Origin of the sequence: Vibrio sp. 1-2 (7-a) (assembly GCF_013048515.1) — a bacterium.
GTDB lineage: Bacteria > Pseudomonadota > Gammaproteobacteria > Enterobacterales > Vibrionaceae > Vibrio > Vibrio diabolicus.
In genome coordinates this window covers 1,384,115-1,441,785 of sequence record NZ_VHSQ01000001.1, presented here as the reverse complement: position 1 = coordinate 1,441,785, position 57,671 = coordinate 1,384,115, and the positions used below count along the sequence as shown (strand labels likewise).

The following is a 57,671-nucleotide window of genomic DNA, read 5'->3' as shown; positions in this document are numbered from 1 at the left end:
GACCAAGTCTCAATCCAAGTCTCTAGTTCCGGCAGAGACACAAGCGGCAGCAGTGCCACGTTAGGGCTACGACCTTGGATAGAGTCTAGGAGCGTTTGGTACTTCAAGTTAGAGATGAAGATGTGCTTCTCGTGATCTGGCAGTTTGTTGTAATCGATACGGTCGCTAGATACGTCTACTTCTTCTGGACGCCAGAAGAAAGAAAGTTGTTTCTCGATAAGTTTTTCGAAAATCTCAAACTTTTGTTGGTCGTAGCGTGCAACGTTTACTGATTGACCTAGGAACATTGGTTCCTTCAATTGGTCATTCTTTTTTTGGTTAAAAGTACTGTAAGCCATAATGCCTCAATTCCTTTTAAACCTCCCCATAAGGGGAGGTTATCGATAGTCTGTCTTTACGGAGTGTTGGGTGCGGGTAGATTAAATCTTACAACCGCCGCCAGCACAATCGTCATCTTGTGGTTGAACAGCGTCTTTCTGTTCATCTTTTGCGCCATCACGAGTGTTATGGTAGTAAAGCGTTTTCACACCAAACTTGTACGCTGTTAGCAGGTCTTGAAGTAGTTTCTTCATTGGTACCTTGCCAGTCTCGTAACGTGACGGGTCGTAGTTAGTATTAGCAGAGATAGCTTGGTCAACAAACTTCTGCATAATACCCACAAGATGTAGGTAACCGTCGTTCGAACCGATGTTCCAAAGCAGTTCATAGTTGTCTTTAAGTTCAGTGAACTCAGGTACAACTTGCTTCAGAATACCGTCTTTCGAAGCTTTTACTGAAACATAACCACGTGGTGGCTCAATACCGTTAGTTGCGTTTGAAATCTGAGAAGAGGTCTCAGAAGGCATTAGCGCAGTCAGTGTTGAGTTACGTAGGCCGTGCTCCATAATTTCTTTACGTAGGCTGTCCCAGTCGTAGTGCAGCGCTTCGTCACAAATTAGGTCGATATCTTTCTTGTACGTATCAATCGGCAGTAAGCCTTTCGCGTAGTTCGTTTCGTCGAATGAAGGGCACTTGCCTTGCTCTTTCGCCAGTTCTACCGATGCTTTTAGTAGGTAGTACTGCATTGCTTCGAACGTACGGTGAGTCAGGCCATTTGCGCTACCGTCAGAGTATTTCACGCCATGTTTCGCTAAGTAATAAGCGAAGTTGATCACACCAACACCTAGCGTACGACGGTTCATCGTCGATTTGTATGCCGCTGGTAGAGGGTAATCTTGATAATCAAGCAGTGCATCTAGCGCACGAACAACAAGATCAGATAGCTCTTCGAAATCATCTAGAGACTTGATAGCACCAAGGTTGAAGGCAGAAAGCGTACATAGTGCGATCTCGCCCGAGTCATCTTCAACGTTAGTTAATGGCTTCGTTGGCAGTGCGATTTCTAGACATAGGTTCGATTGACGAACTGGCGCTACTTCAGAATCAAATGGGCTGTGAGTATTACAGTGGTCCACGTTCTGAATGTAGATACGACCTGTTGATGCACGCTCTTGCATTAGCAGAGTGAACATTTCAATCGCTTTAACCGTTTCTTTCTTGATTGAAGGATCGTTCTCGTACTTCACGTATAGACGCTCAAACTCTTCTTGGTTTTCGAAGAATGCGTCGTATAGACCCGGTACGTCTGAAGGTGAGAATAGTGTGATGTTGCCACCCTCAACTAAACGTTGGTACATCAGTTTGTTTAACTGAACACCGTAGTCCATGTGACGAACACGGTTCTCTTCAACACCACGGTTGTTTTTAAGCACCATTAGAGAGCGAGCTTCGCCGTGCCACATTGGGTAGAATACAGTCGCTGCGCCACCACGAACACCACCTTGCGAACAACATTTTACTGCGGTTTGGAAGTATTTGTAGAACGGGATACAGCCAGTGTGGAATGCTTCACCACCGCGAATCTCTGAACCTAATGCACGGATACGACCAGCGTTGATACCAATACCAGCGCGCTGAGATACGTAACGAACAATCGAGCTTGCTGTTGCGTTGATAGAATCAAGACTGTCGCCACACTCGATCAGAACACATGAGCTGAACTGGCGAGTAGGGGTGCGCACGCCAGACATAATTGGCGTAGGTAGAGAAATCTTAAATGTCGATGTCGCATCGTAGAAACGTTTGATGTAATCAAGACGCGTCGCTTTTGGATATTTCGCAAATAAGCACGCTGCTACAAGGATGTATAAGAACTGAGCACTTTCGTAAATTTGGCCCGTAACACGGTTCTGTACGAAGTACTTACCCTCTAGCTGCTTAACTGCCGCGTATGAGAAGTTTAGGTCGCGTTTATGGTCGAGGTACGCATCAAGTTCGTCGAGTTCTGCTTTTGTGTAGTCTTCTAGAATATGTTGATCGTACTTACCCATATCGACGAGGCGAGACACGTGATCATAAAGCGTTGGTGGCTCGTATTGGCCATACGCTTTTTTACGCAGATGGAATACCGCTAGGCGAGCAGCTAGGTATTGGTAATCCGGAGTCTCTTCAGAGATCAGGTCTGCCGCAGACTTGATGATTGTCTCGTGAATATCTGTCGTTGTGATGCCGTCGTAAAACTGGATGTGAGCGCGAAGTTCTACTTGAGAAACCGAAACATTATCTAGACCTTCTGCAGCCCAAGTGATAACGCGGTGGATTTTATCCAGATCGATACTTTCTTTACGGCCATCACGCTTGGTGACGGTAAGTTGTTGGTTCATTCTGCTTTATTTCCCTAAGAAAACTGATAAAAGCCGTATTTTTGTTTGTTTATGTGCAATATGAGTAAAGCTTGCGGCGGCTTTGTGATCAAAGTCTATCTATATATTGTCGCTTAAACACAACATATAGGGGTTCATTTGTTTGCGGGTTACAAGATAGTGCTATTACACTGATTTATCAAGGTACAGATCGGGGATGACTTGTGGATAACTGACAAAATGAAAAAAATCAGTAAGTGAACACTAACCGATGAGAAAAGGGCAGACTTGAATGGTTAAAAGTACGGTTTCGAGATCGGTTTAGAAATAACCGCATGCAAAAATATTTTCCTTGATCTTTGGCCGTTTTTATCTACGAAAAATGGCTTGGTCAAAATGGAATCTAGAGCACGAATTTTAGACATAAAAAGACAAAAAAAGCGGCAACTTTGTGCTACCGCTTCCGATTCATTTTCTTTAAAAAATGTCAATCACAAAACACATTTTTTAACGCAACAGCGTTCAGTATTTTTTGGTATGAACGATGTAGTTTACATCTACATTACGACCGAGTTTGTAGCTGTCATTTAGAGGGTTGTAATGAAGCCCAGTAATGCCCATTTCCGTCAGGTCAGTTTGGTCTATCATCTTCATCATTTCGGCTGGCTTGATAAACTTATCGTGCTCATGAGTGCCTTCAGGAACAATCTTAAGAAGCTTCTCAGCACCGACAATAGCAAATAAGTACGACTTAATGTTTCGGTTCAAAGTTGAGAAAAACACGTGACCACCGGGTTTGACTAGCGCAGCACAAGAGCGGATAACGGAGAGAGGATCTGGAACGTGTTCAAGCATCTCCATACAAGTCACGACATCGTAAGTTCCTGCGTTTTCTATAGCGTGGTCTTCTATTGTGCTCTGAATGTAGGTCAGTTGAGTGCCTGTTTCTAATGCATGTAGTCGCGCGACTTCTAATGGTTCTTTACCCATATCAAGCCCCGTCACAATAGCGCCTTCTTTTGCCATGCTTTCAGCAAGAATGCCACCACCACAGCCGACATCAAGTGCTCGCTTGCCAAACAAGCCATTTGCTTTTTCAAGTACATAGTTCAAACGAAGTGGGTTAATTTGATGAAGCGGCTTAAACTCGCCTTCTAAATCCCACCATCGAGAAGCCATGTCCTCGAATTTCTTAATTTCACTTGGGTCGACGTTTTGTGCTTTAGTCATAATTGGTTTTATTGCATTCAATCTGAGTCCTTTAGAGGGCGCCAGTATACTCCAACGTTTTACACCCAAACAACCTCGATGTGCTTAGTTAAGGGACAATGACAGAGTTCACTGGCGCGGCAATCGAGACAGGTGCCTGTAATTTGTAAAGCGCTCGCTATTGTTTTTGGTTCATCCTTGAACTGGTGCCAGTGACAATAACTCTAAAACCTGCATTTTCGCGTTGTGTAGTTAAAGGAATTTACCTCGCTTTTCCGCGTAAAGAGTCCGATTTTGCTCAATATTGACCGAAATATAACCACTAATCAGAAAGATATGGGATTAGTGTGCAAATTCTCGACATTTGATTCATAACCAAGCTCACAACCTGATAAAAGGAGAGGGAAAGTGATGCCGAAGTGATGAATTGTGTGTTATATTTTTGCACCTTACACGTATCGTAATTACGATCAGATAATAGAGGGATAATGGCTCTATGAGCGATTTAGCTAAAGAGATCACGCCCGTAAACATTGAAGATGAGCTTAGAGGTTCATACCTAGACTACGCGATGTCAGTCATCGTGGGTCGTGCTCTTCCAGATGTGCGTGATGGCCTAAAACCAGTACACCGCCGCGTTTTATTCGCGATGAACGTACTAGGCAACGATTGGAACAAACCATATAAAAAATCAGCCCGTGTTGTCGGCGACGTAATCGGTAAATATCACCCACATGGTGATAGTGCTGTGTACGACACAATCGTACGTATGGCTCAGCCGTTCTCGCTTCGTTACATGCTGGTCGATGGTCAAGGTAACTTTGGCTCGATCGATGGCGACTCTGCTGCGGCAATGCGTTACACCGAAGTTCGAATGGCAAAAATTGCCCATGAACTATTGGCTGACCTAGACAAAGAAACCGTAGACTACGTACCAAACTACGACGGTACTGAGCAGATCCCAGCGGTTCTTCCAACTAAAATTCCAAACCTATTGGTTAACGGTGCTTCTGGTATCGCAGTAGGTATGGCAACCAACATCCCGCCTCATAACCTTGGCGAAGTGATCGATGGCTGTCTTGCATACATCAATAATGAAGAAATCACTATTGATGAACTAATGGATTACATTCCTGGTCCTGATTTCCCAACGGCGGCGCTGATCAGCGGTCGTAAAGGCATTGTAGACGCGTACAAAACAGGTCGCGGTAAAATCTACATGCGTTCGAAAGCGGACATCGAAGTGGAGAAGAATGGTAAAGAAACCATCATCGTCACTGAGATCCCATACCAGGTAAACAAAGCTCGCTTGATCGAAAAGATCGCTGAGCTAGTTAAAGATAAGAAAGTTGAAGGCATCAGTGCACTACGCGACGAGTCAGATAAAGACGGTATGCGTATTGTTATTGAATGTAAGCGCGACGCAGTGGGCGAAGTGGTTCTAAACAACCTATACGCTCAGACTCAGTTGCAAACCACTTTCGGTATCAACATGGTGGCCCTAAACAATGGCCAGCCACAGCTATTCAACCTAAAAGATATGTTGAAGTGCTTTGTTGATCACCGTCGTGAAGTTGTGACACGTCGTACTATCTTCGAACTGCGTAAAGCGCGTGAACGTGCTCATATCCTTGAAGGTTTAGCTCTAGCGCTTGCTAACATTGATGAAATTATTGAGCTTATCCGTAAGGCACCTACACCGGCTGAAGCAAAAGCGGGTCTTATCGCTCGTGGTTGGGATTTAGGCAACGTTTCAGCAATGCTAGAGCGTGCTGGTACAGATGCTGCGCGCCCTGAATGGCTAGAGCCTGAATACGGTATTCGTGATGGTCAGTACTTCCTGACTGAGCAACAAGCACAAGCTATCCTAGATCTACGTTTACATAAACTAACAGGCCTAGAACACGAGAAGATTCTTGGCGAATACAAAACACTTCTAGAAGAAATCGCTGAACTCATGCATATCCTTGCGAGCACTGAGCGTTTGATGGAAGTTATCCGTGAAGAACTTGAAGCGGTTCGTGACGGCTTTGGTGACGCTCGTCGTACAGAAATCACAGCTGCGAGCCATGATATTGACATGGAAGAGCTGATCGCACGTGAAGACGTTGTAGTTACTCTATCTCACGGTGGTTACGTTAAGTACCAAGTACTGAGCGACTACGAGTCACAGCGCCGTGGTGGTAAAGGTAAGAGTGCGACTAAGATGAAAGATGAAGACCATATCGAGCGTCTTCTAGTGGCGAATACCCACGATAACATCTTGTGTTTCTCTACTCGTGGTAAGACATACCGCCTGAAAGTTTACCAATTGCCTCTAGCGAGCCGTACTGCGCGTGGTAAGCCAATTGTGAACATCCTTCCGCTCGAAGAAGGTGAGCGCATTACCGCGATTCTACGTGTAGATGAATTCTCTGAAGACAAATTCATCTTCATGGCAACAGGTGACGGTACGGTTAAGAAAACGCCGTTGAACCAATTTGCAAATGTTCGTTCAAACGGCCTAATCGCTGTGAACCTACGTGAAGACGATTCGTTAATCGGTGTGGATATCACTAACGGCGAAAACGAAATCATGCTGTTCTCTAAAGCGGGTAAAGTGGTTCGCTTTAAAGAAGCAGAAGAGATTCCAGTACTTGATGAAAATGGTAAACCAGTTCTTGATGAGAACGGTCAGCCAGAGATTAAGTTTAAAGGTGTTCGTCCTATGGGTCGTACCGCCTCTGGTGTTCGTGGTATGAAACTGGCTGAAAATGACCAAGTTGTATCACTTATTGTTCCTTCGCACGAAGGCGACATCCTAACGGTTACAGAAAACGGTTATGGTAAACGTACAGCACTTAGCGAGTACCCGACAAAAGGTCGTGGCACTCAAGGTGTAGTTTCTATCAAAGTTTCTGAGCGAAATGGCCCGGTAGTTGGTGCTATCCAGGTTGTTGAAGGTGATGAAATGATGATGATCACCGATGCTGGCACGTTAGTACGTACTCGTGTGGGTGAAGTTAGCCAGGTTGGTCGTAACACACAAGGTGTAACGCTTATCCGTACTGCGGAAGATGAATCAGTTGTTGGTTTGCAACGTATTGAAGAAGTTGATGATGAAGAGCTGCCTGCTGATGAAGATGCAGAAGCGTTAGAGTCAACAGGCGAAAATACGCAGCAAGACGCTTCAGAAGCTCCAGCTGCTGATGATGCAGAGGAAGGTAACGAAGAGTAATCTTACATCGTTATCCTGATATGAAAAGCCGAGCCCTTAGTTGCTCGGCTTTTTTGTATCTGTATCAACGCATTTAAAGTAAGAAATGCGTACACTGACGTTATCTTTGTTTACAGGACGTGTTATGTCTGTTTGGTTTTTCGCTGCCATCACTCTGATGGGGTTGTTTATCGTACTCTTATCACTGAGTGCATCAAAAGCTAAACCTGCTCAATGGTTTGGCTTTTGCCTGTTAGTACTTGTCGTGACGAGTGCCAGTTTCTTATTGCTTCATCAAACACCGCCTAAACCAATACACGCGGAAATGTCACGAATGATGACTGCTCGTGACATCATGAAAGAGATTCAAGACCAGTTGCGTGAAGATCCGAACAACGCTGAATTGTGGTTCCAACTCGGGCAGGGCTACCTGCTAGAGGGTGAATTTGACGGTGCGTTGATTTGTTTTGATTACGCGATCCAACTGACTGAGCCAGTCAGTGCCACGCAACTTGCTGCAAAGGCGACTACCTTGTACTACATTCACCAGCAATCAATGACGCAAGAAGTTAGCTTGCTTTTGGAGCAAGCTTTGCAGATAGAACCGCACAATGAAGCCGCTTTGTCTTTGATCGCAAATGATCATTTTCTGTCATTCCGATTTCAGGAAGCGATTGATGCCTGGGTAATATTATTAGATTCTAATGATCCAAATTTAGATAGGGTGCAAATCATTAACTCTATTAACAAAGCAAAAGAGCTATTGTAAGCGTACAATTTAACAAGCAATAGAGGGAAAGGTGGGCAACGAATGAAAAATAAAGCACTAAGCATATTGGTTTTGCTGTGCGGCTCTGTGCTGGCGGGTTGTAGCTCTTCCGATCATTCTGGCTCTTCCTCTACGGTTTATTATTCATCGGGTTACTACGACCCGTGGTGGTACGATCATGACGACTACTGGATTTATTACTATCCGGGCTGTTGCGATAACGACGATGAATACAAAGAGAAACTGGAAGAGTGGTGGAATGGTTTAGATGAAGACCAACAGCAATCCATCAAAGACAAAGTCGAAGATTGGAAAGACGACGATATGTCCGCCAATATCGATAACATGAAACGCCAACTTGACGATCATTGGCAATCACTGCCTGACGAGCAAAAGCAAGAGATTCGAACCCAATGGGAGAATCGTCCGGAGCATATTGAACCAGCGACTTTACAAGGCAAGGCGGTGAAAGAAAAGGTTCAACAAAGAAAAGCATTACCGGAAACGAAGATCCAGCGTCCAGTTGCTCGTCCAAATGTGCAGATACCTAAAGCACGTCCAAATATTCAACCTAGACCTAGGCTTCCTCGTCGCTAGTACATTCGATTTTTGTCTCTCGATAGAATCAGGATGAAGAGATAAAGATAATAAAGAAAGAAAAGGGGCGTTCAGTACGCCCCTTGTTGTATCTATAAGTTAACCGTTGCCAGTTAGACTAATACGTGGCTTCGCGTTCAGCTGCTGCTTTATCCCACTCTGGCGCTACTGTTTCTAGGAAGTGTTTCTTGTCTGCGTTCATCTTATCCATATCCATGCCTAGTGCTTGTTGTGCTTTCGCTTTGGTCGAGATATCTGGAATTTGAACAGGGTCAGTAATGCCTTTGGTTGCCAGTAAACGAACCAATTTGGTACGGGCGTCAGCAGCGCGGTCAACTGCAGTACCTAGTACTTCAAGTGCTACCTCAGGAGCATGCATGTGAACACCGTGAGAAGCAATCGCGTAGTCCCAACGCCATTGTGCATGGCGAATATCTTGTAGGATAGGTTCCATCTCTGCTTCTGTTGCACCTGCTTTCCACGCTGCGCCTGCTTCAAAGTGTGCCGCTACGATTTGCTTCTCGGCGGTTAGCTTCATGTTCAGTACTTGCGCTTTGCGAGTCGAGACGATGCCTTGTAGCTGCTCTTTAGTTTGGGTATGGCATTGCGCACAGGTGTCTTCAAAACGATCAAATGGGTTACCCACTTTGTGGTCTGTGTACACCGTACCGTCTTCTTTGGTCACTTTAGGCATGTGGCAGTCCACACACACCACTTTGTTTTTACCATGAATACCCGCTCTCCAAGTTTCGAAACCTGGATGTTGCGCTTTTAGCATCGGCGCTTTAGATACGGCATGCGTCCAATCTTTGAAATTCAACGCGTCGTAGTATTTCTCCATGTCATTAACGGTGGTGCCCATATCCCATGGGAATTTAACCGCTTTAGTTGGGCCGGTGAAGTAGTATTCAACGTGACATTGAGCGCAGACCGATGCTTGCTTATCTAGGCGAGACTGTTCATCAAAGTTTTTACCAATAGTATCAAAAGCACGCTCGACGTATGGGCGAGTCAGTGCTAGCGCAGGTTCGCCTTTCTTGAAGGCTTCAGAGCCTGTGTTGTGGCAATCGGAACAACCGATAGGGTTGACGATTTCTGAGCCTAAGCGTGCCCATTTACCTTCGAAATAACCGTCTTCACCACGTTCATCAATCACGCGAGCAACGTCTGGGCTTTTACAGCTCCAGCACGCCATCGGCATAGGCCCGGACTTCTCGTCGGTTGGTGCGCCGGTACGTAAGGTTTGGCGAACATCATCAAGTGCGTAAAAGTGACCGCGCGCTTTGTTGTAGTCTTTCGCGAAGCCATAACCTGCCCACAGGATAACCATGTTTGGGTCTTCACTTAGAGCATCTTCAATGTGCTCACTTTCGGATGTTGCTTTCCAAGAATGGTATTGATCAGGGTGGTTCTGTTCAAAGACATCGTTACGAGGATCGATAAAATCCTTCTCTTCTGCCGCTAACGGAGCGTCAACCAAAAATAATTGGCTGGCGAATAAGGTCGCAACCGCAATAGGTGCGCTCATCCAGTGTTTTATGCTCACAGTGTTATCTCCATATTCGTTTTTATTAGCAGCGTTGTGATGAGCTATTCCAAATAAGAACTGGAGATCTACGATTAATAATATTGCTTAATTGGATAGATGAAATAGTGAGTGAATCTTGTCTTGTTTTAGATCAATTTACACCAGTGATCTCAGTCATGTTTGAATCTATATACCTCTAAAGTGGTAGTTGTTAAGTCATTGTTCTGCAATGCTTTGGGTTTTTAACCTTTTTAAAAATAGGGTGATTTAGTTCGCTTTTTGAGCAGGCGTTTCTACCCCTTATGAATAATAGAGGTATTATAAATATAGGTTTAGCGTTGTGGCTTTCCGAAATAAGAATTGATGTCATTTGAAGGTGTAAAAATATCTTCAGAGGAAATTAATTGTTGCTCAAATAATAGTTGATAACAGTTATCAATTATTATCGAGCTAAGGAAAGAAAAATATGGGCAATATAAAATTGACCATAGAGACAATGCTGAAATTTCTCTTCATCTTTGCCATCTATGGTTTTTTCACCGCCGCCCATGCGACTTCTTCAGAGCCAGTTGAAGGTGCTCAAGCTGAGCGTCATCAAGTCGAGTTGATCCGTGACCGAGACTATAAATGTCTTCAATGTCATAAGGATGCTAAAGATACTCTGAATCTATCGCATGATTCGCAAGCGTTATTGAGTCAAGGTAAGCAGCTCAATTGCACTAACTGTCACAGCAACATCGGCCCTGATCACCGTGAAGGCGCACCCGATGTGATTAAGTTTTCTGCTGCGCAATCGAAAGCGGTGCACGACAAAGTGTCCCTTGATCCGAGCATGATTCTTAAAGCCAACAGCCAGTGTGTGGATTGCCATGCACCGACACAGCTAAGAGAAAACCACTGGACGCACGATGTGCACGCCAAAAACCTCACCTGTTCAAATTGCCACGATGTACACGCAGCGAAAACCAAAGCGTTGTCGTACGATAGAAAACAACTGATCAAGCAGTGTGTGGATTGTCACTCTGAATTTGCCGTCGAACCTGAACTTGCCAAAGAAGAGGAGAGATAGCATGAAATGTTCGAGAAGAAACTTTTTAGCTAGCAGCGGCGCGTTGATTTTAACTACAGGCGTTGCGGGCACTTCCGTTGTTAGCTCCTCTCTTTATGCCAGCAACAGTGAACAAGCGAAGCGCATGGGTATGGTTCATGATGAAAATGCCTGCATTGGCTGTACCGTTTGTACCGATGCTTGTCGCGAAGTAAATAAAGTCCCTGAAGGCGTAACACGTCTTAAAATTCATCGCAGTGAACCGATTGGCGAATTCCCAGATGTGGAATACCAGTTTACTCGCGAATCCTGTCAGCATTGCGATAACCCACCATGTGTGTACGTATGCCCAACAGGCGCAGCATACAAAGATGAAACGACGGGCATTGTGGATGTACACAAAGAGAAATGTGTCGGATGTGGTTATTGCTTAGCGGCTTGCCCTTACCAAGTGCGTTTCTTTAATCCAGTCGATCACTCTGCGGATAAATGTAACTTCTGCCGTGATACCAACCTAGCGCAAGGTAAGCAGCCAGCTTGTGTGGAATCTTGCCCAACAAAAGCTCTCATTTTTGGTGATTTGAATGACCCAACTAGTGAGGTGAGCAAAGCCATTGAAAGCCATGTTGTCTATCGCGATAAATCGCATTTAGGTACGCAGCCTAAACTGTACAAAATTCCGCATAGCAAAGGGGAGGTGTCATCATGAACGGCTTCGAAAGTGCATTCCACTTTGACTCGTTAGTCTGGGATTGGATTATTGCGATTTACTTATTCCTCGCTGGGATGTCAGCAGGTGCGGTGATGATTTCTATCTATTTAAAACGCAAAGTGATTGAAGGTGATCCCGCAAACAATGGCATTATAAAAGCAATGGCTTGGCTAGCGCCATTTGGCATTATTTCTGGCTTAGTGATTTTGATTTTCCACTTAACTAAACCGCTTGAGTTTTGGAAGATCATGATTTACTACAACCCGACTTCCGTGATGTCGATGGGCGTGATCTTGTTCCAAGTGTACATGCTAGTGCTATTTGTTTGGATCGGCGTTATCTTCCGCCATCAAATCATCAGCTTCTGTGAAGGGAAGTTACCAAGCAAACTGCTGGATTTTGCTGATGGCATTTTGATTAAGGCGGGGAAAGCCAACAACGCAATTGAATTATTCTTGGGCTTCTTAGCCATCGTGCTTGCGGCATACACCGGCTTTTTATTGTCTGCATTGAAGACTTACCCAATGCTAAACAATCCAGTACTGCCAATCTTATTCCTGTTCTCTAGTTTGTCATCTGGCGCAGCAGCATGTTTGATGTTCGGCATCTTGGTGTTTAAAGAGTCGACCAGCAGCCCTAGTGTGTCTTGGGTGCACGGATTTGAACGCCCAGTGGTATTGTTTGAGCTGTTTGTCTTAGTAACATTATTTACTGGGCTTATCTTTAGTGGCGGGCAAAATGAAGCCGCGGCTTGGAATGCCATTTCGAGTGGATTCTGGGCTCAGTGGTTCTGGGTTGGGGTGGTGCTCATCGGCATGATAACGCCTTTGACTCTTAATTGGTTGACGCCTTCTGAAGTTCGTCATAGGGGAAGTTACGTTTTTGCGGTCACAACGTTGAGTTTGGTTGGCGTACTCATGCTGCGTACTTTCATTCTCTATGCTGGTCAAATGACCATCGTGTAAGGAGGCAAAATGGAGGCTGAGCTCGGTTTCTTTTTGTTGATATTGGTGGCTGTCGCATCGACATGTGCGACGCTGCTGCATTGGGTTTGCTTTACGCTGAGTAAGAAGGGAGTGTTGCCACACCAAACCGCAACGTCTCATATTATCAGCTTAGCCTCCTTAGTTTGTTTGGCGCTTTTGATAGTCTGTTTTATTCAGGATAATTTTGCGCTTGAGTATGTGGTTACACACTCGAACAGTCAGTTACCTATCGCGTTTAAGATTGCAGCTGCTTGGGGCGGCCATCAAGGGTCTATGTTGTTTTGGGTGGTTACGTTGAGCTTATGGGCCTCTTTTATTGCTATCAAGTCGCCAGTTTGCACTCAATATACAGGCGATTGCTTGGGTATCATGAACTTACTTATTGCTATGTTCGCTTGGTTTACCCTCACCACGTCCAATCCTTTTGAGTATGCTCAGACGCTAGCGTTGGAGGGACGAGATCTCAATCCGATGTTGCAAGATATCGGGCTTATTATTCATCCACCGCTGTTGTATTTGGGTTACGTTGGTTATGCCGCGATACTGGCGTTCGCTTTAGCTGCGTTATTAGCGAAGCGACCTATAAATGAATGGTATGGTGTTGCCCGTAGTGCCGCTTTCTTTGCTTGGGGTACGCTAACAATTGGAATTTTGATCGGTTCTTGGTGGGCATACAATGAATTAGGTTGGGGCGGGTGGTGGTTTTGGGACCCGGTAGAAAACGCGTCTTTGCTGCCTTGGTTAGTGGGTACCGCACTACTGCATAGCGGTGTGTTGTCGAAGCGTAATAAAGGAGCAATTTGGAGCACCTACGCATTGGCTTTTGCGACATTCAGTTTAAGTATTCTCGGCACATTTGTGGTGAGATCGGGTGTATTAACCTCAGTACACGCGTTTGCGGTTGATCCAACCAAAGGTGTAGTACTTCTTGCTGTTCTCAGCGTTTTGGTGGTTGTCACTTTTGGTGTGCTCATTGTGCGAGGGCTACATATTCCTCGTTTTACGCTCGATTCGTTAATAAGTCGTGCCTACATGGTATACATCGCTATTGGACTTCTCGTTGTTTGTATGGCGATTGTTTTCCTCGGTACCTTTTACCCAATGCTCTATCAACTGCTTGGCTTGGGTAATATATCCGTTGGGGCACCTTACTTTAACAGCCTCGTTTTTCCCCTTACATTACTTGCTCTGACCTTTCTCGCCTTTATGCCCGTGTTGAAGTGGACGAAAGGAGCCAGTCCTCATGCCGTTAAAACCATTGGGTTTGTCGGTATTCATGTTATTGCGGTTAGTACTATTTTCGTTTTTACTACAAAAGAGCTTCATATAACGACTTTGATTACTCTGGTATTAGCGACGTGGGTAGTGGTTTCTCATTTGCTTTTGCTGTTTTATGCAGAAAACAAGAGCAAATTAATGCCTATGCTTCTTGCTCATATTGGCTTTGCGTTGGCTGCAAGCGGAGCAGTATTTAATAGTGACTATTCGTATGAATACAACTTACGGGCAGAGCCTGGTAGCTCGTATCAAAAAGCGGGTATCACCGTTGATTATCATGGAATTGAATGGTTAGTTGGGCCGAACTACACCGCAGAACAGGGAAGTGTTGATCTTTATTTGGAGAGCGGTAAGGCGTTGAACTTTCAACCCGAGAAACGGCATTACCCTGTACGCGTGATGAATATGACCGAGCCCGCTATTCGATCACTATGGCATGGAGACTACTACATCACTTTGGGTGACAAGCTCGACAACAGCGCCTACGCAATTAAAGTGCAATATCGCGCGGGCATATGGTGGATATGGTTTGGTGGCGCTTTAATCGTAATAAGTTCTTTGGGGAGTATGATGAATCTAAGGGGAAAAGGTAATGAGATCGAAAAATACGCTTAAACTGATCGTTCTCATATTGCTAGTTGCGATTTTTTTTGTCACCGCGACATTGGCATTATCCGATAGACCAAACGTAGAAATACAACAAAATCGTGTGTTATCTATCCCGGATTTTACCGCTTACTCACTCATTTCAGGCAATCGAATCACCGATGCAGTACTAGAAAATCAAGGTTATGTGCTATTGAATGTTTGGGCGTCTTGGTGTGGGGTTTGTAAACAAGAACATGATGATTTGCTCAACTTAGCTCGACAAGGTGTGCCCATCGTTGGTCTTAACTATCGAGATAAAGAGAGCGCGGCTAAACGCTATTTGAGCTCTTCACACAATCCATATACCGAAGTTATATCCGATCCTAATGGGCAACTGGCGCTTGAACTTGGTGTAATAGGAACACCTGAAACTTACTTAATTGATCAAAATGGCAATGTTTTGATCAAATATAGAGGTAAGTTAACAATAGACAAATGGAACTCGTTATTTTCGGGGTATTTTAATGTCTCACTTTAAATATGCTTACTTCATTATTGTTTTGTTTTCTTTGTGTTCTTCTTGGGTCAAAGCAGAGCAAATTACGCAGCATGTTGATCTGTTTGAATTTCATTCCGTTGAACTGCAACAAAGAGCAAATGCATTAGCCAAGGCTTTGCGATGCCCACAATGTCAAAACCAAAACCTTGTTGAATCTAATGCACAAGCCGCTAAAGATTTAAGATTGAAAGTGTACTCGATGGTAAACGAAGGAAGTACGGATCAAGAGGTAAAAGATTATTTGGTTCAGAGATATGGGAATATCGTTTTGTATCAGCCACCATTTAATTATTCGACAGCAGCGTTGTGGATCTTTCCTCTATTACTTTTGATCTTTTTTATCCTATTTTCGATCAAAATGATAAAGCGTCAATAATGTGACCACTATTCCACTATGGGAAATAAATCGTGCAGATAACAAACAGAATGTTATCATTTTTCCGAATTTATGAAGATTCCAGTATAAAGAAAATCAACGATTTGAGCTGGAGAAGTAATAAAAGAACTAAGTAGGTGCACGCAGTGGATTCAGTTATATTACAGTTAAAAAAAGACTTTTATTCGCAGATTCGTGCATTGCAAACCTCGAAACTGCCTCAAGTTACATCGTCTCTTGCCGTATTAACCGAAGAAGAAATTCAAGAACTCGAAGCGGTATGGATAGAGCTTACTGTTTGGAAACGTAGCCAAACACATTAAATCATCACCCCTACATGCAACTCATTATCAACCCCAGACAAAATTTGTCTGGGGTTTTTTATTGTAGTTTTTCAAAATTGTTATACTATAACAATTCGTCAGCGCGGGGAGTTGTTCTCTTTGGCTGTCTTTAGGGGATAACTGCTCTCAATTGTGATCTCTATATTGAAAAATGCGGTATCAATCCCCATAGTTGAAGAGCAATGAGTGAATCCCATGAATGCAATAACGAAAACGCATCAAGCGCATCAAGCAATAAATCGAGTGAGTATAGATATGGCGGAAGTACGTGCCAGAGTAGATTTTAAAGTCGGGGCTAAAAGTAATATCGATGCTGAAATCCTGTCTTTTCGTGGCCTGAAGACAGATAAAGAGCATGTGGCAGTTATCTTTAGGCAAGCGGATCAAACGCAAGAAACGCCTTTGGTGCGTATGCATTCAGAATGTCTTACTGGTGATGTTTTTCACTCATCCCGCTGTGATTGCGGCGAGCAATTAGAAGAAACCATTCAACGCATGGGCGAATCTGGCGGTATTATTTTATACCTACGTCAGGAAGGTCGTGGTATTGGTCTATACAATAAGATTGATGCGTACCGTTTGCAAAGCCAAGGTATGAACACCTATGAAGCAAACAACCATTTGGGTTTTGACGATGACCTTCGTGATTTCACTGAAGCAGCGCAAATGCTCGAAGCATTAGGTGTGAGTAAAATTCGCCTTGTGACCAACAACCCTAAGAAAATCCGTGAATTAGCAGAATACGGCATCGAGATTGTTGAGGTTGTCAATACCTCTGCACATATTAAAGATGGTAATGAAAGCTACCTAAAAGCAAAAGTTTCTCATGGTAAGCACAATCTAAAATTCTGATTTTATTTATTAAATTATCAGTTTTGCATGTTAAAAGCCTCACAATGATGAGGCTTTTTTTGTATCTAGAGTTGAAAATAAATTGTAAATTTGTATTATCTCGTGACTAATAGTGCAAATAAGAATAATTAGCACTACGAATAAAACAAATAAATTGCTCAACAAGGATGCTTCAGATGAATGCAAAAACAGTTTTAGTCCAATCTATTGCTGCATCACTCCTCATTGCCAGTGGTTCTACCGTTGCTGCCCAAGTAACGAAACAACAAGTCGTTGAACATTATGCAGACGTTGCACATGCAGTCTTTGCTGACTCAGTGACAACGGCGAAAACGCTCGACGTAAAAATCGACGAATTTCTAAAATCGCCATCAGCGGATAAGCTTGAAGAAGTAAAACAAGCGTGGCTAGACTCTCGCGTTCCGTACCAACAATCTGAAGTATTCCGTTTTGGTAACGCGATTGTTGATGACTGGGAAGGGCAGTTAAATGCCTGGCCACTTGATGAAGGCCTAATTGACTACGTGGCGACAGATTACCAATATGAACTCGGTAACGAAGGCGCAGCTGCAAACATCATCGCAAACACCAGTTTACAGATTGGTGCTTCTAAACTAGACGTTGCAAAAATTACTCCAGAATTGCTAGCGGATCTCAACGAAGTAGGTGGTTCTGAGGCAAACGTTGCGTCAGGTTACCACGCGATTGAATTCTTACTTTGGGGTCAAGACCTAAACGGCACAAACGCAGGCGCAGGTCAGCGCGCTTACACAGACTTCGTTGTCGGTCCTGAGTGTACGAATGGTCACTGTGACCGTCGTGGTGAGTACCTAAAAGCGGCAGCCGATCTACTGGTTCAAGATCTTGAGTGGATGGAAAAACAGTGGTCTGCGGAAGTGAAAGGCAACTACCGTGAAACGCTTCTTAATGATTCTGCGGATAATGGCCTACGTAAAATGTTGTTCGGTATGGGGTCATTGTCTTTAGGTGAGCTTGCTGGTGAGCGCATGAAGGTGGCGTTGGAAGCAAACTCGACAGAAGATGAGCACGATTGTTTCTCAGACAATACGCACAACTCTCATTACTACAACGAGCAGGGCATCTATAACGTTTACACAGGTCTTTACAAGCGTGAAGACGGCACATTGCTTTCTGGTCCGAGTATTGCTGACCTAGTGGCTCAAAAAGACAAACAAGCAGCTAAAGAGATCCAGAAGCAGTTTGATGTTACGCGTAATCAAGTTGGTAAATTGGTTACGTCTGCGGAGAAGAATAACCAACACTTCGACCAGTTAATTGCAGCGGGTAATGCACAAGGCAACACGTTAGTGAATGACACCATCATGTCATTGGTTGCTCAAACCGGTTCAATTGAACGTGCTGCGGGTATCATTGGCATTGATAGCCTAAGCCCTGATACTGCAGACCACGAGTTTTAATCAAAGTACAAAAAATAATTGAAAGGGCTCGTTTGAGCCCTTTACCGTTTTAACTCGCTGTTATCCCACCCCTCTTGTTGTGTTTTAGAGCAATGATATGAAGCCTTACTTAATTTCGGCCTTGGCCGTGATCTTTTCTTCTACTGCTATCGCGTATGATGTGAAATCTGGTGGACAAACGAGCGTCAAAAAAGAAGGCGCCAACGCGTATTCTCTTCCTGCCGCGAACCTTCCTATGAGTAAACGTCTTGATTTTAGCGTAGGCAATAGTTTTTTCCGCAACCCTTGGGTACAAGCGCCAGCGTCTACCGATGCCAGAGATGGTTTGGGACCTCTTTTCAATACAAATGGTTGTCAAAACTGCCACATCAAAGATGGTCGTGGTCATCCTCCAGAGCAAAATGATTTGCATGCGGTGTCCATGTTAGTGCGTTTGAGCATCCCTGCGATGACGTCAGAACAAAAAACAGCGTACATCAGAGACGGCGTTATACCTGAGCCGACTTATGGCGGCCAGCTCCAAGACTTTGCCCTGCAAGATCAAATGCCAGAAGGAAAAATCGAAATCACGTACACCGATGTGCCAGTGAAGTTTAAAGACGGCACGACGGTGACACTAAGAAAACCTCATTTGAATATTACCGATCTAGGTTACGGCGATATGCACCCTGATACGGAATTTTCAGCGCGTGTTGCACCGCCAATGATCGGCCTTGGTTTGTTAGAGAGTATTCCTGACGAAACGCTACTTGCATGGGCTGATGCACAAGATGCCAACAAAGATGGCATCTCAGGTAAAGTAAACAAGGTTTGGGATATTGAGAAGGACGACTTCTCAATTGGTCGTTTTGGCTGGAAAGCCGGACAACCGACGTTAATGCAGCAAAATGCAGCAGCATTCAATGGTGATGTGGGTCTGACGAGCCATTTATTCCCCAATGAAAACTGTACCTCGAAACAAAGTATTTGTGACGACATGCCAAATGGCGGTAAACCAGAAGTGAGTGAAAATATTCTCGACTTCGTTGAGTTTTACAGCCAGCACTTAGCCGTACCTATTCGCCGAAATATGAACAATCCTAGCGTGAAACTCGGTCAGAAAATCTTTGCGGCTTCTGGCTGTGAAAGCTGCCATAAGACCAGTGTCAAAACGGCGAAGCGACCAGAGTTACCAGCGCTTTCTGAGCAGCTTATCCATCCATATACAGACATGCTTCTGCATGACATGGGTGAAGGTTTAGCCGATAACCGTCCTGAGTACTTAGCAAACGGCCGTGAATGGCGAACGGCACCCCTATGGGGCATTGGTTATACCGAAGAAGTAAACGGGCATAGTTACTTCTTACATGATGGCCGCGCCCGTAATCTGATGGAAGCGGTATTGTGGCACGGCGGTGAAGCGGAAACGGCCAAACAAAACGTGCTAGCACTGAACAAAAAAGAACGTGATGCATTGATTGCGTTTCTGAATTCTCTATAAGGAAGCAACCATGAAAAAAACACTGTTAGTGAGTGTGATTACCGCAACGTTAAGTTTGGTTGGTTGCCAATCGACCATCGGTTCGAGCTCTGCCAAGCCTGAGAGTACAAGCCATATTTCTCAAAGCGTGTACGAGGTCGAGTTTCAATCAGCTCAGACGTTCTTAGCGCAAACCACAGAGCTTGAACAACGCTTCGCAGATTACTGCGCTTCAGAGTTGAAAGATGATGCACAAGTAAAACAGCAATGGCATCAAACTATGCTTGCGTGGATGGCATTACAAGGTCAAGAACGTGGCCCTGCTACGGCGTTGGAGCAAAGTTGGAATATCCAGTTTTGGCCAGATAAAAAGAACACCACTGGCCGAAAAATGTCTGTGCTGACGAAATCTGACCAAGTTTGGAGTGCGGAAAAGATCTCCACGCAAAGTGTCACTGTGCAAGGTTTAGGTGCGCTCGAATGGCTGCTTTACGATAAAGCGTCGACCTTATTTAGCAACAGCAATACCTGTACGACAGGTGTTGCAATTGCTGAAAACCTAGAAAACAAAGCGCAGATCATCGCAGACTCTTGGGCACAAAATCCTTGGAAGTCGTTAGAGATGACGGAATGGAAATCTGAGTACATTTCGCTGCTCTCTAATCAGCTTGACTACAGCATGAAGAAGTTGAGTCGTCCATTAGCGAAGATTGGTAAGCCTCGCCCGTATTTTTCAGAATCGTGGCGTTCAGAGACCTCACTTTCAAACTTAAAAGCCAACCTTCAAGGGATGGAAGCGTTGTACTTTGCTAACGGAAATGGCCTAGATGCGCTACTAAGAGAGCAAGGCCATGCAGATCTCGCTGACCGTGTTGTTCACCAGTTTGAAATGGCGTTGGAAACATGGCCTGAAGATAAGAGTTTGTTCACGGCTTTACAAAGTAAAGAAGGCTACCGCATGGTACTCGCTCAATACAACAAGCTAGAGCAATTGAAGTACTTGATTCACGAAGAAGTGGCGATTGAGCTTGGCGTGGTTATAGGATTTAATGCAACCGATGGTGACTGATCAAACCCGCCGAACCTTACTGAAAGCCGCTCTCTTTGGTGCGGCCGTACCTATGATGCCATTTGGTTGTACTTCAACACGTTCACGTCAACCAGCGTTGATTGGCTGCTCAATCATCGGCCGAGATAAATACACAGCGGTAGTGGCCGATGAGCATGGTATGCCGCTATCTTCGTTGCCGATTCCTGAGCGTGGTCATGGTGTGGCGACCAACCCACAAGGTCACGCTGTGGTCTTTGGTCGTCGACCGGGTACTTTCTTCATGGTGTTTGATTATCGCTCTGAGCAGATGATCAAGCTGCAGCTAGCAGAACCGGATCGCCATTTCTATGGTCATGGTGTTTACTCCCATGACGGTATGTTGCTATTTGCTACAGAAGGGGAAAGGGGCACAAGCCGTGGGATCATCGGTGTTTATGATGTGCAAAAGCAATATCAAAAGATCGATGAGTTAACAGGTTTTGGCCTCGGCCCTCATGAAGTGATCATGATGCCTGATGGCGCATTAGCGATTGGCGTCGGTGGCGTACACACCAACGGCCGTGAACCGCTCAATCTAGATAGCATGAGACCAAGCCTGAGTTACCTTTCACAAGAAGGTGAGCTGTTGGATCAAGTCTCTTTACCAGATCATAAGTTGAGCATCCGTCATTTAGCGCATGATGGTGCAGAGACGGTACTGTGTGGTCAGCAATATCGTGGAGAGCCGGATGAATACCCAGCTTTACTTGCGATGCACACTCGTGGAGGCGTGATGCAATCTTTGCATGCGGAACCCGAAGAGTGGGCGAGATTTAATCACTATGTCGCGAGTATCGCGGCGACGGATGAATGGATCCTTGCGACTTCTCCTCCGGGCAGTTGTTATGGGATATGGTCCAAAGCTACAGGTAAGTTGGTTGAGTTAAGTGCTTTGCCAGATGCATCGGGAGTAGTGACGTATGGAAAGGAATTCAGGGTCAGCTCTGGTGCTGGCAAAGTGGTTGAGCAAAGGCCAACAACACATAAAAGCGCTTCTTTTAGTGGTGTTCAATGGGATAACCATTGGTCAAAGATTGTTTGAACCCAAATAGATAAAGAAACTTGATGTTAATTTCGACATCAGATTCTTAATTTTAAACCTGCAAGCTGTGAGATATTTGCCATACTTTTCATTATGGCAAGTAGCGCAAGGATCGTTTCAGTGTTTGCTAGGGTTTTAATCATGACGGCACTTATGGTGCCGTTTTTCAGCTTTTCTACCGTCGTTTCTCTCGAAGCTTCTGCACAAACAGAGCAAGAGGGAGCGGTACAAAAGCTGTCTGTCGAAAAAATGATCCATTATCCAGAGGTGATTGACCAGCTTTATCAAAGTACCAATTACCGTTTGAACTGGGAAAATGAAAGCGATATTGAGCAGTTTCTTTTTCAAGTAAACTTGGTTGCTCTTGCTGGCGTCACGGACGAATTCGAGAATCAACTCCATCGTATAAACCAAGTTCGATGGCAGGGAGATAACCTCGACTTTGATTTGGTGATGACAGATTCACTGTTGATGTATCTCAGCTATCTCGAGCAGCTCCCTGAAGAAGGTATCAATTGGTTATTTGCTAACAAAGCCCACGTGATTTTACCTGCTCCTAGCATCGATACTTTGTCCGTACTGAGTAACGAAATTACGGTTGGCAAACTTGGTCAATTCTTAGCAAGTCTTCGTTCTCCTTTACAAACGGACGAAGCTTTTTATTCCGCTTACTCCTCTTTATCCGAGCATGCTCAGTATCAATACCCACTCTATGAACAAACGGGCCTCGCCCGTGTTGGTGACCAATTAGAAAATAAACCGCTTCTGATTGAGCGTATGGAAGTGGTTGGTGTGGATGTATCGTATTTAGATATCACGACCCAACAGTATGATGAAGAATTAGAGTTAGCGGTGAAAGAGTTTCAGCGTATTCATGGCTTGAAAGAGGACGGGGTGATTGGCCCGAATACCATTCGATGGATCAACTTTTCTCCTCAAGAACGATTGCATCTATTGGCGCTGAACTCAGAACGTTCAAGGATTTGGTCCAAAGACAGAGATAATGTTGTCTTTGTAAATGTACCTGGATACGAAGTAACGTATTGGCACGATGGTCAACCGTTGTTCGAGTCTAAAGTTGTGGTTGGCAGAGCCTCAAGAAAAACACCAATCATGTCGGGGACTCTTGACTCCGTCATTCTCAACCCCACATGGAATGTGCCATGGACCATAATGGTGAAAGACATCATTCCTAAAGTGAAACGTAATCCGATGTATTTGATTAACCACAACATTCAAATCATCCGGTCTTGGACTTCAAACGAAATTATTGACCCTACAACCATCAATTGGGCGACGGTGAATCCGAGAACATTTCCTTATCGTATGCGACAGGCATCGGGATTACACAATGCATTGGGATTGTATAAGTTTAATATGCCAAACCCCCAAGCTATCTATTTGCATGATACGCCAAGTAAAAACTTGTTCGAACGAGATAGACGCGCATTCAGTTCCGGGTGTGTCCGCGTTGAACATGCCGACCAACTGGCGGAGCTCTTATTCAAAACTCAGGGACTAGAAGAGCGCTTAGCGAAAAAACGGGAAAGTACGCGTCGCTCTAACACGTCGGTTCCTTTAGGAGAACGCATCCAAGTGCACATTATTTATCAAACCGCATGGCTAGAAGAGGGAACACTTTACTACCGAGATGATATCTATAAATACGATCACCGTAGTTGAAATCTTTAAATAAAATTTACAAAACTAAGAATCTTCTGTTTGTTCAATAATTAAGCGTTAATCGCCACATCTTAAAATTAGGGTGGAGCGATTTATGCATTTGACGTGACAAATGTGTTTGGGTAATGTCCGCGACTTGTTTAGTTGTTGAGCATTGTTTTTTGAAATGGTAAGTCGTAATTTTTCCCGCCGAGATTTCCTTAAAATGACCGCTGGTGGCGTAGTATTGGCATCTGCCTTGCCATCGATTTCATGGGCTTCATTCCCCGACGAGCCACGTGAGTTGGCGATGAACAACCTTAATACTGGAGAGCTCCTCGAAACATGCTATTTCGATGGTAGACGCTATCTTGATGATGAACTAAAAAAGCTGAATGAGTTTTGTCGTGATCACCGTCGAAACGAAGTTCATCCGATGGATCGACGCTTGTTCGATCAAATCAGTCAGATTCAAAAGCTGATCGGTACAGATGCAGAAGTCATTGTAATTTCTGGGTACCGTTCGCCTTTGACCAATGCGTCTCTGCGCAAAGGGGCTAGCGGAGTGGCGAAGAAAAGTCTTCACATGGAAGGTAAGGCAATAGACTTCCGTCTTGATGGAGTGAAATTGTCTACTGTACGCGATGCAGCAATTAGCTTGAAAGCTGGTGGTGTTGGGTATTATCCAAGTAGCAACTTTGTCCATATCGATACAGGTGCTGTGCGCTCTTGGTAAGTCAATAGCAAGCCTCAGCAGGTCTTGAAGTCGCATGGGGTTAGTGTCATAGTTGCGCCAGTTTTAACGCAAATTTGTTTGGTAATAGGTTTTCTATGGCTCTGAAATACCAAGTTGTCCCAGTGACATCTTTTTCTCAAAACTGTTCTATCGTGTGGTGTGATGAAACGATGAAAGGCATCGTTATTGACCCAGGCGGTGACGAAAAGCAACTTGCTATGCTCATTAAAGAGCTTGGCATCGAGATCGTCAACTTGGTGCTAACCCATGGTCACCTAGATCATGTTGGCGGAACAGAGCCGCTGGCTGCAATGCTTGGTGGTACTGAGATCATTGGTCCTCATAAAGCGGATAATTTTTGGCTACAAGGTCTAGAAGGGCAAAGCCAAATGTTTGGTTTCCCATTGACTGAAGCTTTTGAACCGCATCAATGGCTAAATGAGGGTGACACTGTCACATTTGGTAATCAAGTATTAAAGGTATTCCACACACCAGGTCATACCCCTGGTCACGTTGTTCTTTATAGTGAAGAAGCGCGATTGGCGTTTGTGGGCGACGTATTGTTTAACGGTAGCATTGGCCGAACTGACTTCCCACAAGGTGATTTCAATACCTTGATTAGCTCTATCAAAGAGAAACTGTGGCCTTTAGGCAATGATGTCACGTTTGTCCCTGGTCACGGCCCTCAATCGACTTTCGGTCACGAACGTAAAACTAACCCGTTCGTTGCTGACGAGATGCCGCTTTACTAAAAGCGCGTGTAGTAAGCATTATTCTGGCTCGGCGGCAGCTAAGTATCGCCGAGTCAGTCCCACAAAATCCTCTGCTTCACGATCTAGGTCACTGGCTGATATAAACAGATCGTAGCCGTAAAATCCTCTTTGATATTTCATACGGTTGGCGAGCATCGCCAGCAAGCCTTTATACTCAACCCCGTTGCTGTTTATGTATGGCTTAGGATCAAGCACCATATCTTCAAACTTTTCTTCACACTGATTCTGCTTCGCACCTAAATAAAGTAGTGCGCGTTGGCTAAGGAGAATTTCTGTCGCTATACGAGGGCAGATCGAATCCAAATAAGGTGAGTAGTGTTTTAGACGAATACCAATCCAAGGTAGCGGCTGATGCCACCCTTCCTGCTGGTAGCTACAAATCCCTATTGACTCAATATTTCGCCATCGGACGACCCATCCGCCTTTAAAAAGATGTTGTTGGAAGTGAGAAGCTGTCAGCGTAAAAGTGACTTGGCTTTTTTTGATCATCAAGATGGCGAAACCAACAATTGCAGACATCAAAATGACCGACAACATGGCTTGCTTCCATCCCGGAGAAATGACAACCAAAAACAGGGTTATCAGTGCAACGAGCAACAAAAGTATTCTGTTGATAGGGGAGTCGGGTTTGAAATGTGAATTTGTTAGGTGCAGCGTTTCCATGCTTATAACCTCATCGAATACTTGATCAAAAATGCGTGGATGACTAAATGTGCATTGACTTGCATTTGAAATAAAAGAAACCTCTGTTTTTATACCCAGTATTCAATAAATCCGTTCATAAAATATCTGATTAAATAGTAGACGTTCTATGCTTTGAGCGCATTTTTCATCGCGTTTCGCCGCTAAAACCTACAAATTGCTTGTGAATTTTGGTATAAAACGCGCTTCAAATTTTCATCCCTGCTGAGATGCAGTGAACTGGAGAAATATTCAATGAGACTTGCTCATAAGCGTAAAGTGCAGATGAAACTGCAAAAACGCATTAAAGCGACAGTAGCAAACTTAGCTGCAGCACCTAAAGCAGTGAAGCCTGTTGCCGAAAAAGCAGTAGCACCTTCTGTTGCTGAAAAAGCTGTTGCGGAGAAAGTAGTAGCTGAGAAAAAAGTAGCTGCAGTGAAAACAGTTGATGTTGCCCTTACTCCTAAGCAACAACAAGTATTAGACATCGTTGTAGCAAATGCTGAAGGTATCAACCCTAAAGGCATTGGTCTAGCTGCAGGTCAAGAAGATACTAAAGCGGCATCATGGGCTACTGGCGCACTGAAGAAGCTTCTTGAAGAAAACCTAGTTCAAAAAGAGCAGTTAGCAGGTAACAAAGTTATCTATAAAGCAGTTTAATTACCGCTACCGTTCTAGCTTGAATACCTCGGCCAATGCCGGGGTATTTTTTTATCTTCGTATTGAAAATAATCCATTAGGAATTAATTTTAACGCTGCCAATAAGTGCTTTGTCACATTTTCTTAAATACTATGTAAATTTTTTGGCAGAGAAGTACGTACGTATCATTTTCTTTTTACATCGTTAAGGGAAAAGTAACTCATTAATTTTATGATGGTTAAACTTGTTGCATAACGGCTGTCCTACGTAGTTATACGTAATACCTAAGGCTAATGTCTTATTGATGAATTACTCGCTTCCGTGTTCATGCCCATTTCGCATTCGACAACATTGTTACATCTTTTATACCGAATACAGCCAATCCTAATGAAATGGATGACAACAATAACCTTGGTGATAAAGGACGTGAACGATGAGTCTAATCCAAAAATCTTTAAAACGAGTACTCAAAACAACCGCTGTCGTTGCCGCGATGACATTCGTTGTGACTTCTGCAAATGCTGCTGAAAAAGTCTATCGTTTAAAGCTTGCTGAAACTTGGGGACCTAACTTCCCGATTTTTGGTGATGCGACAAAAAACATGGCAAAAATGGCAGAGGAGATGTCCAACGGGCGTCTACAAATCCGTATTGATTCCGCAAACAAGCACAAAGCGCCTTTTGGGGTGTTTGATATGGTTAAGTCTGGCCAATACGACATGGGCCACTCGGCGTCTTACTACTGGAAGGGCAAGGTTCCAAACACACTTTACTTCACTTCTATGCCTTTCGGTATGCTACCAACTGAGCAGTATGCGTGGTTTTACTACGGCGGTGGTATGGATCTGATGGAGAAGGTGTACTCTCCACATAATTTGATGTCTTTCCCTGGCGGTAATACCGATACTCAGATGGGCGGGTGGTTCCAGAAAGAGATCAAGTCCGTCGAGGATTTGCAGGGTTTGAAAATGCGTATCCCAGGTTTTGCTGGTGAGATTTTGGCAGAGTTAGGTGCAAAACCAACGAATATCGCCCCTGGTGAGCTATATACCTCTCTAGAGCGTCGCACAATTGATGCCTTGGAGTGGGTTGGTCCATCATTGGACTTGCGCATGGGCTTCCACAAAATCGCGCCATACTACTACACAGGTTGGCATGAGCCAGCAACTGAGCTTCAGTTCCTTGTTAATAAGCGTACTTGGAACCGTCTACCTGATGATCTAAAAGCGATTTTGCAAGTAGCAATGAAAACCGCCGCTTACGATATGTACACGCAATCGAAACACGAAAGTGGCAAAAACTGGGCATCTATCAAATCTGAATACCCAAATGTTGAAGTCAAAGACTTCCCGCCTGAAGTAGTGACTGCATTACGAGAAGCAAACGACCGTTTGTTGAAAGAGCACGCAGAAAAAGATGCTTTGGCGAAAGAAATTCAAGAGTCGCAAGCGAACTACATGAATCAAGTTCGACCTTGGTCAGACATTTCACACCGAGCTTACTTAAACAGTCAAGCTCAACAATAACGTTATGATGCAGGCGACGCCGAGAGGTTTAGCCTGCGAACGAAGCCCAAGAAAACTTCATAATGAATGCTCCGCACCATAGCGGAGCGTATCCAAACGTTCCACGGAGTTCGGAATGAGAAGTCTTATTTATATTGAGCGATTATTTAACCGCTTTAGCGATTGCCTCGGATGGTTGTCCAGCATCCTGTTTATTTTATTGTTGGTGAATGTGGTTTACGACGTTGTGATGCGATATGTATTCAACGATGTGTCCATTGCATTCCAAGAAATGGAATGGCATCTATTCTCCGCCGTATTTCTGCTTGGTGTGCCATACGCGATTAAGTCTGGTGGCCACGTTCGCGTCGACATTTTTTATGAACGCTTATCTTACAAAGCACAATCCATCATCGACATCATAGGCACGCTATTTTTCTTATTCCCTTTTTGCCTACTGGTGGCTTGGTTTGGTGTCGATTTCGCCAAAGAAAGTTACGCGCTAGGCGAGACGTCTGGTGACCCAGGCGGATTGCCATATCGTTGGATCATCAAGGCGATGATTCCGCTGTCATTTTTCTTTATGGCAGTCAGTGGCATTGGACTGCTGCTGCATTCGATCAACAAGATTGTTAACCCTCATCTTATCTATGCCGGTAATAACGGTAAGTCGTAAAAGGAAGTCATTATGATCGGTATAGTGATGTTTTTTGTCGCGCTCTTTGCGCTTTTATTAGGATTCCCCGTTGCCTTTACTTTTGGCGGTATTGCACTGATTTTTGGTGTTTGGGCTGAAGGCATCGAGATGTTTGCTTTCATGCCATATCGTATTCAATCCATTATGGAAAATACGGTGCTAATGGCCGTACCATTGTTTGTCTTCATGGGACTAGTACTTCAGAAGACGAAGCTTGCAGAGCAACTGCTTGAGTCAATGGGACGTCTGTTCGGCGGCGTCCGTGGTGGTATTGCCATTTCGACAGTATTAGTTGGCGCATTACTTGCCGCGTCAACGGGCGTAGTCGGCGCATCGGTTGTTGCGATGGGGTTGATCTCACTCCCTGTGATGCTTAAATACAATTACGACAAAGGCTTGGCGTGCGGGACTATTTGTGCGTCTGGTACCTTGGGACAAATTATCCCGCCTTCTATCGTGTTGATCTTGTTAGGGGATGTACTCGGCGTTCCGGTCGGGGACTTATTCCAAGCTGCAATCTGGCCCGGTATCACGCTCGTCGGCGCCTATGTTATCTACATTCTTATTTACGCGAAGTTGAATCCTCAAGCAGCGCAGTCGATAGAGCGCGATGAGTCGATCAGTCGAAAGCAAGAAGTGTTCACCGCGCTGAAAGCCGTTTTACCGCCACTAGCACTGATCATTGTGGTATTGGGCTCCATCTTTGCAGGGATTGCAACGCCAACAGAGTCAGCGGCTCTGGGTGGTGCTGGTGCGATAGTTCTGTCGTTACTGTATAAGCAGTTTAGTTGGTCGATGATTTATGATGCATCGAAAGAAACCGTTAAAGTAACCGCAATGGTCTTTGCTATTTTGCTAGGTGCAACCGCCTTCTCAATGGCATTTACCTACACTGGCGGTGATTATCTAGTCGAAGAGTGGATGTTAGAATTGCCTGGAGAAAAGTGGGGCTTCCTCATCATTACCATGGTGGTGATTCTGATTTTAGGCTTCTTTATCGACTTCGTTGAAATCTGCTTTATCATCGTGCCAATTATTGCGCCGGTCGCTGAGTTGATGGGTATCAACATGACGTGGTTTGCGATTCTTATCGCAATGAACTTACAGACGTCATTTCTAACACCGCCATTTGGTTTTAGTTTGTTCTATCTAAAAGGCGTCGCACCAGCAGGTGTCACTACGCGAGATATTTACAAAGGTGTGATGCCGTTTATCGCGATTCAAATTGTCGTGTTGGCTTCTTTGCTGTTCTTCCCTGGCTTTTATGGCATGAGTTGATCACTCGATAATAAAAGAGATTTTGTGAACTGAGAGTTTTTACCTTTTGAGACAAGTTGTTAAGCTGCTATTTATGTCTAGGCGGACGAAGTCGAGTTATTTGTGCTGCTAAGATAGTGAGCTGTAAAGCAGCGTTTCATGGAGGAAAGGGATGCCTCTCAAAGCAAAGTTAATTCTGCTGACATTGATACCCGTGGTATTGGTGTCAGCGAGTATCAGTTGGATTTCTATCTATCAAACCAAGACTCTTGGCAAAAGGGAGGTAGAGATCTTTCATCAAAACCTGATCCAATCAAAAGAGGCGGCGTTGAAAGACACGGTCGACGTCGCCTTTGACTCCATTTCTTATATCTACAATGATCCAACCTTAGAAGAGAGCGTTGCTAAAACACGCGTGAAAGCGATTTTAAACCGTTTAAGCTACGGAGCAGACGGCTACTTTTTTGCTTACGATAAATATGGCACCAACCTTGTACATCCTGTTCTTCCAGAGCTAGTCGGGGAGAACTTACTCTATCTTGAAGACGAGAATGGCGATCGTCTAATCGAAGCTTTGTTGTATCAAGCTCAATCAGGTGGTGGATTTCATCAGTACCTGTGGCAAAAGCCATCTACGGGTGAAGTCGTCCCAAAGCTTAGCTACGCCGCATGGCTCGATAAGTGGGAATGGATGATAGGGACAGGGCTCTATATTGAGGACGTCAGTCAAGAAGTCGCCAATATGCGTGCTGCGGTGAACAAAAATATCGAAACGACTTTTTTCTCGGTCGTCGTGATCTTAGCGGTGACAGTTGCTGTAATTATCGTTCTCACTTTGGCGATCAATCTGCATGAACACCGTCTTGCCGATAAAAACCTTAAAGAGCTGGCACATAAAACCGTCATGTTTCAAGAGGATGAGAAAAAACATCTAGCGAGAGAGTTGCATGATGGAATCAACCAGTTGTTAGTTTCTAGTAAATGTCATTTGGATTTAATGAGTCATAGACTGGAAGACGAAAAACTCAAATCCCATTTAGATAAATCGCAACGCTCATTGGTCACCGCGATAAATGAAGTAAGGCATATTTCTCATCAACTTCGCCCTAGCGCCCTTGATGATATCGGCTTAGAGGCGGCACTGACCACTTTACTGCAAGACTTTCACTCTCACTCTGGGATTGATATCGAGAGTAATTTTGATACTCAGCAGTACAAACTGACGTCGGAAGTCGCGACGACCTTGTATCGTGTTGCTCAAGAGTCTTTGAACAATATCGAAAAACACGCAAGAGCGAAAAAAGTGACGGTTACTTTGCAAAAAATGGGCAATATGCTGCAATTACTCATACGTGACGACGGTGTTGGCTTTGTGGTCAACCAAGCAGTGCACCAACAAGGGATTGGATTAAGGAACATGCAAGAGCGTGTAGAGTTCATTGGTGGTGAGTTTGAACTGATGAGTGAGCTTGGTTTAGGAACAGAGATTACCGTGCTGCTTAATTTGGATGAATTAGTTTATGGATAAACCGATTAGTGTGGTGATTGTTGATGATCATCAAGTGGTCTTAGATGGCTTCATGGCTCGCTTGGAGTTAGAGCCTGACATTGAAGTGGTCGGTACGGCAAGCAATGGGCTGGAAGCGATTGAAGTCGCAAAGCACCTTCAGCCTGATGTCATCTTGATGGACATTAGCATGCCGATAATGAACGGTATTGAAGCGACTGGGGTAATTAAAGAAGAGCGACCAGAGAGCAAAATACTTATGCTGACCATGCACGATAACCGTGAATACATCATGAAGGTCATGCAAGCTGGCGCAGTAGGGTACATGCTCAAGGAAATCTCGGCCGAGAAAATGGTGCAAGCAATAAAAACGGTGAATCAAGGTTCAACGTATTTCTGCGAGTCTGTCACACAAACGCTTTTTACCCAAGAGGTGGTGCCAGCCACTCAAAAAACGAATCCACTTAGCCGCAGGGAAGAAGCGGTGCTTAAATTAGTCGCTCAAGGAAACAGCAGTAAGAAAATCGCCACACTACTTAACATTAGCTACCGAACGGTAGAGACGCATCGCCACAACATTAAGCACAAGTTGGATTTACATTCGACGGCGGAGCTAGCGAAATATGCGTTTGAAACAGGGTTAACGGAGTAGGAGAGTAGTGCCCGCAAAAAGCGAGCACGTGAGAGCGAAATTAATCGACTTTTGTAATGCTGCCAAGCTCTAGCATTGGAGCGACATCGATATCCTCTGCATTCATCATTGTTGAGATGCGTTGAACGGAAGATAGCAGCAGAGACTGCTCCCATTCTTCCAATTTTTGGAATCGATTAATGAAGTGTTCCTGCAATGGCGTTGGTGCTTGCTTTAGGGCTTCTTGGCCTTTGCTCGTAAGTACAGCATGCACTTTACGCTTGTCTTGAACACTGCGTTGACGCTCAACAAACTGGCCTCGTTCTAGTCTATCTAGAATGGTCGTTGCGGTCGCTTGGCTCATGTTAGTGTGGCTAGACAACTGTTTAATCGTTACGTTATCTAACTCATTGATAGCACGCATCAAAATCAACTGTGGAGCGGTCAATCCAGACTCTTTGCTCAGCTTTTTAGAATGTAAATCAATAGCGCGGATGATCTGACGAATCGAGACCAATACTTCTTCGTACTTTTCCAATTTATTCATCCAGTCTGTAGGGAACATTTATCGAGGCGACACTAACTTAAATGCGCCCTTATTTAAAGGGGTGGAATCAAAAATTACCACTACAATTTTAAGTAGTGTCTCCAATTTCATTTTGTCGCGTCGTGTAGACAAAATAAGAAGACTAAAATTATTATAGCAATAAATGTTTGTGGTCTAACTATTGCGGTAGTGGTTTATCCTTTTAAAGGCGGAAATTGCTGAGTGAAAAGTAAGTTATTGGATTTTTTCATAGCAAAAAGATAGACAAAAACGTGTCAAATGATAGGATCTTGCGCCTTCACGGAATGTAAAACGTATCGTGTTCGAAAGATTTTTTTGTTTGGTACGTAAAAACAGTACAAAAATAGAGAGGAACGATGACAAAGGGTATAGATAAGTACAGTATCGATAGTACCGACTATACGGTAGGTCAAGACAACGTTCAAAAATGGGGTTTTGATGTTCATAACCCAGTTTTTGGTATTAGTGCAGGTTTAATTGCGCTGTTTCTTGTCGCTGCATTAGTTCTAGATGCACATACCGCAAAGACGGCACTTGATGGGCTGAAATGGAAGATCATTGGTTCATTCGATTGGTTGTTCATTATTGCAGGTAATATTTTCGTTATTTTCTGTTTGGCACTTATCGTTTCGCCAATGGGTAAAATCCGCCTAGGTGGTAAAGACGCTGTTGCCGATTACTCGTTCATGTCATGGCTTGCAATGCTATTTGCGGCTGGTATGGGTATCGGTTTAATGTTTTGGAGTGTCGCAGAGCCTGTCGCTTACTTCACTGGTTGGTATGAGACGCCACTCGGTGTTGAAGCAAATACACCAGAAGCAGCGAGATTGGCGCTGGGTGCGACGATGTTCCACTGGGGTCTTCACCCATGGGCAATTTACGGTGTTGTAGCACTTTCTTTAGCATTCTTTGCCTACAACAAAGGATTACCGCTGTCTATGCGCTCGATCTTCTATCCGCTTCTGGGTGATCGCGCGTGGGGCTGGGCTGGTCATATCGTGGATATCTTGGCCGTTCTTGCGACCTTGTTTGGTCTTGCAACGTCACTGGGCTTAGGTGCACAACAAGCGGCAAGTGGGATTCATCACGTATTTGGTGTTGAGCCAGGCCTTGGCCTACAAATCGTCGTCATTACCGTTGTAACTTTGCTTGCTGTTGTTTCAGTCGTACGTGGTATTGATGGTGGCGTTAAAGTCATTAGTAACATCAACATGGTTGTGGCGTTCTTGCTACTGATTCTTGTTGGTCTTATCGGTTGGGCGGCGAGTTTAGGCTCGATTCCAACCACACTTATGGCATACGTAGAGAATATTATTCCGCTAAGTAACCCGTTTGGTCGTACAGATGAGGCATGGTTCCAAGGCTGGACAGTATTCTACTGGGCTTGGTGGATTTCATGGTCACCATTCGTAGGTATGTTCATTGCGCGTGTTTCTCGCGGTCGTACCGTTCGCGAATTCATTACAGCCGTTCTATTGGTTCCAACCGCTGTTACTGTTGTTTGGATGTCAGTATTTGGTGGTCTAGCGATCGAGCAAGTTGTTGATAAAGTAGGTGAGTTGGGCACGAATGGTTTGACTGACGTTTCACTTGCTATGTTCCAAATGTTCGATGTTCTTCCATTTGGTAGCATGCTTTCAATCATTGCTGTTGTGTTGGTACTTGTGTTCTTCATCACGTCTTCTGACTCTGGTTCACTTGTTATCGACAGCATCACAGCGGGCGGTAAAGTCGACGCTCCTGTACTTCAACGTGTTTTCTGGGCATTTATGGAAGGTGCAATTGCGGTTGCTCTACTGTGGATTGGTGGCTCAGAAGCAGTTCAAGCGCTTCAGGCAGGTGCAATTTCTACGGCACTACCGTTTACCTTCATTCTGCTTGCAATGTGTGTGAGCTTATTGATGGGTATGAGAACAGAACGTCAATAACTCAGGCATTTTATAAATCTGTCTGAGTAACAAGTAATCAAAAGGCCAGCATTTTTGCTGGCTTTTTTTGTGCGGTTTTTATGACGGTGAGACAAAAAAATGACACATGAAAGTTCATATTTTACAAAGAGTTAATGTGCTATTTTGTTTTTTAAAAATTAGTGAATAGTCGTGAAAAAGTGTGTAATATTCACACACCTTAACTGTTCTCCCAACTCAAAAACTATAAATATGAAATTATCATTAAAACAAAAGCTTATTGGCGCAAGCCTTTCTGCTGTTGTTGTGATGGCAACAGCACTTACTTGGTTGTCGGCTGGTCAATTATTTGATCAGACTCGTTCAGGTGTCTATTCACGTGCGCAAAGTCTAAGTACTACTGCGTCAGAAGGAATTTCTGATTGGGTCAATATCCGTAAAGATATTGCTACCGCATTCAACGACTACTCGACAGAGCAAGACGTTGTCCCTTTCCTACAACAAGCTCGCAAGGCTGGTGGCTTTGATGACATCTTCCTTGGTACACCAAACGGTGATATGTATCGCTCTCACCCTGAGCGTAACCGTGCTGATTACGACCCTCGTACTCGCCCTTGGTACAAAGATGCTAACGCCGCAGGTAAGCAGATCATCACAGCTGCATATCAAGATGCAATCACTAACGCGCTGCTTGTAACCATTGCTGAGCCAGTAATGAAAAATGGTCAGTTTGTTGGTGTTGTTGGTGCAGATGTACTGATCGATCAGCTCATCAGCGACGTGATTAACCTAGATGCAGGTGAAAATGCGCATGCGATGTTAATCGATATGAATGAAGGTACGTTCCTAGCGCATCCAGATAAAAGCTTAACGCTTAAGCCTATCACCAGTGTTCTAAAAGACTTTTCAGAAGAGGCAATCGAGCGCGCTGCAGATGAAGGTCGTATCGAAGATACGGTAATCAAAGGCAAAGAGAAGCTTTACTACTTTAATAAAGTACCTGGCACGCATTGGATGTTCGCGATTGAAATGGATCGCGCAACGGAAGAAGCAGGGCATGCGGTATTGTTACGTGACCTATTGATCACTGCAGTGATGATCACCATTGTGGTTATTCTTGCGGTATCTTGGTTAGTTGGTTTCTTGTTCCGTGACTTGAGCCGTGTATCAAATGCACTTGAGGAAATTGCATCTGGTGAAGGTGACTTAACGCAACGACTAGAACCACGCAGTGATGATGAAGTCGGTAAATTGGCTGAAAACTTCAACCGCTTTGTTGGCAACATGCACACGATGGTGACCAAGCTTAGCCACGTATCATCTGCGCTTTCAGAGCAAGCACGCACGACGGCACAGCAAGCTGAAGAGCGCAGTCAGCGTATCTCTTACCAGCAAGATGAGATCAACATGGTTGCGACGGCTGTGAACGAAATGGCAGCAGCGACACAAGAAATTGCAGGTAATGCAGATAGCACGGCAAGTAACTCAGAGGAAGCGGTTCAAGCTTGTTCACACGGTTCTAGCCAAGTGACTCAGACGCAAGGTTCTATCCAGAACTTGGCGCAAGAAGTTCAAGTCGCCACTGATGTGATTCAAGAGCTAGAAGCACACGGAAATAGCATCAATACGATTCTATCAACGATTCAAGGTATTGCTGAGCAAACTAACCTACTTGCACTTAACGCGGCAATTGAAGCGGCACGTGCAGGTGAACAAGGCCGTGGCTTTGCTGTGGTTGCGGATGAAGTTCGCGTATTGAGCCAACGCACTCATGCTTCAACGCAAGAGATTCAAGAAACTATCGAGATGCTACAGGGCACAACAGCGAAAGCGGTTGGCATCATGGGTGATAGCCGTCGTCTGGCTGACACCAGTGTTGATGATGCAAACGCGGCTGCAGCGAGCTTGACGCAAATCCATACTGCTGTTGAGCGCATCAGTGACATGGCAACGCAGATTGCATCGGCGGCAGAAGAGCAAGCATCGGTAACAACCGAGATCACGCGTAATACTGAAGGCATTCGTGACGTTTCTAACGAGCTGTCGGTAGAAGCTCATCAAGCAGCAGAACAAGCTGCCCACCTATCTGAGCTTTCACACGAATTAGAGCAAGAGATTCAACGCTTTAAGCTGTAATCGGATACCGACCTAAATAAAAAGGAGCCATTTGGCTCCTTTTTTGATCGCTTATTAATCTAGCAAGACGTTATAGCCAGAACTCACTGATCGGTTGCTCTTCGCTATAATGATGGGCGATTTGCGCTTGTAGCAGTTCTGCCGTAGCAATTGCATCGGTTAATGCATGGTGAGGGGTATAGTCTGGCAGACCATAACGGCGTCGAGATTGCGCTAGCCGAACCGATTCTGGCTTTTTCCCTTTTAAACGCTCCCAGAGTGAGCCAGAGCGTTTCTGTTGAATGGTTTCTTCAAGATGCAGCGTATCTATCACTGGAAACTCAATTCCTTCACCTAAACGGCTTTTGAGTGCTTTATCCAGAAATTCTCTCTCGATACGACGATAATGCACAACAATGATTTTTCCGCTTAAGCATGGTAGTAGCTCGCTTAGGATGTCACCCAAGTCAGGTGCATCAATCAATTCACTGTGAGTAATACCATGTATGATTACTGAGTCTTCATCGAGTGCTCGCTGCGGACGAACTTTCCAATGACGCGAATTGCGCAAAAAAATCCGTTTCAAGTTAAACGGCACTAAACCAATGGTAATGATGTCATGTTTTTCGGGGTTCAACCCCGTCGTTTCGAAATCTAGCGCGACGAACTCCACCTCAGACAGGGGGGTCTCTGGTGCCGGTGGTTTATTGCTATAAAACGCAATTAAATTCTCATCTTTAGCCATCTCCAACTTTTGTTCAAATTTCGTTGGCCACTGAATGGTTGGCTTCTGAAAGAGCTTTTTGATCATGTTCAACCTCACTTAAAGCTCTTATTCGCTTGGTAGCGGAACTTAAGGAAGTTCTGACCATTGCTTAGGATTTGGAAAGCATCTTTTAGGTTGCGACGTTCAAATTCAGAGAGATTTTCTGGTTCGATATTGTTATCTGGGTCAATGCCTAATTCCACGTCCGTCGCTTGGTGACGAATACGCACCATGGAAATAAACTCTAGTGCGTCTTTTAAGTCTTGTGCACGACCTTTTGGCAAAATGCCAGCATCAATGATGTCGTCGAGACGCTCAAACGAGTTCTGTGCGCGTGAGCCAACCGCCAGAGAGTGAACGCGAATTAAGTCGACCAGAGGAGCCGTACCACGACGTTTGAGGTTGATGGAGTTGTTGTGTCTGCCATCTTTCTCCATCACAAAGTCTTTAAAGAAGCCAAGTGGCGGCGTTCGGTTAAGTGCGTTGCGAGCCAGACAGGCTAAGAAGCGATTGTTTTTACGCGCACGACGAACAATAAAGCTGGTTAATTGTTCTGCCCATTTTAAGCGACCGTAAACGCCATCCAAATCGAAAAAGATGGACGCGTTGAGTAGCGCTTTCGGGTTCGGGTTATCAATCCAGTCAGCGAAGCACTCTTCCCACTCTGAACGAGTCATGCGCCATAATGGGTTGGTTGCCATAATATCGCCCGTACAATACTTGTAGCCACAGGCATCTAATCCATCACTGACGTATTTCGCTAAAGCTTCGAAGTACTTACCATGTTTCTCTTCTTGGTAGGTCTCATCTAGAATGATGGCGTTATCTTGGTCAGTTACCAACAGTTGCTCATCACGTCCCATTGAGCCAAGTGCAAGGAAACAATAAGGAATTGGTGGTGGGCCAAGCTCTTCTTCAGCCATTTCTAACAGACGCTGTTTGAAGCTTCGACCAATCACGGACATCGCACTGCCCACCATGTGTGAGTTGGCATCTTCGTTGACTAGGCGTACAAAGCTGCTTTTTACTTCTTCAGCAACAACTGCCAAATCTTCGATGGTCTGTTGTTGGAAAATGCTGCTCACCAATAAGAGCGAGTTTTGTGATTCATAACGAACAATGTCGGTTGTTTCGATAATACCAATAGGCAATTGGTTTTTAACCACAGGCAGATGGTGCACGTTGTAACGCAGCATCGTTAACATTGCTTCATAGATGTAGGCATTGTGATCAAGAGACATGACTTCAGTGGTCATCACACTTGATACATCGTCCTGTGGAGACAAGCCTTCGGCCAACACACGGGTACACAAGTCACGGTCAGTAATAATACCAAGTACCGGAGACTGTGGATCATCTTCGTCACGAACGAAATCTGGATCGACGATAAGTAGAGCAGATACGTTGTCATTCGCCATCTGCTGCGCGGCTTGTTGGATTGTCTGTCCTCGATCAATCGTATGAGCATCGCCAGTCAGCAAGGTTTTCACTTTCGATGTCGTCAGGTCATTGGCATCTTTGTTTTCTGAAATGGCTTGGCGTAAACGAGCACTATTTTCCACTTCGACAAAGTCTGCAAAGGAATCAAAGTTGTCGTATATTTCTTGGAAAACGTCACCAGGAATACAGTAGAGCAGAGTATCTTCAATGGCTTTTACCGGAAAGCGTACTTTGTTGTTGGTTAGCATTCCCATCTGGCCAAATAGGTCACCTTCATCAAGACGGTTATAAAGCTCTCCTTTGCGTCGATAAACTTCTACGACCCCGCTTCGCACCACGTAGAGATCTTGGATATAGTCTCCAAAATGGATGATTGGGGTATCTTCTCGGTAGTACGAGATCTCGACGCTCTCTGTCACCTTGTTTAGTGTTTCTTCAGGGAGTTCATTGAACGGGGGGTACTTGGCGAGAAAGTTATAAATCTCGAGAAGTTCTGCATCCATCGAAGGTGCCTTTTAGTTCGCAAATAATAAAGTAATCTTAACTTAGTTTTAAAACAGAGTCTTATCTGAACCGTGATTTTCGTACTCAGTCATAAGATTCTGACATATCGCACGATAAGGAATCGGCATTTCTACTACTATATAGTCACTTAAAAGGTGAGCGGACGTGGTCGACATATTTTGGGCCAATGCTTGATTTAGAGGCATAGCAGATTTCAAATCGTTACCGCGTCTGTAAACTAAGTTATTCTTGTTGAACTAAGCCACTCAAGGTGATTTTGGGGCGGTGTTTAAATAATTCTCATGAAAGGAAGTCGAATGGTGAGAAGTTTATTGCTTGCGTCTTTAGCTGCTTTGCCAGCAGCAACTAGCGCGGCGGTCATGGACCAAGCAGAAAAATTTGGGTATGAACACATTCACCTGGATGTGGGGGCCGGAACCACAAATGAAGAGTGGTTAGATAATTCGAACGCGACCACAATTGGGCTCGGTGGTAATTACTTATTTACTGAGAACTGGTTGTTTAATGTCGATTACTCGGCGCAGTTTTTCCATCCGGACGACTTTACTCTTCGCATTGACCGTTTGTTGTTTGGTGGTGGTTATCGTTATGGGATTACGGATCAATTCGATATCTACGGTAAATATGGAATAGGTGCAATCAAAGCGAAAGCGACGGACGACAAAACGGATAATACGTTATCTTCAGATAGTGAACTGCTTCAAGCCGTCACCATTGGGGTGAATTACTTATTCAGTGAAAAACTTATTGCGACGGCCGAGGTGGAAGTTAACCGCAGTGATATCGTCGATGAGAACAATTTTAAGATAGGTTTTAACTACCAATGGCATGATGTTATTGGTACTGGTCTTTTTTATCAGTTTAGAGATACCGATTACAGCGGTGAGAGCTCTGATTATGTCAATGAAGTGGGGCTGAGTTTGAAGTTTGTCTACTAGCGGACAGGTTCATTTATTGGCAATAAATAAAAAAGGTCAGCTTATGCTGACCTTTCCTTTTAATAAAGTATGCGACTATCGATTATAAAACCGCTGCAATGCCTTTACATAGAGGACCCATATTTGACTTCGTCATACCAGCAACACTGATTCGGCCTGAACCGACGATGTAAATACCGAACTCTTCTTTCAGACGGTTTACTTGCTCTTTAGATAGGCCAGAGAAAGAGAACATACCATTTTGACGTTCGATGAAGCTAAAGTCTGCGTCCACACCTTCTGATTTTAGTGTCGCTACAAATAGTTCACGCATCTCTTGGATACGGTCACGCATTTCTGCTACTTCAGCTTCCCATTCCGCACGCATTTCGGCATTGCCAAGAATGTGAGTCACGACCGCGCTGCCGTGCGCTGGTGGGTTAGAGTAGATAGAGCGAATAATGGCTTTAACTTGCGAGAATGCGGTTGTTGCGACTTCTTCTGATTCCGCTACTAACGTGAAGGCACCAACGCGTTCGTTGTATAGGCCAAAGTTTTTCGAGAAAGAGCTCGCGACTAGGATTTCTTTGTTGTACTTAGCAAAAGTACGAAGACCCGCCGCATCCTCTTCCACACCTTTAGCAAAGCCTTGGTATGCGAAGTCAAATAGAGGAAGCAATTTCTTCTCTGCGACTAGTTTCGCCAATGTTTCCCATTCTTCAGCAGTTGGGTCGATACCTGTAGGGTTGTGGCAGCAGCCGTGTAGAAGCACGATGTCACCTTCAGATGCAGATTGCAGATCGTTTAGCATTGCATCGAAGTCTTTGTCTTTTGTTTCAGCGTTGTAGTAGCTGTATTGTGCCGTTTCGATACCAGCGGCAGTAAATACGCCGTTGTGGTTTGCCCAAGTTGGATTGCTGATCCAGATTTTTACATCGCCAAGTTGGCGTTTAATGAACTCACCAGCAACACGTAATGCACCAGTACCACCTGGAGCTTGAGCTGTTTTAGCGCGTTTTTCGTTTACAATTTCTGCATCAGAGCCGAAAAGCAGTTTTTGTACTGCAATGCCGTACTCAGCTGTGCCTTCGATAGTTAGGTAAGATTTGGTTTTTTCAGTTTCAACAAGTGCTGCTTCAGCTTTCTTTACTGTTGCAAGAACGGGGGTTTCGCCTTGCTCGTTTTTGTAAATACCTACGCCAAGGTTAATTTTGTCTGCGCGAGTATCTTTTTTAAACTCTTCAGTAAGGCCAAGAATAGGGTCAGCCGGAGCGGCAACTACTTTTTCAAACATAATCTTCATCCATGTTAATCGAAGGGGTGTGCTAACATTTATACCTTTCAGCAATATTGGTTACAACCGTTACTGAAAAGAAAACCTAAAAAAGTTGCGATTTGAAACAGAATTCTAACATAACTAAAGTTTTTGCCATGAAAACGTTTGGTAGGTACAGAGTTTGAAGGGGATTTATACCATGGTTGATGAAGTTTTGTTCACGTACCAATCGTTTGACTTGAGTGCTTTGCATTAGTGATTTACGTGGAGTGGCGGTTACTAGTTGAGACAAAAACGCCCCACTAAAGGTGGAGCGTTTGCTTGTAAGAAGTATAGATGTCGGCTGATGTTATTTCTTCAGATCGATTTCAGACTCAACCGCATTGGTTTCGATGTCTGGGTTAGAAGAAAGCTTCTCAGTCGCCCAGTCGTTCATATGCTTTAAGATTGCTTTTAACGCGTGCTTCTCTGTTGGGACTTCCGCTTTTTCGACTTCAAGCTTTTGTTTCGGGTGTGTGCCCGTCGCATCTTCCGCTACGTGTAGCCAATCTGGGTGCCAATAATAAGGTTGGCCGGAAGGTGAACTCCAAGAATGTACGCCGTTGGATTCACCTTTGTATTTAATGTCTTCTTCGTTGTATTTCGCCATTATTGTTTTCTCTCATAATCCATGAGTTGAGGTGTGCATCACCATTACTATCTAAATGTAACAGATGTAATGAAAATTAATGTGATAACTATCGACTTATTTTGTCATTCGATAGCTACAGACGATGCGTACTTCTCATTCAGAAGAATTTACTATTCGGCAGGTTTTGGCTTTATTTGCGTTTAAAGCACACGGCGATGGATTCGCCTGCCTAACGCTATTCTTGAACGGTGATAGAGCCTAAGCTACTCGTCATTCAAGTGTTTGAGAATCGCCGCTTTTGCATGCTCTTCTGTCGCTGCTTCTCCGTCAGGGACTTCAAGATCAGCCTTTTTGTGTTCACCCAAAGCATCTTCAGCGATATGCAACCAATCAGGATGCCAGTAATAAGGGGTTGTGCCGCCAGGATGGTCCCAGCTATGTACACCTTTATGTTTTCCGCGATAAGAGAGATCGTCCATTGTAAATACTTTCATCGCTTCCTCCCGACTTAAAAGATAGATGTCTAAGTGGACTTAACACTCTCAGCTCTGTGGAATGCCTTGCTTTTCGGACAAGGCAAAGATTTAAGACCACTCGGACGTATCAGTAAAAGTATGGAACATAAATTCTCACTTCGTCGTCGAAATTGCTATTAACAAGCTTGATAAATTACGTTGCTAAATTGACTACTGCCATATCAGAATGCTGGCGCGAAGTATGCTATGGTGCAGCTGCAAGTGAAATGAGGGATGCATGAATCGATACCGTCAATTGGCCGAATTGTTTAAGGCACAAATTCAGCAAGATACTTGGAGAGCAGGGGAGAAGCTGCCTTCAATACGCGTCACCAGCCGCAATCATTCCGTAAGTGCAGGTACGGTATTACAAGCCTATCAATTGCTAGAGGCGCAAGGCTGGGTGATAGCAAAGCCTCAATCTGGTTACTATGTGACTGCCGACCTTGAACGTCTCACGAATACGAATGGAATTAAAAGCAACAATACACCATGCACCAAGTTGAATGATGAGTTATATTCGTTTTTGAAGCACCAAGCAACATCGGATGTTGTTCATTTAGGCTCGGCGTTTCCGGATCCGTGTTTGTTTCCTTTAGAGTCGCTTAACCGTAATTTGGCCAGCTCGGGACGAAAAATGGGGCCGGATAAGTTGCTAGACAACCTACCTCCTGGTGCCGAGTCGTTAAGGCGACTCGTCGCTCAGAGGTATATTCATCATGGGATATCACTAACCCATGATGATGTGGTTATTACTTCCGGTGCGCTAGAAGCATTGAACTTGAGTTTGCAAGCGGTCACCCGACCAGGTGATACCGTCGTTGTCGAATCCCCAACGTTTTATGGTGCACTTCAAGCGGTAGAACGATTAGGGCTCAAGGCTATAGAAATTAGTGTCGATGATGAGAGTGGGCATTCGCTTGAACAAATCGAAGCAGCCTTTGCCAATGAAGACGTTCGGGCTTGTTGGTTAATGACGAACTATCATAATCCAACCGGGGCTTCTTTGTCTGATGAACACAAACGATACATTGTTGAGTTAGCCAATCAATATGATGTGTATCTCATCGAAGACGATGTGTACTCTGAGCTGTATTTTTCTGACAAAAGGCCGAACTCATTAAAGAGCTTTGATGAGCAAGAGCGTGTCCTTCATTGTGGTTCTTTTTCTAAGAGTTTATGCCCTGGATACCGCTTGGGTTGGGTGGTGAATAAGCGTTTTAACGAGACTATTCAAAAGCTCCAGTTAATATCGACATTATCTGGGAGTGCCCCTATTCAGCAGGGGGTTGCACATTACTTACAAAACGACAGTTACGACAACCACCTGAGAAAGCTGCGTAAGACACTGCAACAACGTCAAGCTGACTTCGTGGATTTACTTGTAAAGCACCTACCTAAAGAGGTTACCTATCTACGTCCTGATGGTGGTTACTTTCTTTGGCTGAAATTGCCAGATGGAATATCAAGTAAAGCGGTATATCAGGCACTATTGTCTGAGCAGGTTACCGTCGCTTATGGCAAACTCTTTTCGATAAGTGATCAATACGAAAACTATTTAAGACTGAATACATCGCTTCCTTTAGAAACGAGTTTGGAACGTGCTATCAAAAGGTTAGGTGATTTGCTTCGCGAATTACTCAGAATTGAAACTCATTAAACTGCTTAGTGTTTTTTTGCTCCAACTGTATCAGCGCCATTTTTGAAAATTATGCTTCAATCATTATTCAGGTCGACAGACCTTGGACGATTAAGCAGGATTTAAGATGAAAAAGCAGTTGGTTAAACATGAGTTAAGGTTAATCGCCGTTGCTATTTTTAGTGCGTTTTTACTGGTATTTGCGCATCTCATTTTGGCGAAGTCTTTCTCTCATATGGCATGGACAGAGTACACCGCGGCCGTGATCCCTTTCGTAATGTTTGGCTTATGTATTGTGGGCGTAAAGTATGCTGAAAAAGCGGACAGAGATAAGGAAGAAGACTAACTCAAGCTTGAGTTACTTAGCAGATGGTATTGACGGTTGAGCACAAAATAAAAGACCTCCACTAGGGAGGTCTTTTCTAATTCTGTCTCACTAAAAAGTGATTAGAAGTTCGCAGAGCGAGGCGTACGTGGGAATGGAATCACGTCACGAACGTTGCCCATGCCTGTTACGTAAGATACTAGACGCTCAAAGCCTAGACCAAAGCCTGCGTGTGGCACTGTGCCGTAACGACGCAAGTCGCGGTACCAGCTCATGTGCTCAGGGTCGATACCCATTTCGCGCATACGTGCATCCAGTACGTCTAGACGCTCTTCACGCTGAGAACCACCGATGATTTCACCGATGCCAGGTGCTAGAACGTCCATTGCCGCTACCGTCTTACCATCATCGTTCATACGCATGTAGAATGCTTTGATGTCTTTCGGGTAGTTCTTAACGATTACCGGCGCTTTGAAGTGCTCTTCCGCTAGGAAACGCTCGTGCTCAGATGACATATCGATACCCCACTCAACTGGGAATTCGAACTCACGGCCAGAATCCAGCAGGATTTGGATCGCGTCAGTGTAGTCAACTTGTGCGAAGTCAGAAGAAACAAAGTTCTCTAGACGGCTAACGGCTTCTTTGTCGATGCGCTGAGCAAAGAACTCAAGGTCATCGCGACGCTCTTCAAGTACTGCTTTGAATACGTACTTAAGCATGTCTTCAGCCAGTTTCGCAACGTCGTCCAGTTCTGCAAACGCAACTTCAGGCTCAACCATCCAGAACTCTGCTAGGTGGCGGCTTGTGTTTGAGTTTTCAGCACGGAAAGTAGGGCCGAAAGTGTAAACCTTACTTAGTGCACAAGCGTAAGCTTCCGCGTTTAGCTGACCAGATACCGTAAGGAAAGTTTCTTTACCGAAGAAGTCTTCGTTGTAGTCTACTTTGCCAGCGTCTGTACGAGGTAGGTTTTCCATGTCTAGCGTAGAAACGCGGAACATTTCACCAGCGCCTTCAGCATCTGAGGCAGTGATCAACGGCGCAGATACCCAGAAGTAACCTTGCTCGTGGTAGAAGCGGTGGATCGCTTGAGATAGGCAGTTGCGTACACGAGCTACCGCACCGATTACGTTTGTGCGCGGACGTAGGTGCGCAACTTCACGTAGGTACTCGATAGAGTGACGAGTTTTTGCCATCGGGTAAGTTTCAGCGTCTTCAACCCAACCAACCACTTTAACGCCAGTGGCAGCAAGTTCGAAGTCTTGGCCCTTTGCAGGAGATTCAACAATCTTACCAGTTACTTCAACAGAGCAGCCAGTCGTTAGCTTTAGTACTTCGTCTTCGTAATTATTAAGATTATTTGGGACCACGGCCTGAATCGGGTCGAAACAAGAGCCGTCATATATGGCAAGGAAAGAGATTCCAGCTTTGGAATCACGACGTGAACGGATCCAGCCACGAACAGTCACTTCGCTGTCTACTGCTAGCTGACCTTTCAATACGTCTGATACAGGCGCGTAAGTCATGTTTTCAATATTCTCCATTGAGGTAAAAATTCAACCCAACACTTATTAAAGTGCTTGTCTAATAACATTTTTGTTCAAAAAACAAGCTAAGTGCTGAGTTGGGTAGCATTTTACAGATTCAACGAGACATATTACCTGTCAATTCGCTCGCATCAACCTTTATATTCATTTTGATGGGGAGAATCTCTCTATTTATTCACTCTTTGATGCTCTGAAAGTGTGAATTGGTTAAGTAATTGCTCTAAACGTTCGGATAGATGCTCTAAATCAACACTAATATCACGCGTGTGCGATGCTGATTGCGATGTGTCGTCAGCATGCAGTGTGATCACATCAATTTTGGATTGAATACGCTGACTGACGTCGGATGTAGTTTGCGTCTGGCTTTGAATGTTTTCCGCATGTTTCAGAACTTGATGCATTTCATCGACAACGTTATGCATCGTGACTGAAAGTGTCTCGACATCGACTGAACGTTGGTGAGCAAACTGGCAGACAGTATCCACAGAGGCTAAGGACTCTTCACTCCCTTGCTGGAATTGAGAAATGATATGCTCAATGTTGCCCGTGGCTTCGGCGGTCCGAGAAGCTAGGTTACGCACTTCCTCCGCGACGACGGCAAAACCGCGTCCTTGCTCTCCGGCTCGGGCGGCTTCAATTGCAGCATTCAACGCGAGTAGGTTGGTTTGTTCTGCAATGCCTTTAATGACCCCAAGAATGGACGACACTTCTTCGGTTCTTTGGTTTAACGAACTGATTTTCTCCCGCACGCCGTCAATATTGCTCACCAAGTGTTTGATGTCTTCGCTCACGCTGTGTGCTTGGCTTGCGCTGTGAGTGGCAACATCAACGGTATGGTTGACTAGAGCTGTGGCGTTATTGGTCGAGTCTTCAACGGCGGTTTGTTGTTGCAACATGTCGGTGATGTTGCTTTGTACATCACTGGTTTCCAATTGTTGATTATTGGCCGCTTTGTCTGTTGATTGTGCAACATCCGTTAACTGACTGGCTGAATTGGCAAGAGAGTGGGAGGTGTCTTGTACACGCTCTAAACTCTCAGATACCGTGTCCATAAACGAATTAATCGCGGTAGAAAGTTGGCCTACCTCATCTTTTTGGTGATGAACAAGTCGTTGAGATAGATCTTTACTATGGCTCACATTCGCCATGAATTGCGACGTTTTTTGTATTGGGCGAACAATGATCTTGCGAATCAAACTCATCGTTATAATAAAACCAACAAACGCAATAACGGCCATTATTCCCATCGCAAACATTGCCTGTTTATTGATCATTGAATTGACGTGGTTCATGTTGTATTCCAAACGAATCGCGCCCAATACTTCGCCTTCTGGTGCTACATGGCAAGAAACGCAGTTGGTGCCACGATAATTTTCGCTTGATTTCATTGGTAGCGCGACAACCAGTCCGTTCCCCCAATCGGCTGAAATTGGCTCAATGACCAGTTCGCCATTTAAAGCTCGTTGGTCAATATCATCGACCGGTTGTTGGTTTGCTTGTCCTGGTCCGTAAAGCTTGGTTACGGTATCGGCCCGTAACACGCGAACTTCTTCAATCCCTTCTTGAGCGAGTGCTTTTTTTCGCAAAGTTTCTTTTTGCGACATGGTGCCTGTTAGCATCATCATGTTTAGGCTATCGAAGTAATTACTAGCCTTATCATGAAGCTGTTCACTGAGAACATCATTGATTAAGGTTTTTTGTTGATGGTATTGATAAGCCGTAGAGGCAGCCAGAACACAGCTGAAGACGGCAATTAACGCGAGCAAGAGCTTAAAAGTGATAGTTGAGCGCATAAATTTATTAGTGTAATTGGAACGAACTGCACAATCTTAATGTGCACAAATGCACACTGCGATCAACGAAATGAATGATTGTGACCCCACTCATGTTGGGGATATGTAATTGTGATGTGAGTGCTGTGTAATCAAATGTTTGGCGCATGACAGAAATACGACGTTCAGGACAAAGGTTTAATTATTTTCGCTGAGAACAAACGGCGTTTTGCTACGCTTGTATTGAGTAGCACTTGTCTGTTGGCAGTGAATTCCTTAGTATTGCGTGTCTTTTTAAAGCCTGAGAATCAAGATGAAAACAGAATTGTACAAAGGGAATATGTTTTAATTTCAACGGCTTTCTAGTAGCTTCGGAAATCTACATCGTTTATCATGTGAGGCCAATAAATACGGGGCTTGCGAGCTTCATGGCGTTTCTTCATGTAACATGAGGAAAATGCCCGAAGAAACGTAATGTGTGTATATATTGTGTATATGACAAGGTAGATTATGACCATTACCGAACGGGCTTTAAAGTCCAAAAATAACTTCCCAACAGACAAACCACACCAAGATTTAGCCGACGGCGGTGGCCTACTTGCGCGCTTTTATAAGAGCGGAAAAATTAGCTTTTGTTATCGCTTCCGCTGGCAGGGTAAACAAGCAATTTTAACAATCGGCACTTATCCTCAAGTTTCTTTAAAAGAGGCTAGGGATATCCACCGAGAAGCCAAAAAGATGCTTGAGCAAGGTTTAGATCCACGAAACCACAAAGCCAAAAAGAAAATCTCAACTGTTCAAGAGTGTATTGAGTTTTGGATTAAGGAAGAATTGATCCCAAGACGCAAATATCCAAAGCTAATTATCAACGCGCTAAATACACACATAATTAGCAAGATTGGCTCTAATGAATGGGAACAGATGAAAACTGTTGATTGGATCAACGTGATTAAGACCATTGAAGGAAAAACTGTTCCGGTTCGATTGCTGACAGAATTAAAGCAGTGTGCCAAATACCTAATGGCTGTAGACATTATTGACGAGAACAAGCTGATCAATATACAAAGTCGCTTTGTTGGTACACCGTCTAAGCCAAGGGATAGGGTTTTATCATTCAAAGAACTCAAGCAAATTTACGACTATTGCCGTTCTGGTAAATACCCTCCTGAGTTTGCGGCAGCTTGTTTAATTCTCATGTTTACCGGAGCGCGTAGCGGAGAACTGAGAACGGCTAAGAAAGTAAACATCGACCTGAAAGATAGAACTTGGAAAGTGCCACCAGAAAATAGCAAGAACGGGCGTTTAATCGTTCGTCCAATTCCAGATTTCTTGTTTGGTTACTTTGAGTTTTTATACAACCTTCACCCAAACTCCGAGAACTTAATTATCTCGAATCGGGGTAGGGAGTTAGGAGTACAAGGTTTTCAAAGTCGTTTTAGACCGTTACAAGCGGCATTAGCGTTGCCAAGCTGGTCGCCACACGTATTTAGACATACTTTAGCCACACACTTCGGTGATTTGAAAATTGAGCCTTATATCGCTGAGAAGATGCTAGGACATGAAATGGCTGGTGAAATGAAAACCTACAACAAAGGCCAGTATCTAAGTCAACAGCTAGACGCTATGAGAGTCTATCACGACGCTGTAGTTAACTATAAAGAGAGTAATTAATTTAGAACCCTTTTGCGTAAAAATACGGGTGTTAGCACTGAACCTAGAACCCATGAATGTAAGATTGCGAGTGCTAGTTGCATAAAGTGATTGATGCTTAATGGTTTTTTGTTATTTTATGTTTATTTTTTCTCTATATTGAAAAATAAAGCTTTACATTTAATACGGAACTAGTGATACTGAAATTGCTCTGTTGTAGTTCAGAGTTATTAAATGAAAAATAAAGTTTTAAGTTAAGCCCTCAGAATTCCTTCATTGTTATCCTCAGAGTTTCCCTCTCTAGCTTCATTATAAACATTAAATAATTCAAGATTTCAGTGCTTCTCTCGCAAGTTACGCGTAAATTATATTTAAAATAAGGGACAACATATGTCTAATAATAAAACTGGTTCTGTAAAATGGTTTAACGATAGTAAAGGTTTCGGATTTTTGACACCAGATGATGGTAGTGCTGATGTATTCGTTCACTTTAACTCTATTGTTTCAGAAGGCTTTAAAACTCTAGCCGAGGGCCAAAAGGTTAACTTTAAAGTAGAGCAAGGCCAGAAAGGTTTGCAAGCTGCAAATGTAGTTGTTGCATAAAATTATTTGTAGAGGTGTATTCACACCTCTACTACTCTCATCTCCTCTAAACTCATACAATTTATTTATTACTTAAAGAACATAAAATATCTCTATTTAAATTAAAGTATTAAAATAAATTATAACTAAGACTAAGAAAAATATGCCTACATTCAATATAAAATATATAAACGAAAGTAATAGTACTTTACGCATGGAAACTGTTTTTATGCGTGGATTAAAAGGTGCAAAAATATCAGCATCCTCCTGCGCTCCATTTTGTACAAATAGAATTGAGCTTCGAGACCTTATTGGTACATTGTTAGCCCACAAAGAGGGCGGGATCTGGGTGAATGCTGTAAAAGCTTAATCCAAATTAAGTACAATACAATATCATTCGCTATAGCTTTGTCGCTCTCCTTATATAACAGCAAGTTAGAAGATGTTATAAAAAGTCGTAACCTTGAATTTCCTCCCACCTTAAGACATCTTCCGTTTTCCAAATGAGTCTCGGTGAAGAGATTACAGGTTCAGGAAATCCCTTTGTTTTACGCCAGTTGTATAGGCCACGTTTTGTGAAGTTTTCACCATTGCGCATTGCAAAAGGACGATATCTAACAAGCAATTGTTCAATACTAATTAATTTTTCTTCCACTTTTTTAACTCCTCATATTGAAGCTGAATTTCCGTTCAGTATGGTTTTGTGAGTCCAAACTCATCAAAATTAAACTTGGTGCCGATTGGTTGCGAATACATCCCAACTATTTATTGGTTTTGTGAAGCGCCGCTTTTCATTGAACCGCTAGTCCTTTTTGAGCTGAATTGCCAAGGCGGATCGGCATAAATCACACCGTATCTCACTTGCGACGAACCTCGTTTACTTGCTCTTTCGTCCAGTTCTCGCGTTCCCAAGGTTGAACGATCTGTTCGTCAATTGCTGCTCGGATTCTTGACGCACTTGCTTCGCTAATGCCCTTAACTGATTTTGCTAGTTGCTCATCGGTTGGGTGCATGACGCTGTAAACAGAGAAATAATTCGCATCGTTCAGAAGTTTTAATTCTCGATCGGTGATTATGCCATCGTAAACAGATTCAAGTGTGACTTCTTTGAAGTGTTCCACACGCGCAATTAGATGCTGGTGGCTAACTTCAGCAGCGTTTGTGTAAATTTCTTGAAGGTCTGTATATAGCTCTGTAGGAATACGACCTTCAAACTCGTGTACCGTAGGAATAAGAGGAATCAGCCAGTCAGAAACACTTACCACACAACAAATAGCCCAATTTGAACGCAATTCAATATGGAAGTTTAAGTCACGAATTACGCTTAGGTTTCTAACCAGTGGCTTGAATGCAAGAGGGTAGCCATAACGGTAGATAAATAGCTCTAAACCGTCTTTGCCAACGTATGGCTTTTCTACGTCCCCATCAATGAAATGCAATCGAGCTTTGTACTCTTCGCATAGGTGCGTTGCTTCTAATGCTGCTTCGCTTAGTTGAGTAACTTCCTTTTTCAAGCGAATATTTTCTTTGCGGTAGTCGCTTGATTCTTTCTTTAAGCGGTTGATTGTATTTAATCGTTCGTCAGCAGTAGCGCGTGATTTAGCTAGGCGTTGCTTCAAAGCGTCTGGATTCATTTCACGGTAACGCTTAACTTCTTCTCTTATTGCAGGAAGATCAGCCGTTCTTGATTTTAGTAAGTTAAATTCGCTGCGTAATTTGTTGAGCTTGTCTAGGTGGTCTAGTTCAATTGCTTCGTTTTCTTTGGTCAGCTCAATAACTTTTAGTTCAAGTGTGTCACGTTCAGACTCAGCCTTTTCAATTCGATCAATTAGTTCGTTGTACTGATCAGTTTCGTAGTTTAGAGAGTCAGAAACTAATTGTGCTTGGGTTTCAACAAGAGAAAGGACGTTACCAAGTTGATTTTGAACCATGTTTAGAAGGTGATTAACAGCAACATCTACAGGTTGGATTTGGTCGGTCATTAGTCTACCTTGTGAATAAAACTAATCTGATTTGGTTCCCTCGTGAGTGAGGGAACCATTACTCATTAGTAAGTTCCGATGTAAGTCGGCATTACTACAGATTGGTTTGCGAACTCTTCTTTAACGACTTCAAGGAACTTCTCAGCCATTTTCTCTTGAAGTTCTTCCATGCGTTTAATGCGTAGGATTAAAAGTTCGTTTCGAATTACTGATAGTCGTAACTCAAAGCGGAAATCACCTAAACCAGAGTATGGTTCGCAAGTGAAGACAAATGCCGTAGGTAGCACAAGATCTTCACGAGTTTTAGTCGCAATACGTTCGTATTCGCTTTGTGATTGAGAGAAATCATTAACTTGTCGGTTTGAGCCGCGAGTGTGTTCAAAATCAAGTTCACGAACAGCCGCAATTGCTTTAAACATTTCAATTTGTTCGCCGTTGAAATCAAACGCTGAAACGTAGTCTTTCCAATCTTCCAAGAACTCAGCCATATCGCATTGTTCCAGGCGTTCGCCGTCGATGTTTAGCAACGCTTTAAATGGCGCAGTGCGTTTTAGTGACACTGAAGCCTTGTGAATTTGATGACCAGCTTTATCGTTTGTACCAACGTCAAAGATTGTTTTAGCTTTCATTGAATCAGCATCAATAAAAGTCTTTGAGCCTTCTAGCTGGTGGTCTTTTGCGTACTTCGCGAACTCAATGATCGAGATTGTATTAAACTCGCCACGCAAGTTATTGCGGTGTTCTTGGTAAGGTTCCAAATCTTTTAAGGAACAATTGTCAGGCACTAGAATCAGTTGTGAAAGTGTATTTTTAGCTTCAATCGCTTTAATAAAATCAGGAACGCTACCCTTATTTATAAGTTCTTGAATTGATTCTTTAGTAAATGACATTTCTCTTTACTCCCTAGTATTTGCCAACGCTTAGCTTGTTAATACCTGCCGGTATTTCTAGCTGGTTGTGGACGCCAACGGCTGGGCGGTCATAAGTCAACTTGCCACCGAAGCCAGCAAATGCCACAGTTTCATATTTGAGGTCTTCGACTTTTGAGCCGTAATTTACTTTCGGTTCTTTAACCGTGATCGCCGTGGTTACATTCATAATCGACGGGTCGGTTTTAGATGCTGGTGAAAGTTTTAGCTTTAAGATGATCTCGCCAGCTTTACCGGAGTTAGAGACGGCCAGTGCCACGTTGGATGTGGCTAAACCAAGAACCTTAGCAATCGAGCCAGCTTCAACATGCTCGATAAATTCAGGGAAGTTAGTCACACGTTCCATTTGAGGGTCTTTTTGGGCTGCTCCTTCGCCAGTCACTTTCGCTTCGTCAATAGTCATGTTTACTCACTTGTCTTTTGTGATACTATGACTGCGTTGTAGCGGTTTGGTCGCCGCTTCAGCACGGTCATACCATTAAATGGTCTGGTCATACCTTGTGAATAAAGCCGCTCAGAAATGGGCGGTTTTATTTTTGTCTTAATGTTTCCGTTCGATGCCAATATTATCTAATCGATGAAAAATTTGGAAGTGATTGAGAATGTGTAAAACTGAAATCATTGTTTTCGTTTCTTATAAGATGAGATTTTAGGTAAAAAAAACCCTCGCATAGCGAGGGGAGTCTTTCTAAAAGCTGATTTTTGGTGATATCTATTACTAAAAATTAGAATATCGCATATGCAGCGAATGTGCCAATTAATTTCTGACCAGTAATTTCCACGAGGCGTAACTCAATTGGCAACTCTTCATTCACGGACTTTAAAAACTGCCTACCATGAGCTGACTGGTACTCCATTATCTCTACGTTGTTACCCGTATTAGCGACAACAAGCTGGCCTGATACTGGGGTTTTCTCGGTGTCAAAGTAAAAGTACCCACCAGCAGGGTAGTTTTTGATTTGGTCGTTCACTTTTATCACGAATTGACTTTTGGAGTTTCCACTTGGGCATGGAAATCTTTGAGTGTATTCGGGAACACCCGTTTTTAGAAAGTCTTCAGGTTCTACATCCACGAACGAATTCAAAGTAACTAATGGTGCACCTAGTTCGATACGTGAAAGCTCTTTGTATTCATCAGCTGTTGGTGAGCCTTCACCAGTCGCTAACCACTCAAGACGGCAATCAAGGGCATCTGCTAGCCTGATTGCAGAATCAAGCATGATACTTTTTTCTGGATTCAATTTGATGTTGGTTAATACCGCCCGACTGACACCTGATTTCTTTGCCAAGTCGATGCTTTTGGTTATGTTCAAATCCCTTTTTCTCTGCTCGATGTTTCGAGCAAGCACGGACAAAGACATAATGCCCCCTGTTTGTTATATGAGTGTTTCGCTTGTATATGCATGTGAAATTCACACACCAAGTATAAACCAATTCTTTTTTTTGGTCGATTATTGGTCTGTATTTTTTTATTTGACAACTAATAGGTTTTCGATCAATGATATTTGTCATCGAATGTTGAACGACACTCAACGGTAGATAACCTAAAAGTGTGTTTTGGTGAGCGTGGGAGCTATTCCCTATCAGCCACCCACTTGTGGCGCTAATAGCTCAGTGTCGCCACGCTCAACCAAAGCACATTGAGAGGTAATCATGAACATTCCTGAAAATCGCTTTTTCGTTCTAAACAACATGGCCGTCGTTCCAACGATGATTTTTAAGCGTGGTTTGACGCTTGAAGAGTTAGGAGCTTACTGCGTTTTGAGCGCGACCAGTTTCAACTGGTGGAAAGAGGTCGATGAACTCAGCAATGCATTGGGAGTGCCAGTCGAGAAACTTGAATCACTCAGACAAGCGTTAGTTGAAAAGTGTGGTTTGACCGAACCTAAAGACGATTACGATGAAGAAGAACAGGCTGAACGCGCAAGTTCTATCTACAAAGACATTCAAACAAATAGTGAATTTTAAGTAAAAAAAACCGCCGTGTAAGACGGCGGCCGTTAAGTTTGCACAAAATGTTAGTGCTGTAACGAGGTAATTATATGGCACAACCTAATAAGAACGCAACGATCAAGCGTAAACGTACGAGCCACAACTTCACAATGATTTGCAACGAGGTTTATGCAGACCATTGTTTGAGTTTTCAAGCTATGGGATTGCTTAGTTACTTGTTGTCAAAACCTGATGATTGGGAAGTTAAAGTGTCCCACTTAGAGAAAGTAACCACAGGAACCGCTAAGAAAACGGGGCGTGATGGTGTCTACGTAATATTAAAAGAACTTATTGAGCGTGGTTTTTGTCTTCGCCACAAAGAGGCTGATGGTTCAACTTGGTACGAAGTGAGTGACTATCCAAAAAGCCTAATCCGTGAAAGCCGTATTACGGAAAAGCCAGATCCGGCTAATACGACACTACTAAATACTGATCTTAAACTAAATACTGATCTAAATACTTCGTCCGAATCTGACGATTCAGACCAATTGCTTTCTGATGCGTTTGAAATTTTCTGGACTGCCGGAATGAGAAAGGTAGGGAAGATTCAAGCATTCAAAGAATTTAAACGAGCTATCAAGCGCCTAAAGGCTGAACCTTACGAGTTTGCACGAACGCTCGCTGAAGACGTAAAACGACGCAATGCAGCGCGGCAGCAAGGTTTTGATCGCTTACATCCAGAACGTTACATCAAATATGAACGCTGGACAGATGAATTGCTCAACGATACGAATCTAAGAGGTATCGACAATGGACAGAAACTTGAAATCAATGGAATCGGTTATGGCGAGAATGCCGATCAGTCAATCTTCCCTGAATGGTTACGGATTTACCCAAACCAATCACCAGCAATCAAATTTGCACGAGTACAACAGCAGCGCCAATGGCTTGAATCCCAAATTAATAGCCCTATGGGACACGCTGACGGAAATGTATGGCAAGAAATGGGTAACGATGAATGGCGCGGTGATTACTACGGCATGGGGAAACTTCCTTTCGACCCTGCATGACTTGCAACTTAACCGGATACTAGCGATCTGCTTTGACCGACTATCCAACGGCAACTGTTTCCCTCCATCGCTTGGTGAGCTGATGACTCAGATTAACCAACGAACCGAAGCGGAATACCGCGAAGCCTATGACCGATTTTTGAATCGTGCACCAATGGGGAGAGCCGAGAAATGGGTAGCACAAAATTGCGATTGGGATTTGAAACGAGCAAGAGCTGGTGGAGAGTTAGAACTTTTCATCAAGTATCTACGGGACGCAGACGCTAAAGAACGAGCTGGGCGTCTGAGACTTGCAGAGGAAGAGCTAAAAGCGCTACCAGTACACAGTCGAGTTTCTTTAATTGATAAGGTTCGAGAAGAGTATCGACGTTCAGGAGAACGACACGAGTTTTCTAACCGAATTGACCAACTAAGGGCAATGAAACGATGAACATAACCAAATTCAACAAACCTATTTTTGGGGATCTGACCGTCATCATTGATATGGATAACGACCCTTGGTTTATCGGGAACGAGGTCGGCGCAATGCTTGGCCTTGTGAACGCTCGTGATGCGGTTAATCGGTATGTTTCAGAACAAGACAAGAAGCCGCTAAAGCAGTTAATGGCCAAATTCCCACCGTCGAGCTGCTCGACGTTAGAGTTAAATCAAAGACTTACGGTCATAAACGAGGCTGGTATGTATGATTTGATTCTTTCCAGCCAAGCACCAAAAGGTAAGCCGTTCCAGCGTTGGCTCACCCACGAAGTGTTACCAAACATTCGAAAGCATGGTTCATATTCATTGACTGAACAGCCTCAAACAAGCGCGGAATGGTTACTTGAGCAAGCAAAGGCTCTAGTAGAACAGGAGAAGCAGACCAAACAGGCCATTGAGACGGCCAACGACGCTCATAGACGGATTGACGAGTTAGAACGCAATTTTATTCCGGCTGGATATGCGATTGTTTCCGGTTTGGGTATTCACTACGGGTTATCCAATCAAAAGGCTAAAGAGCTAGTGGAAGCTTATGACATTCCAACTAGACCAATCACAGTGAACAGCGGGACGTTCCCCATTGTTACTAAAATGGTGCGCATTGAAGACTTTAAAGCCGCGCTCAAGAAAGAAATTCAACTTCTCTCACTATCAGATACCGGCTTGTGGTTCGCAGGCGGACAGATAGGGCGATTTGCGGCCAAAGGGCGAGTTTTAGAACTATTCAAAAAATACCAAGAGACATTAGCAGTTATTTAGGGGAACGCATCAGATGAGTAATCCGAACCAAGTATTAACCTACTATCTGATCACTTATCACTACTGCGAAAAAAGCGTGTTTACGAAAGCAGGCTATCAGCAAGTCGCTTTAAACCAGAGAATGAAGCCTTACTCAACTAAGAAAATAATGGCCGCGATAGCCGATCACTTAAGAGTTGACGCAGATACGTTACTGCCTATCAACATTCAGGAGCTTGGTTCCTATCCAAGAGCCATGATTGAAGATCTAAAAGAACAAGCCGAGGCGTTAACAGTGACGATTTAGAGTATCGCTTTTGAGTTAGAGCGTTGCATTCAGTGAATGCAGCGCTTTTTTTGTGCGTAGAAAACAGGAGAAGAGCAATGAAAGGTCGCAAACCAACAAAGGCAGAACAGATCTATGTACAGGCCGTGATTCAACGTTGTGGCTGTATAGCTTGCGATAAGCTTGGTCACCCGAATGATTGGCCTGAACCGTTGGAATACGTTGAGTTTCATCATTCGAGTGA

The 57,671-nt window shown here is 43.9% G+C and carries 55 protein-coding genes (2 of these 55 running past the window's edge); 37 read left to right on the top strand and 18 right to left on the bottom strand.

Going from position 1 to position 57,671, the window contains the following annotated elements; translation table 11 throughout:
- The 3 genes from nrdB to ubiG all read right to left on the bottom strand — a co-directional run.
- Window positions 1–338 carry the 5' portion of a class Ia ribonucleoside-diphosphate reductase subunit beta gene (gene nrdB, locus FKN08_RS06515; protein WP_005376818.1) on the bottom strand. It extends 796 nt beyond the left edge of the window, so the window shows 338 of its 1,134 coding nt (coding positions 1–338); the start codon lies at window positions 336–338; its stop codon lies beyond the left edge, outside the window.
- A gap of 81 nt (window positions 339–419) precedes the next feature.
- Window positions 420–2,702 (bottom strand): class 1a ribonucleoside-diphosphate reductase subunit alpha, encoded by a 2,283-nt coding sequence (gene nrdA, locus FKN08_RS06510; RefSeq protein WP_170891602.1) that lies wholly within the window; start codon window positions 2,700–2,702, stop codon window positions 420–422.
- 501 nt (window positions 2,703–3,203) lie between these two features.
- Window positions 3,204–3,911: a bifunctional 2-polyprenyl-6-hydroxyphenol methylase/3-demethylubiquinol 3-O-methyltransferase UbiG gene (gene ubiG, locus FKN08_RS06505; protein WP_005376820.1), complete on the bottom strand. Its 708-nt coding sequence runs from the start codon at window positions 3,909–3,911 to the stop codon at window positions 3,204–3,206.
- A 475-nt stretch (window positions 3,912–4,386) separates the two neighbouring features.
- Between ubiG and gyrA the strand changes: the two genes are divergently transcribed.
- The 3 genes from gyrA (at window position 4,387) to FKN08_RS06490 (ending at window position 8,452) form a co-directional block, all read left to right on the top strand.
- Window positions 4,387–7,107 carry a DNA topoisomerase (ATP-hydrolyzing) subunit A gene (gene gyrA / locus FKN08_RS06500; protein WP_005376821.1) on the top strand — a complete coding sequence of 907 codons (2,721 nt, stop codon included), beginning with the start codon at window positions 4,387–4,389 and terminating at the stop codon, window positions 7,105–7,107.
- A 124-nt stretch (window positions 7,108–7,231) separates the two neighbouring features.
- Window positions 7,232–7,855 carry a tetratricopeptide repeat protein gene (locus FKN08_RS06495; protein WP_025767276.1) on the top strand — a complete coding sequence of 208 codons (624 nt, stop codon included), beginning with the start codon at window positions 7,232–7,234 and terminating at the stop codon, window positions 7,853–7,855.
- A 42-nt stretch (window positions 7,856–7,897) separates the two neighbouring features.
- Window positions 7,898–8,452 carry a hypothetical protein gene (locus tag FKN08_RS06490; RefSeq protein WP_005376825.1) on the top strand — a complete coding sequence of 185 codons (555 nt, stop codon included), beginning with the start codon at window positions 7,898–7,900 and terminating at the stop codon, window positions 8,450–8,452.
- 118 nt (window positions 8,453–8,570) lie between these two features.
- Here FKN08_RS06490 and nrfA read toward each other — a convergent pair whose 3' ends face one another.
- Entirely contained in the window at window positions 8,571–9,998 is a 1,428-nt protein-coding gene (nrfA, locus tag FKN08_RS06485; RefSeq protein WP_025998734.1) for an ammonia-forming nitrite reductase cytochrome c552 subunit, read from the bottom strand.
- 448 nt (window positions 9,999–10,446) lie between these two features.
- On the opposite strand from nrfA, the gene nrfB reads away from it, so the two are divergent.
- The 15 genes from nrfB to FKN08_RS06410 all read left to right on the top strand — a co-directional run bounded on the left by nrfB (window position 10,447) and on the right by FKN08_RS06410 (window position 24,903).
- Window positions 10,447–11,049: a cytochrome c nitrite reductase pentaheme subunit gene (gene nrfB, locus FKN08_RS06480; RefSeq protein WP_170891601.1), complete on the top strand. Its 603-nt coding sequence runs from the start codon at window positions 10,447–10,449 to the stop codon at window positions 11,047–11,049.
- A gap of 1 nt (window position 11,050) precedes the next feature.
- Entirely contained in the window at window positions 11,051–11,737 is a 687-nt protein-coding gene (gene nrfC / locus FKN08_RS06475; protein WP_170891600.1) for a cytochrome c nitrite reductase Fe-S protein, read from the top strand.
- The gene (gene nrfD / locus FKN08_RS06470) at window positions 11,734–12,705 is read left to right on the top strand and encodes a cytochrome c nitrite reductase subunit NrfD (RefSeq protein WP_170891599.1); all 972 of its coding nucleotides are present in this window, start codon (window positions 11,734–11,736) and stop codon (window positions 12,703–12,705) included. The genes nrfC and nrfD overlap by 4 nt, the downstream gene beginning before the upstream one ends.
- Window positions 12,706–12,714: 9 nt before the next feature.
- Window positions 12,715–14,619, top strand: coding sequence for a heme lyase NrfEFG subunit NrfE (gene nrfE / locus FKN08_RS06465; RefSeq protein ID WP_170891598.1), 1,905 nt, complete (start codon window positions 12,715–12,717; stop codon window positions 14,617–14,619).
- Window positions 14,597–15,130, top strand: a complete 534-nt coding sequence (locus tag FKN08_RS06460) for a DsbE family thiol:disulfide interchange protein (protein ID WP_170891597.1) — start codon at window positions 14,597–14,599, stop codon at window positions 15,128–15,130. Before nrfE ends, FKN08_RS06460 begins: the two co-directional genes overlap by 23 nt.
- The gene (gene nrfF / locus FKN08_RS06455; protein ID WP_005394762.1) at window positions 15,117–15,527 is read left to right on the top strand and encodes a heme lyase NrfEFG subunit NrfF; all 411 of its coding nucleotides are present in this window, start codon (window positions 15,117–15,119) and stop codon (window positions 15,525–15,527) included. Before FKN08_RS06460 ends, nrfF begins: the two co-directional genes overlap by 14 nt.
- Window positions 15,528–15,673: 146 nt before the next feature.
- The gene (locus tag FKN08_RS06450) at window positions 15,674–15,850 is read left to right on the top strand and encodes a hypothetical protein (RefSeq protein ID WP_005394761.1); all 177 of its coding nucleotides are present in this window, start codon (window positions 15,674–15,676) and stop codon (window positions 15,848–15,850) included.
- 216 nt (window positions 15,851–16,066) lie between these two features.
- Window positions 16,067–16,723: a GTP cyclohydrolase II gene (gene ribA / locus FKN08_RS06445; protein ID WP_005394759.1), complete on the top strand. Its 657-nt coding sequence runs from the start codon at window positions 16,067–16,069 to the stop codon at window positions 16,721–16,723.
- A 176-nt stretch (window positions 16,724–16,899) separates the two neighbouring features.
- On the top strand, window positions 16,900–18,162 hold the full coding sequence (locus tag FKN08_RS06440) for an imelysin family protein (RefSeq protein ID WP_005394757.1): 1,263 nt from the start codon (window positions 16,900–16,902) through the stop codon (window positions 18,160–18,162).
- Between the two features lie 97 nt (window positions 18,163–18,259).
- Window positions 18,260–19,642 carry a di-heme oxidoredictase family protein gene (locus FKN08_RS06435; RefSeq protein WP_170891596.1) on the top strand — a complete coding sequence of 461 codons (1,383 nt, stop codon included), beginning with the start codon at window positions 18,260–18,262 and terminating at the stop codon, window positions 19,640–19,642.
- A 10-nt stretch (window positions 19,643–19,652) separates the two neighbouring features.
- On the top strand, window positions 19,653–20,690 hold the full coding sequence (locus tag FKN08_RS06430; protein ID WP_170891595.1) for an imelysin family protein: 1,038 nt from the start codon (window positions 19,653–19,655) through the stop codon (window positions 20,688–20,690).
- Entirely contained in the window at window positions 20,671–21,753 is a 1,083-nt protein-coding gene (locus tag FKN08_RS06425) for a DUF1513 domain-containing protein (RefSeq protein WP_170891594.1), read from the top strand. Before FKN08_RS06430 ends, FKN08_RS06425 begins: the two co-directional genes overlap by 20 nt.
- Window positions 21,754–21,894: 141 nt before the next feature.
- Window positions 21,895–23,436, top strand: a complete 1,542-nt coding sequence (locus FKN08_RS06420) for a L,D-transpeptidase family protein (RefSeq protein ID WP_046876195.1) — start codon at window positions 21,895–21,897, stop codon at window positions 23,434–23,436.
- A gap of 166 nt (window positions 23,437–23,602) precedes the next feature.
- Complete coding sequence (locus FKN08_RS06415; RefSeq protein WP_048625700.1) at window positions 23,603–24,151, top strand: DUF882 domain-containing protein; 549 nt, start codon at window positions 23,603–23,605, stop codon at window positions 24,149–24,151.
- A 95-nt stretch (window positions 24,152–24,246) separates the two neighbouring features.
- Entirely contained in the window at window positions 24,247–24,903 is a 657-nt protein-coding gene (locus FKN08_RS06410; protein WP_048625699.1) for an MBL fold metallo-hydrolase, read from the top strand.
- An 18-nt stretch (window positions 24,904–24,921) separates the two neighbouring features.
- On the opposite strand, the gene FKN08_RS06405 is transcribed toward FKN08_RS06410, so the two are convergent.
- Window positions 24,922–25,587, bottom strand: coding sequence for a DUF2982 domain-containing protein (locus FKN08_RS06405; protein ID WP_048625698.1), 666 nt, complete (start codon window positions 25,585–25,587; stop codon window positions 24,922–24,924).
- 273 nt (window positions 25,588–25,860) lie between these two features.
- Between FKN08_RS06405 and FKN08_RS06400 the strand changes: the two genes are divergently transcribed.
- From FKN08_RS06400 to FKN08_RS06375, 6 genes are all read left to right on the top strand, one after another.
- Window positions 25,861–26,265 carry a hypothetical protein gene (locus FKN08_RS06400; RefSeq protein ID WP_005394736.1) on the top strand — a complete coding sequence of 135 codons (405 nt, stop codon included), beginning with the start codon at window positions 25,861–25,863 and terminating at the stop codon, window positions 26,263–26,265.
- 413 nt (window positions 26,266–26,678) lie between these two features.
- Window positions 26,679–27,770 (top strand): TRAP transporter substrate-binding protein, encoded by a 1,092-nt coding sequence (locus tag FKN08_RS06395; protein ID WP_170891593.1) that lies wholly within the window; start codon window positions 26,679–26,681, stop codon window positions 27,768–27,770.
- Window positions 27,771–27,885: 115 nt separating this feature from the next.
- Window positions 27,886–28,425, top strand: coding sequence for a TRAP transporter small permease subunit (locus tag FKN08_RS06390; protein WP_170891592.1), 540 nt, complete (start codon window positions 27,886–27,888; stop codon window positions 28,423–28,425).
- Window positions 28,426–28,437: 12 nt separating this feature from the next.
- On the top strand, window positions 28,438–29,724 hold the full coding sequence (locus FKN08_RS06385; RefSeq protein ID WP_170891591.1) for a TRAP transporter large permease subunit: 1,287 nt from the start codon (window positions 28,438–28,440) through the stop codon (window positions 29,722–29,724).
- A gap of 151 nt (window positions 29,725–29,875) precedes the next feature.
- The gene (locus FKN08_RS06380) at window positions 29,876–31,231 is read left to right on the top strand and encodes a cache domain-containing protein (RefSeq protein WP_005394729.1); all 1,356 of its coding nucleotides are present in this window, start codon (window positions 29,876–29,878) and stop codon (window positions 31,229–31,231) included.
- Window positions 31,224–31,862 (top strand): response regulator transcription factor, encoded by a 639-nt coding sequence (locus FKN08_RS06375; RefSeq protein ID WP_005394727.1) that lies wholly within the window; start codon window positions 31,224–31,226, stop codon window positions 31,860–31,862. The genes FKN08_RS06380 and FKN08_RS06375 overlap by 8 nt, the downstream gene beginning before the upstream one ends.
- 40 nt (window positions 31,863–31,902) lie before the next feature.
- Here the strand turns inward: FKN08_RS06375 and FKN08_RS06370 are convergent, their stop codons facing one another.
- The gene (locus FKN08_RS06370; RefSeq protein WP_031780419.1) at window positions 31,903–32,379 is read right to left on the bottom strand and encodes a MarR family transcriptional regulator; all 477 of its coding nucleotides are present in this window, start codon (window positions 32,377–32,379) and stop codon (window positions 31,903–31,905) included.
- Between the two features lie 386 nt (window positions 32,380–32,765).
- On the opposite strand from FKN08_RS06370, the gene FKN08_RS06365 reads away from it, so the two are divergent.
- Complete coding sequence (locus FKN08_RS06365) at window positions 32,766–34,337, top strand: BCCT family transporter (protein ID WP_005394723.1); 1,572 nt, start codon at window positions 32,766–32,768, stop codon at window positions 34,335–34,337.
- 231 nt (window positions 34,338–34,568) lie between these two features.
- Window positions 34,569–36,452 (top strand): methyl-accepting chemotaxis protein, encoded by a 1,884-nt coding sequence (locus FKN08_RS06360; protein WP_012841645.1) that lies wholly within the window; start codon window positions 34,569–34,571, stop codon window positions 36,450–36,452.
- 70 nt (window positions 36,453–36,522) lie between these two features.
- On the opposite strand, the gene FKN08_RS06355 is transcribed toward FKN08_RS06360, so the two are convergent.
- Window positions 36,523–37,242 carry a 3'-5' exonuclease gene (locus FKN08_RS06355; RefSeq protein ID WP_080955984.1) on the bottom strand — a complete coding sequence of 240 codons (720 nt, stop codon included), beginning with the start codon at window positions 37,240–37,242 and terminating at the stop codon, window positions 36,523–36,525.
- Between the two features lie 8 nt (window positions 37,243–37,250).
- Window positions 37,251–39,140, bottom strand: coding sequence for a DUF294 nucleotidyltransferase-like domain-containing protein (locus tag FKN08_RS06350; protein WP_005396868.1), 1,890 nt, complete (start codon window positions 39,138–39,140; stop codon window positions 37,251–37,253).
- Window positions 39,141–39,458: 318 nt separating this feature from the next.
- On the opposite strand from FKN08_RS06350, the gene FKN08_RS06345 reads away from it, so the two are divergent.
- Window positions 39,459–40,100 carry an outer membrane beta-barrel protein gene (locus FKN08_RS06345; protein ID WP_053808923.1) on the top strand — a complete coding sequence of 214 codons (642 nt, stop codon included), beginning with the start codon at window positions 39,459–39,461 and terminating at the stop codon, window positions 40,098–40,100.
- Between the two features lie 82 nt (window positions 40,101–40,182).
- On the opposite strand, the gene FKN08_RS06340 is transcribed toward FKN08_RS06345, so the two are convergent.
- From FKN08_RS06340 to FKN08_RS06330, 3 genes are all read right to left on the bottom strand, one after another.
- Window positions 40,183–41,373, bottom strand: a complete 1,191-nt coding sequence (locus FKN08_RS06340) for an amino acid aminotransferase (RefSeq protein ID WP_012841647.1) — start codon at window positions 41,371–41,373, stop codon at window positions 40,183–40,185.
- A 331-nt stretch (window positions 41,374–41,704) separates the two neighbouring features.
- Window positions 41,705–42,004 carry a hypothetical protein gene (locus tag FKN08_RS06335; protein ID WP_005396873.1) on the bottom strand — a complete coding sequence of 100 codons (300 nt, stop codon included), beginning with the start codon at window positions 42,002–42,004 and terminating at the stop codon, window positions 41,705–41,707.
- Window positions 42,005–42,249: 245 nt separating this feature from the next.
- Window positions 42,250–42,480, bottom strand: coding sequence for a hypothetical protein (locus FKN08_RS06330; RefSeq protein ID WP_005396877.1), 231 nt, complete (start codon window positions 42,478–42,480; stop codon window positions 42,250–42,252).
- 259 nt (window positions 42,481–42,739) lie between these two features.
- On the opposite strand from FKN08_RS06330, the gene FKN08_RS06325 reads away from it, so the two are divergent.
- Together FKN08_RS06325 and FKN08_RS06320 are read left to right on the top strand one after the other, a co-directional pair.
- Window positions 42,740–44,161, top strand: a complete 1,422-nt coding sequence (locus FKN08_RS06325) for a PLP-dependent aminotransferase family protein (protein ID WP_170891590.1) — start codon at window positions 42,740–42,742, stop codon at window positions 44,159–44,161.
- Between the two features lie 106 nt (window positions 44,162–44,267).
- The gene (locus FKN08_RS06320) at window positions 44,268–44,486 is read left to right on the top strand and encodes a hypothetical protein (RefSeq protein WP_012841649.1); all 219 of its coding nucleotides are present in this window, start codon (window positions 44,268–44,270) and stop codon (window positions 44,484–44,486) included.
- A 101-nt stretch (window positions 44,487–44,587) separates the two neighbouring features.
- Here the strand turns inward: FKN08_RS06320 and asnS are convergent, their stop codons facing one another.
- A complete protein-coding gene (asnS, locus tag FKN08_RS06315) occupies window positions 44,588–45,988 on the bottom strand; it encodes an asparagine--tRNA ligase (protein WP_046876186.1) in 1,401 nt (466 codons plus the stop codon).
- A 188-nt stretch (window positions 45,989–46,176) separates the two neighbouring features.
- Window positions 46,177–47,802, bottom strand: coding sequence for a methyl-accepting chemotaxis protein (locus FKN08_RS06310; protein ID WP_109169676.1), 1,626 nt, complete (start codon window positions 47,800–47,802; stop codon window positions 46,177–46,179).
- Between the two features lie 489 nt (window positions 47,803–48,291).
- On the opposite strand from FKN08_RS06310, the gene FKN08_RS06305 reads away from it, so the two are divergent.
- Window positions 48,292–49,452 carry a site-specific integrase gene (locus tag FKN08_RS06305; protein ID WP_170891589.1) on the top strand — a complete coding sequence of 387 codons (1,161 nt, stop codon included), beginning with the start codon at window positions 48,292–48,294 and terminating at the stop codon, window positions 49,450–49,452.
- Between the two features lie 369 nt (window positions 49,453–49,821).
- Window positions 49,822–50,034 (top strand): cold-shock protein, encoded by a 213-nt coding sequence (locus FKN08_RS06300; protein ID WP_021822123.1) that lies wholly within the window; start codon window positions 49,822–49,824, stop codon window positions 50,032–50,034.
- A 424-nt stretch (window positions 50,035–50,458) separates the two neighbouring features.
- On the opposite strand, the gene FKN08_RS06295 is transcribed toward FKN08_RS06300, so the two are convergent.
- The 5 genes from FKN08_RS06295 to FKN08_RS06275 all read right to left on the bottom strand — a co-directional run bounded on the left by FKN08_RS06295 (window position 50,459) and on the right by FKN08_RS06275 (window position 54,285).
- Entirely contained in the window at window positions 50,459–50,668 is a 210-nt protein-coding gene (locus FKN08_RS06295; RefSeq protein WP_170891588.1) for a hypothetical protein, read from the bottom strand.
- Between the two features lie 202 nt (window positions 50,669–50,870).
- Window positions 50,871–51,995, bottom strand: a complete 1,125-nt coding sequence (locus tag FKN08_RS06290) for a hypothetical protein (RefSeq protein ID WP_170891587.1) — start codon at window positions 51,993–51,995, stop codon at window positions 50,871–50,873.
- 65 nt (window positions 51,996–52,060) lie between these two features.
- Window positions 52,061–52,885, bottom strand: coding sequence for a DUF2303 family protein (locus FKN08_RS06285; RefSeq protein ID WP_170891586.1), 825 nt, complete (start codon window positions 52,883–52,885; stop codon window positions 52,061–52,063).
- Between the two features lie 13 nt (window positions 52,886–52,898).
- The gene (locus FKN08_RS06280) at window positions 52,899–53,327 is read right to left on the bottom strand and encodes a hypothetical protein (RefSeq protein WP_249373360.1); all 429 of its coding nucleotides are present in this window, start codon (window positions 53,325–53,327) and stop codon (window positions 52,899–52,901) included.
- 322 nt (window positions 53,328–53,649) lie between these two features.
- Window positions 53,650–54,285: a helix-turn-helix transcriptional regulator gene (locus FKN08_RS06275; RefSeq protein ID WP_212762628.1), complete on the bottom strand. Its 636-nt coding sequence runs from the start codon at window positions 54,283–54,285 to the stop codon at window positions 53,650–53,652.
- A 292-nt stretch (window positions 54,286–54,577) separates the two neighbouring features.
- On the opposite strand from FKN08_RS06275, the gene FKN08_RS06270 reads away from it, so the two are divergent.
- From FKN08_RS06270 to FKN08_RS06245, 6 genes are all read left to right on the top strand, one after another.
- Complete coding sequence (locus FKN08_RS06270; RefSeq protein ID WP_170891585.1) at window positions 54,578–54,892, top strand: hypothetical protein; 315 nt, start codon at window positions 54,578–54,580, stop codon at window positions 54,890–54,892.
- A gap of 74 nt (window positions 54,893–54,966) precedes the next feature.
- Complete coding sequence (locus FKN08_RS06265) at window positions 54,967–55,926, top strand: hypothetical protein (RefSeq protein WP_170891584.1); 960 nt, start codon at window positions 54,967–54,969, stop codon at window positions 55,924–55,926.
- The gene (locus FKN08_RS06260) at window positions 55,847–56,356 is read left to right on the top strand and encodes a hypothetical protein (protein WP_170891583.1); all 510 of its coding nucleotides are present in this window, start codon (window positions 55,847–55,849) and stop codon (window positions 56,354–56,356) included. The genes FKN08_RS06265 and FKN08_RS06260 overlap by 80 nt, the downstream gene beginning before the upstream one ends.
- Window positions 56,353–57,162, top strand: coding sequence for a BRO family protein (locus FKN08_RS06255; protein WP_170891582.1), 810 nt, complete (start codon window positions 56,353–56,355; stop codon window positions 57,160–57,162). The genes FKN08_RS06260 and FKN08_RS06255 overlap by 4 nt, the downstream gene beginning before the upstream one ends.
- Before the next feature lie 13 nt (window positions 57,163–57,175).
- Window positions 57,176–57,448: a hypothetical protein gene (locus FKN08_RS06250; protein ID WP_170891581.1), complete on the top strand. Its 273-nt coding sequence runs from the start codon at window positions 57,176–57,178 to the stop codon at window positions 57,446–57,448.
- A gap of 77 nt (window positions 57,449–57,525) precedes the next feature.
- Window positions 57,526–57,671, top strand: the beginning of a protein-coding gene (locus FKN08_RS06245; protein WP_170891580.1) for a Ref family recombination enhancement nuclease. It continues 313 nt past the right edge of the window; 146 of the gene's 459 nt are visible here — the first part of the coding sequence; the start codon lies at window positions 57,526–57,528; the stop codon falls past the right edge of the window.

What these genes read in the sequence shown, in the direction of transcription:
- FKN08_RS06425 (WP_170891594.1), top strand. Translation starts at nt 20,671, where the DNA reads ATGCAACCGATGGTGACTGATCAAACCCGCCGAACCTTACTGAAAGCC.
- nrdA (WP_170891602.1), bottom strand. Translation starts at nt 2,702, where the DNA reads ATGAACCAACAACTTACCGTCACCAAGCGTGATGGCCGTAAAGAAAGT.
- FKN08_RS06405 (WP_048625698.1), bottom strand. Translation starts at nt 25,587, where the DNA reads ATGGAAACGCTGCACCTAACAAATTCACATTTCAAACCCGACTCCCCT.
- FKN08_RS06250 (WP_170891581.1), top strand. Translation starts at nt 57,176, where the DNA reads ATGAGTAATCCGAACCAAGTATTAACCTACTATCTGATCACTTATCAC.
- FKN08_RS06260 (WP_170891583.1), top strand. Translation starts at nt 55,847, where the DNA reads ATGTATGGCAAGAAATGGGTAACGATGAATGGCGCGGTGATTACTACG.
- FKN08_RS06385 (WP_170891591.1), top strand. Translation starts at nt 28,438, where the DNA reads ATGATCGGTATAGTGATGTTTTTTGTCGCGCTCTTTGCGCTTTTATTA.
- FKN08_RS06435 (WP_170891596.1), top strand. Translation starts at nt 18,260, where the DNA reads ATGAAGCCTTACTTAATTTCGGCCTTGGCCGTGATCTTTTCTTCTACT.
- FKN08_RS06320 (WP_012841649.1), top strand. Translation starts at nt 44,268, where the DNA reads ATGAAAAAGCAGTTGGTTAAACATGAGTTAAGGTTAATCGCCGTTGCT.
- FKN08_RS06440 (WP_005394757.1), top strand. Translation starts at nt 16,900, where the DNA reads ATGAATGCAAAAACAGTTTTAGTCCAATCTATTGCTGCATCACTCCTC.
- FKN08_RS06310 (WP_109169676.1), bottom strand. Translation starts at nt 47,802, where the DNA reads ATGCGCTCAACTATCACTTTTAAGCTCTTGCTCGCGTTAATTGCCGTC.
- FKN08_RS06285 (WP_170891586.1), bottom strand. Translation starts at nt 52,885, where the DNA reads ATGTCATTTACTAAAGAATCAATTCAAGAACTTATAAATAAGGGTAGC.
- FKN08_RS06305 (WP_170891589.1), top strand. Translation starts at nt 48,292, where the DNA reads ATGACCATTACCGAACGGGCTTTAAAGTCCAAAAATAACTTCCCAACA.
- nrfE (WP_170891598.1), top strand. Translation starts at nt 12,715, where the DNA reads ATGGAGGCTGAGCTCGGTTTCTTTTTGTTGATATTGGTGGCTGTCGCA.
- FKN08_RS06495 (WP_025767276.1), top strand. Translation starts at nt 7,232, where the DNA reads ATGTCTGTTTGGTTTTTCGCTGCCATCACTCTGATGGGGTTGTTTATC.
- FKN08_RS06460 (WP_170891597.1), top strand. Translation starts at nt 14,597, where the DNA reads ATGAGATCGAAAAATACGCTTAAACTGATCGTTCTCATATTGCTAGTT.
- asnS (WP_046876186.1), bottom strand. Translation starts at nt 45,988, where the DNA reads ATGACTTACGCGCCTGTATCAGACGTATTGAAAGGTCAGCTAGCAGTA.
- FKN08_RS06395 (WP_170891593.1), top strand. Translation starts at nt 26,679, where the DNA reads ATGAGTCTAATCCAAAAATCTTTAAAACGAGTACTCAAAACAACCGCT.
- FKN08_RS06375 (WP_005394727.1), top strand. Translation starts at nt 31,224, where the DNA reads ATGGATAAACCGATTAGTGTGGTGATTGTTGATGATCATCAAGTGGTC.
- FKN08_RS06355 (WP_080955984.1), bottom strand. Translation starts at nt 37,242, where the DNA reads ATGATCAAAAAGCTCTTTCAGAAGCCAACCATTCAGTGGCCAACGAAA.
- FKN08_RS06490 (WP_005376825.1), top strand. Translation starts at nt 7,898, where the DNA reads ATGAAAAATAAAGCACTAAGCATATTGGTTTTGCTGTGCGGCTCTGTG.
- nrfC (WP_170891600.1), top strand. Translation starts at nt 11,051, where the DNA reads ATGAAATGTTCGAGAAGAAACTTTTTAGCTAGCAGCGGCGCGTTGATT.
- FKN08_RS06350 (WP_005396868.1), bottom strand. Translation starts at nt 39,140, where the DNA reads ATGGATGCAGAACTTCTCGAGATTTATAACTTTCTCGCCAAGTACCCC.
- FKN08_RS06400 (WP_005394736.1), top strand. Translation starts at nt 25,861, where the DNA reads ATGAGACTTGCTCATAAGCGTAAAGTGCAGATGAAACTGCAAAAACGC.
- FKN08_RS06290 (WP_170891587.1), bottom strand. Translation starts at nt 51,995, where the DNA reads ATGACCGACCAAATCCAACCTGTAGATGTTGCTGTTAATCACCTTCTA.
- FKN08_RS06265 (WP_170891584.1), top strand. Translation starts at nt 54,967, where the DNA reads ATGGCACAACCTAATAAGAACGCAACGATCAAGCGTAAACGTACGAGC.
- nrfB (WP_170891601.1), top strand. Translation starts at nt 10,447, where the DNA reads ATGGGCAATATAAAATTGACCATAGAGACAATGCTGAAATTTCTCTTC.
- FKN08_RS06365 (WP_005394723.1), top strand. Translation starts at nt 32,766, where the DNA reads ATGACAAAGGGTATAGATAAGTACAGTATCGATAGTACCGACTATACG.
- FKN08_RS06330 (WP_005396877.1), bottom strand. Translation starts at nt 42,480, where the DNA reads ATGAAAGTATTTACAATGGACGATCTCTCTTATCGCGGAAAACATAAA.
- ubiG (WP_005376820.1), bottom strand. Translation starts at nt 3,911, where the DNA reads ATGACTAAAGCACAAAACGTCGACCCAAGTGAAATTAAGAAATTCGAG.
- FKN08_RS06415 (WP_048625700.1), top strand. Translation starts at nt 23,603, where the DNA reads ATGGTAAGTCGTAATTTTTCCCGCCGAGATTTCCTTAAAATGACCGCT.
- gyrA (WP_005376821.1), top strand. Translation starts at nt 4,387, where the DNA reads ATGAGCGATTTAGCTAAAGAGATCACGCCCGTAAACATTGAAGATGAG.
- FKN08_RS06255 (WP_170891582.1), top strand. Translation starts at nt 56,353, where the DNA reads ATGAACATAACCAAATTCAACAAACCTATTTTTGGGGATCTGACCGTC.
- FKN08_RS06275 (WP_212762628.1), bottom strand. Translation starts at nt 54,285, where the DNA reads ATGTCTTTGTCCGTGCTTGCTCGAAACATCGAGCAGAGAAAAAGGGAT.
- nrfD (WP_170891599.1), top strand. Translation starts at nt 11,734, where the DNA reads ATGAACGGCTTCGAAAGTGCATTCCACTTTGACTCGTTAGTCTGGGAT.
- nrfF (WP_005394762.1), top strand. Translation starts at nt 15,117, where the DNA reads ATGTCTCACTTTAAATATGCTTACTTCATTATTGTTTTGTTTTCTTTG.
- FKN08_RS06325 (WP_170891590.1), top strand. Translation starts at nt 42,740, where the DNA reads ATGAATCGATACCGTCAATTGGCCGAATTGTTTAAGGCACAAATTCAG.
- FKN08_RS06410 (WP_048625699.1), top strand. Translation starts at nt 24,247, where the DNA reads ATGGCTCTGAAATACCAAGTTGTCCCAGTGACATCTTTTTCTCAAAAC.
- FKN08_RS06420 (WP_046876195.1), top strand. Translation starts at nt 21,895, where the DNA reads ATGACGGCACTTATGGTGCCGTTTTTCAGCTTTTCTACCGTCGTTTCT.
- ribA (WP_005394759.1), top strand. Translation starts at nt 16,067, where the DNA reads ATGAATGCAATAACGAAAACGCATCAAGCGCATCAAGCAATAAATCGA.
- FKN08_RS06390 (WP_170891592.1), top strand. Translation starts at nt 27,886, where the DNA reads ATGAGAAGTCTTATTTATATTGAGCGATTATTTAACCGCTTTAGCGAT.
- FKN08_RS06335 (WP_005396873.1), bottom strand. Translation starts at nt 42,004, where the DNA reads ATGGCGAAATACAACGAAGAAGACATTAAATACAAAGGTGAATCCAAC.
- FKN08_RS06345 (WP_053808923.1), top strand. Translation starts at nt 39,459, where the DNA reads ATGGTGAGAAGTTTATTGCTTGCGTCTTTAGCTGCTTTGCCAGCAGCA.
- FKN08_RS06270 (WP_170891585.1), top strand. Translation starts at nt 54,578, where the DNA reads ATGAACATTCCTGAAAATCGCTTTTTCGTTCTAAACAACATGGCCGTC.
- FKN08_RS06280 (WP_249373360.1), bottom strand. Translation starts at nt 53,327, where the DNA reads ATGACTATTGACGAAGCGAAAGTGACTGGCGAAGGAGCAGCCCAAAAA.
- FKN08_RS06340 (WP_012841647.1), bottom strand. Translation starts at nt 41,373, where the DNA reads ATGTTTGAAAAAGTAGTTGCCGCTCCGGCTGACCCTATTCTTGGCCTT.
- FKN08_RS06380 (WP_005394729.1), top strand. Translation starts at nt 29,876, where the DNA reads ATGCCTCTCAAAGCAAAGTTAATTCTGCTGACATTGATACCCGTGGTA.
- FKN08_RS06360 (WP_012841645.1), top strand. Translation starts at nt 34,569, where the DNA reads ATGAAATTATCATTAAAACAAAAGCTTATTGGCGCAAGCCTTTCTGCT.
- FKN08_RS06430 (WP_170891595.1), top strand. Translation starts at nt 19,653, where the DNA reads ATGAAAAAAACACTGTTAGTGAGTGTGATTACCGCAACGTTAAGTTTG.
- FKN08_RS06300 (WP_021822123.1), top strand. Translation starts at nt 49,822, where the DNA reads ATGTCTAATAATAAAACTGGTTCTGTAAAATGGTTTAACGATAGTAAA.